Source organism: Oceaniferula flava (genome assembly GCF_016811075.1).
In the GTDB taxonomy this organism is placed as follows: domain Bacteria; phylum Verrucomicrobiota; class Verrucomicrobiia; order Verrucomicrobiales; family Akkermansiaceae; genus Oceaniferula; species Oceaniferula flava.
This window is the reverse complement of sequence record NZ_JAFBGL010000012.1, coordinates 1-57186: the sequence shown is the minus strand read 5'-3', so window position 1 is coordinate 57186 and position 57186 is coordinate 1. Positions and strand designations below refer to the sequence as shown.

Here is a 57186-nt window from a genome sequence, read left to right as displayed (position 1 = left end):
TTGGGCGTCAGCGGAAAGAACGGAACCGCCGTTGAAGCCGAACCAGCCGAGGAAGAGCAGGAAGGCACCGATGGTGGCCAAGGGAAGGTTGGAAGGAAGGATAGGTTTGAGACCTTCCTTGGTGTATTTGCCAGCACGTGGTCCGAGAATCAGAACACAGGCGAGGGCTGCGAAGCCACCGAAGGCGTGCACCACTGTGGAGCCAGCGAAGTCGTAGAAAGCGGCATCTCCATCGCCAAGGCGGCTGAGGAAACCTGTGCCCCAGTGCCATGAACCGGCGATTGGGTAAGCGAAGGCAACCAGGAGGGTCGCGAAGATCAGGAAAGAACCGAGTTTAACACGCTCGGCGACAGCACCGGAAACGATGGTTGCTGCGGTAGCGGCAAACATGGCTTGGAAGATGAAGTCTGACCAGTAAGTGTAACCAGGGTTGTATTCCGAGGTGAAATCGGCGCTGCCGGCTTCTGCTCCAGCTGGGCCGCCGAGGCCGAGGAATCCGTCCATTTGCCACTCGGCTGGGTAGTGAGTGTTGAAACCGACGAGGTAGTAAGTCAGAACGCCCATCGCGATGATGAAGCAGTTTTTGAACAGGATGTTCACGGTATTTTTACTCTGACATAAACCGGACTCGAGGCTGGCGAAGCCAAGGTGCATCAGGAAGACCAATGCAGCGGATATGAGGATCCAGAGGTTATTGAGGGCGAATTTAACGTATTCAGCACTGCCTTCAAATTTGGCGTAATCAGTAGGCGGATCATCTTGGGCGAGCAGAGTGCCTGCACCGAGAAGCAGTAGGGATGCTGGTAGTATGGATTTGATAGTCATGGACTGTGGTTTGTGTTGGTTGAACAGCAACGTCCAAGCATGAGCCGTGCCAAAATCAAGTGAGAGAGAAAGATAAAAAAAATACGAAAATGGCACGCTACGTGTATTATATAATTCAAAGTTACCCGAAATGGAGATCTCCCTAGAATTATTTTTTTCGCAGAAGGGCTTAATTTTCCCCAAGCACACAGATAATACTTCCTACACTCAGCCCATGGTGACGTTAGGGTTTCTCTGCGGTAGCCCCATTGGTTTTTATTCCTATTTGAAAAATTTTCCTCATTGGGGTTCCTGGGCTGGCAGCACTAAATCAATCTTGAGTGGATAGCGTCTGAGTTGGCCGTTGTGATTTTTCTTTGGCATCGATTGCCCTGTCAGCACCTTTGTCAAAGATGCCGGAGCAGCTCTTCTAGAGTCGCGTGTTTGAAGGAAGATAGATGCGGTTCTGTGTCTGGTGAGGAAGGGCGTCGTGATTACCGATCAGAGAGGCGATAGAGAGATGGTTAGCTTTGTGAATGTAAATAGATCAGTCCTCGTTTTTGACTGGAAGGTGGCGTGGATCATGCCTGGGCGCGTGAAATGGGAGACCGTCTGGAAGTCTTAAGTTGGGAGGCTTAGCGGGTATGAGGTCACCATTTCTAACAAGCCGGAATGAGGCTGCGGAAGCTGGCGTTTTCGTCACAATATGTCGCACGCACTTATTAGTTGGCACACTACCTGCTTGATCTCGTATTGCTTACGCACCCAATATAACTATTATGAAACAAGCAATCAAAACACTACTGATCGGTGGCTCCATGCTCGCCGCTACATCCGCACACGCTGAGTTGGAGACAGAAATCCACGCCGGCTACCACAGCATCTATGAATTCCGTGGTATCGACTTTGGTGACGACCTCTACGAAGCTGGGATCGACTTGAGCTATGACCTCGGTGGTGGTTTCGCACTTTCCGGTGGCATCTGGTATGCTGACTCGAATGGCGACAACGACGGTGACTTCGAAGAAGTTGACTACTACATCGACCTGACCAAAACTCTCGGACCAGTTGATCTGAGCGTTGGTTACACCTACTACGCCTTCCCTGGTGATGACGGAGCCAAGACCGATGAAGTTTACATCGGTATCTCCCACGAGTTGGAGTGTGGCCTGGGTCTTTCACTGACTTACTACAAGGACATCGATGATTTCCAAGCTGAGTATCTTGAGTTTGAAGCCACCAAGAGCTACGAGCTTAGCCCTTGCCTCAGCCTCGACCTCTCCGTCGGTGCTGCATGGAGCTTCGACTACAACTCTGACACCAACGGTGACCCACTTGACGGCTTCAACCACTACTTCGTGAGTGTCGCCCTTCCTTACAGCATCGCTGAAAACATGACCCTGACTCCATACGTCAAGTTCGTGGGTGCTGACAGTGACCTTGGCAATGACTACGACGACGGCAGCAGCTCCGACCTTTTCTACGGCGGTGTTTCTCTTAGCTACGCGTTCTAAGTTTAGCTAACCAATCTTGCTGAATTATAGTTTAATTCAGTTGTCTGGAAAGTGGGGGTTCGCCTAGTGCGGGCCCCCATTTTTGTCGTTTTGAAAATGACAAACCAACCAGCACTCACTGTCCTTGATGGTGGAGCAAGGCTCTATCGCCCAGCGGCCGGGGATCTTAGCCTTCCATGTCTTCCTTGTTTTTGACCTTCAGGATATCGAAGGGCGTGCCGCAATACATGCAGCGCATACGCTGGGTGCAAAGAATGCTGAGCACGGCGCTGTTGCCGTAGTTCAATGGCCAGATTTTACGGGCCTTCTGGTGTTTCAGCGCCAGGTTATCGAGCAATGGAGTGCACTTACAGAGGGGACAGGTAGCCCTACGGCGGAGGAGGTAGGCGACCAGCCATGTGAAGGCAGTCGCTGCTAACAGACCGGCGATGAGATAAGCATTCCGTGTTTGCCCTTCTTGCGCTGTGAGGGCAAATGCGAGAGCCGCCGTGCCTACCGCGAGAATAAGTAAATAGAATAACAGAGTGGCAAGCACTGCGAGCACGTAGGGCTTCTTATACGGCACGGAGCGGTCTCGCTGGCCGAGGTTGGGGCCGGCTTTGACACGTGTCACCTCCGCGGCACTGGGCACACGAAATTGGTGTTGTGGTGAGCGATTTCCACTCTCGTGCTTCTTGGGTGCAGTTGCCGACATAGTGCTGTAACAACTGCCAACGTCTTATAAAAGAGGGGCGATGACAAGGCTAACAATCGCCATCACATTGATCAGAATGTTCATCGATGGGCCGGAGGTGTCCTTGAAGGGGTCACCTACGGTGTCCCCTACCACGCAGCCTTTGTGGGTCTCAGAATTTTTGCCCCCATTGTGACCTTCCTCGACATATTTCTTAGCATTGTCCCAGGCTCCGCCTGCATTCGACATGAAAAGGGCCATGAGAATACAACCTAACAAAGAGCCGCAGAGGGTGCCGGTTAGCGCGATTGCACCGACGCCACCGATGGCGCTGATGCCAAAACCGACCAGCAGGGGTGTCCCCACAGCTAAGACTGCCGGCAAGATCATGCGCTTCATGGCAGCTCGCGTGGCGATGTCCACGCACTTGGCAGAATCCGGGGTGCCCGTGCCTTCGAGGAGGCCGGGGATCTCACGGAACTGGCGGCGGATTTCATTGATCATGTCAAAGGCGGCACTGCCCACCGCTTCCATGGTGATGGCTCCGTTGAGAAAGGGGATGACTCCGCCGATGAAGAGCCCAACAAAGAAGGTCCGCAACACCGCGTGATCGGTGAAGTCGAAGTTGGCGATATGCGCTTTCTGAATGAAGGCCGTGATCAGGGCCAGTGCAGCCAGTCCGGCCGCGCCGATGGCAAAACCCTTACCGATGGCTGCCGTGGTGTTGCCCACCGCGTCCAGTCCGTCCGTGATCTTACGTGTCTCCGGTCCCATGGCACTCATCTCGGCAATGCCGCCGGCGTTGTCGGCCACAGGGCCGTAGGCATCGATCGCCATGGTGATCCCGACTGTGCCAAGCATGCCTACTGCCGCCAGTCCTACGCCGTAGAGTCCGGCAAATTCAAAGGAAACATAGATCGTGGCTGCCAGGGTGAGCAGCGGCACAGCGACCGATTTCAGACCGACTGCCAGACCGGAAATCATCACGGTGGCGACGCCGGTTTCGCCTGATTTGGCGATGTCGCGCACGGGCTTTCCTCCGGTGTAGTACTCCGTCACCAGACCGATGATGATACCACCCACCGCACCGCAAAGCACGGCTGCAGCGAGCTGCTGGCTGATTGCTAAATGGGAGCAGAGAGCAAATGAACCAGCGATGAAAATGACTGCCGCGCCAATGGTGCCCATCCGCAGGGCGCTCGCTGGGTTTTTCGCCGACATCATTTTTACTAATAAAATACCCAACACCGAGCAGAGCAGTCCCATGGTGGTGAGTCCGAGGGGGAGATACATCAAGGTTTCACGACTCGCACCCAGCGCGTCTGCGGCACTCACTGCCAGAGCTCCGGCAATCGCGACTGTGGCAATCTGCGCACCGCAGTAGGATTCAAAAATATCCGATCCCATACCGGCGACGTCTCCCACATTGTCACCGACGTTATCGGCGATCACTCCCGGGTTTCGGGGATCGTCCTCAGGGATGCCCGCTTCCACCTTACCCACCAGATCGGCGCCCACATCGGCAGCCTTGGTGAAGATGCCACCGCCGACGCGATAGAACAGTGCCACCAAGGAAGCTCCCATGGCAAAACCTTCCATGATCTCCGCCACGTGCTCGTTGGCTTGATAAAAATAATAGAGCCCACCGAGTCCGATCAAGCCCATCGAGGCGACGGTCAGTCCCATCACCGAGCCGCCGAAGAAGGCGACGCTGAGGGCGTCCGACTGGCCACGGTCGCGTGCCGCCAAGGTTGTGCGGACATTTGCACGAGTGGCCGTGAACATCCCCACGAAGCCCGCAAAGGATGATGCCAGACAGCCCAGAAAAAACGCCAGCGACTGCTCCTTGCCGTAATCGCTTTTCTGGAAAAAGAACAGCAGCCCGCCGATGATCACCGCGAAAAAGGAGATCAATAGGAACTCGCGCTTCATGAAGGTCATGGCACCGGTGTGGATTTGATCCGAGATCTCCTTCACCTTGCCCTCACCGCCGGAGCGTTTGAGAATGCTGGCAAGGATGACAAAGGCGATGCCGAGACCGATCAGGCCGGCGATGGGAGTGAGGACTGGATTCATGAAGAGGGTGGTTGTGTGTGTAAAAACGCTCAGCGACTTTGCTAGAAGAACTGGTGAGATCGATGAACCTCACTCATAGTAGCAATGATCAGAATAGGATTTGAACGGAAGCTGGCAAGGAAAAGATAGTCCGTCAGAGGAGATCCTTATCCAAGCTCAATGGCCGAGCTGCAAGACGATGCGATCGAAAGAGGTTTTCGCAGAGATCGGAGGTGAGTTGAGTGGGCTCAACTTAGCTGCTAGTTTGTGAGGGCGGCAGCTTGTTGGTTCGTTAAAATTTCGAACTTACTTCCGTTGAAAGCGTCAAAGAGATCGCGGTGTGATTGATAGGAAAAATCATCGTCCCGTTGAGTATAGTCACGCACCCATTGAAGTAACATTTCGAGCATGGCGTTCTGGGCCTCAGGAGATGGGTATTTATGAGCTTCCCATGGACGGTTTCTGCAATTTTCCAGACAGGTCTCAGTCGGGAGATTCATGAAGTAGAAATGAGTCGAGCTTTTCGCCGCGTATCGAATGAGATCGGCATAGCAGCCCTCGATGACCCAGTTTTTGTTAGCGGTTAGAAAGTCGTCGATAGCCCGCGTGCTTTTCGAGAAAATCTGTCGCGCAGGTGGGGTGTCGCCATTCCAGGCCAGAGTATCGAGGTCCAGGTGGGCCATCTGGTGATTCTCAGCCAAGCGTTTCGCGAGTGTGGATTTTCCTGAGCCAGAGTTGCCAGTGATGATTGCGCGCATATGGAGGGGGGGATGAATGAACGGGGGTTACTGTTTCATAGAGTCACTTATTCACTTCTTGTTCGTTTATAAAAACTCCACGCCATACCTCCGAGCAGGTAACCGATCCCAGCTAGCAACAGCCAATTTCCCAAGGCGTTCAAAGCCACTGCGCTGCTGATGACGGCGCCGACGAGGAAGGAGCATGTCAGGCAGATAGGGATCAGGAGTTTCCAGCCTTCCACGGTATGGCCACGTAGCTTCATGCCCAAGTGGATGCCAAAGTCGGTGAATAGGCCTGTCAGGTGAGTGGTTCGCAGCACCACGCCGCGGTATCGGCTGGCCAGAGCATTCTGCGCCCCGCAGACGGCACTGGCGATGGTGATCGAGAGGACCGGGGCACTGGAATAGGTGGCATAAGAAATGAGTAAGCAGATGCCTAACACCGATAAGATCCGACCGTAGGGTTTGCTGATTTCCACCGTCGGGTGGTGGAGTAGGAAGCCTGAGATAATCGCTCCTGTGATGAAACCCAAGGCCGCTGACGTGACGTTGAAAATGTGGCTGCCGGAGGAACTGCCGAGGTTGGAGAGGCCGGAACCAATCCTCGCGATGTCCCCAGTGAGGTGACTGACCGAGGCTCCCGTGGAAAGAAGAAAGCCGGTATTCAGAAATGAGGCACCAAATGCTAACAGACATCCACCGATGACGATCTGAACGGGTGTAATCGGGCGCATGGAATGGGTTCCGAATGGACTGAGGCGCGTCAGCGAGCTGAGCGTTGACGACGACTTCTCACTACAGGAAATAGGCCATGATTTCAAGGAGAAGTGCTGGATGCCCTGTTGGCCGCGACGTCGGGCAGGCGTTTATTCCCTGCTTTGCTTGCGTTGGGTTTTGAGCTCGGCGATTTGCTCGCGGAGTGCGGAAGCGTGATCCGACTCCAGCGCTTCGAGCCGCTGCAAATCTTTTTCGGCATCAGCAGTGCGTTTGAGCAGGATCAACACCTGTCCTCGGGCGGAGATGACATCGTCGTAGTCAGGGTCAATTTCGAGCGCCTTGCTGTAATGTGTCAGAGTCTGCTGCAGATCGTTTTCCAGCTCCCAGTAGGAGTTGGCGAGGAATACGTAGGCGTCTGGGAAATAGGGATTGAGGCTAATCGATTTCTGAAGGTGCTTCCGCGCTTGTTGGTAATCCACCTTCTGCTGGGCCGTGATCTCAAGCTTCTTGTCTGCGGTGGCGGTCCATGACGCCTGCATCAGGTCGCTGTGGATTGCTGTGATCAATTTCACGCCCCTTCGATATTCCCGAAACGCTGCGATGGCATCTTCTTTGGTCACCGGTTCAGAGGGGGTGGCATAGGCTGTTAGCCCGCTGAGTAACAGAACGAGCCAGGTGATCAACGGTTTCATATTTGGGCGATTTGCACAGGGGCTGGGGGGCTTAAGTCGGCTTGATGACTGGGTTGTCTGATTTTTCAGTGGACCAAAACCCGAGCCGAAAGATCTCGTTGGTGACTTTCAGAATAAATGGTTCACCCTTGGCTCTGTAATCCCATCCACTATTAATAGCTTCTCTGACACACCACTCGACCTCGTGTCGTGTCACTGTTGGATAATATTCTCCCTCCTGTGAGTCAACAAGGGGGAGGATTGAATGGTCTTTTTGGATTAAGCCGGCAACAATCAGCTTAGTGGCATTATGCTCTTCACTCTGGACAGTGATATTCAGACGGTAAATCCCCTTGCTTTGAGGAGTGGTAGAGATCTTGTGACGGAATAGCGTGTCGTCGACAGTGACTGTTCGTGATTTTTTCTTGGAGATCATTGCCGTAGCAAGAAAGCGATTCTGGCTAGTTGTTTACCTGTAAAGGCATGGTTGAAATCGGTAATTTTCCTAACAAAAATGCGGATGTGGTTTTGTAATGAGCGTGTGTTGCGCTTTGGGTCCAAAAAGTTGAATCAGCACCTAACGAATAAAGAAACCGGCTACCTTGCCGTCTTTCATGGACAGTTCGGCGAGCATGTCGGGGCGGCCATCGGTCTTGAAATCCAGCTTCCAATAGAATGTTTTCACCGATTTGCGATCGAGCGAGCCCATGTAGCAGGCTTGATATCCTTGTTTCAAGAACTCAGCAAAGCGCTGTGACACCGCGGCCATCGTCTCTTCCGTCATGGCCTGTTGCATGACTTCGTTGCAGACCGATTCAAATTTCTCGAGATCTTTGTTCTGGGTAGCATCGAGCAAAACTTTCAAGGCGGAGGCTGGTTCCTTGGGAGCTTCAAGAGCTGAGCTGCTCAATGTCGTTAGCGCGAGGAGCGCGAGGGCGAGGTAGGATGTTTTCATCATGGTGTTGGGGCGTGGGTATGTTCTAGCCAGGTGGGGTAGTGGCAATGGGGTGGATGGGGCGTTCCTGAGTTCACTCCTGGGCAGGTTTGAGCAGTTTGTCGGCGAGAGTATCCAAGCTGGCTCCTAACACGGTCCGTCCGACCACCAACTCAGGCTCGATCTCGGACTTCGCCCAAGTGCGCTCGACATATCGAGGGTCTTTCACGGTGATGGCGTTGGTGGCAAAACGTGGGATCACGATGTTGCCCGCCTTGTCCGTCCGCTGATGCTGCGTTCCGCTGTCGGTATGAATCATCAAGGCCGCGTAGGGCAGGCTATGGCCGTCCTCCGCCACCAAGGTGACTTGCCGATTCATCACCACCGGCGCGACGAAAAAGTAAGTGATGGCTCCAAGGATAAGCAGCAGCGTCACGATGCTCACAATCACAGATCCTGTCGACTTTGCTTCGTCCTTATCGCGACGGATTCGTCCCAAACTGAAACCCGAGACGAAAAGGCCGATCACCGCTTCGACCCCAAGGGCCGCGAGGTTGATGAGCGGGACAAAGATCACGGCGACGCTTGCGGCCAGAGCGCTGGCCAGCGCTATAAAAAGACCAATGATAGCGTCGAGGATCATGACTTAGGGCACCGTAAGAGAGGTGGTTAGATTGTAAATCTATCAAGCTCCTCCGCTCCGTCGAGGCAGAAATCGGCTACGGAGCTGCAGCTCAAGCAGCGACTTCCAACATGTGAAAGGGATCTATAACCACATTCACCCATGCTGGGCATGGGTGAAGCTTTGTTCCGTGAAGTATCAGAGGCTTCACGGCTAGCCAGAGGGCCCGTCAGGGACAGGCTATTCTGTGGTGGTGATCGGTGTTTCGTCGCCTGGCTCGGGGAGGATGCGTTTGACCAAGCGGTCGATGCCTTCCTGGGCGAACTTGCTGTCCGGGTAGATGCCTTTGGCTTCGAGATACCAAGCGAGGGCCGAGCCGGTTTGTGGGTTCAGATCGTTGGTTTCAAATTCCTTGGCGCGGGTCAGGGCGACGGTGAAGTTGGCGACTTTCGATGACAGCTTTTCCAATTGGCGCAGCAGCTCCGGATCCTTGGGAAATTCCTCACGCAGGGTGGCGAGACTTTCCCAGGCGGCGTAATCGTTGCCAATTTTGGAAAACTCCTTGGCCTGGATGATGGAGCCATCGATGCGGTGGATGTTCTTGATGATCTGGGCGACGGCGTCCTTGCGTTCGCTATCGTCTTTCACCACGGGCACGAACTCATACTGGCGCTTGAAGATCTCGCGGTAGTTGCTTTCGCTCAGCAGGCGGTCGAAGTCGTCCAGCAATGTTTTGGCTGTGTCGCCCTTGCTGAGCATAGAATCGAGGCGTTCGTCGATTTCTACCAAGCTAGGGTTGGTGGGCCAGACTTGGGTGGCATTTTTCAATTCGGTCTGGAATTTTTCCTGATCTCCCTGCATCAGAGCGATCTTGGCGGCACGGACGTGGCCATCTGACACCCGGGTGTAGGCGGCGATGGCTCCCTCGGCCTTGGTGGAATCGAAGTCGCTGGATTGCTTTTTCAACGACTCGAGAAGAACTTTGGCGCGAGCGTAATCGTGCACATCCATGGCTTTCACCAGAGCGTGGCCGTCGCGAACGTATTCGAGGATCTTGCGGCGGTCTCCGGCTGGCACAGTTTGCACCGCAGGCAGGAACTCGCCGATGGCAAAGGCCTCGGTGAGTCGGCGTGAGGCGGAGTGCAGCTCATTGTGTGAAACGTGATTGTGGAAGGCGGCCACAAAGGTCTGCACCTTGCGGATGGCCTCATTGGCGGCGGAATCGAGTCCTGTCACGGTAGGATCGACACCGAGTCCTTCGCCGAAGAACTTGGCAACATCCGAGTTTTTCTTCAGGCGCATCTTGCTGTCGCCATCGCGGAAAATGAGATTGTAGAAGCGGGTTCCGATGACGACGTGTTCGAAGCGGCGCTGAACGAAGAGCTGGGCCAGCAGTGCCTGATACTGGATCTTGGCCTGCACGATGTTTACCTCGTCCTTGGCCTGGTGCATTTTCTTCAGGGCTTCAATTTCCAAGATGCGTTTCTGCATGTCCTGGAGTTCGAAGGTCTCGGCGGATTTCTCGACGGTGGTCTTTTTACCTTTTCCTTGTCTACCCCCTTGAGTGCTGGTTTCCGTCTCGGTGAGATCCTGTTTGCGCGCAAGTACATCGGCATTGTAGATGATGCGTTTCTTCTCCTTTTCGAGGCTTTCGATGTAGTCCTTCGAGTTGCTGATGGCCCCCTTGGAGAGCATGGCTGCGTAGATGGCATTCGACAGCGAATCACAGATACGACCATCGCCAGGGTAGGAGGATGCACGTGGCAGCAGGGCGAAGCCGTTGATCAGCTTTTGGCGGATGGAAACTCCGGTGGTGTGAGGTGAGACAGCTTTGAGAATGGCATCGATGGTTTCTCGGTATTCTTGGGCTGCAGCATCGGTGTTGGGGGTGTCAGCGAGGTAAGACTCGAACTGACCGCCCAGGCGGTTGTCGCCCAAATTGAAGGTGTGACCCATCAGGCTGATGGTTTCCTGGGTAGGATCGATGAAGGGAACTTCATTGCCGTAGGGGGAGTCGGCCTTTTTCTTATCGCGCACGATGGTGGTGTCACCGCCGCCTGCTGCTGGAGTTGCGGCAGGGGTGTTGGTGCCTTTCGTGGGATTATAGACTTGAGCCACTGCTGGAAGCGCGAGGCAGGGCAGGGCGGCAAGAGTGAGCAGCCGCTGCGATAGTGGACGCTGGAGATGACTGTGAAGACTGGAGTTTTTCATATCAGTGGGACGTGGCTGTGAGTGGATAAGATTACTTCGCTTTAACATCGAGCGCAACAGGCAATCCCTCGCGGTTGATTTCGACTTTGAAGGTGTAGGAGTGGCCTTTTTCGAGATTCACTTGATCGATGCCTGCTGGCACCATGATGCCGAGCACACCTTCCTCGCCGTCGCCCTGTTCGGTGGCCAGGCTGATGAGCTGGCCACGGTCGGACGTCCATTTCAGTTTCTCGACGATTTTGCCGGAGACTCGGTATTCATTTCCGCTCAAGCTATTGGCATTATTCTGGAAGTCGGTGATGGAGAGTTCGCTGAGATTGGAAAAATGCTGGGCGCGTTTATCGAGGATGATTTTACCGACTACCAGAGCACCGAGAACGGCGGCGGCGACGATGATATAAACGGCGGTGTTACTTTTACTTTTCTGCGAGGATCTGGATCTGCGGGCCATGGTGGGTGGGAAGGTCGAATATTGGAGTTCTAAAATCCGAGTGATTGCTCAGAAAGACGAACGGTGTGAATGAAGTTAATTGAGTCGTTGGAATGGGGAAATCGGTCGATTAGTCCCACTGGTGGCGTTTGAGGCCGATGTAGGAGGCGATGAGTCCCAGTGCAATGTGGATGGCCAGCAGGTAGTGGCAGGCATCGGCACTCTGGAAGGAGGTTTCGGTGACGGCATCGATGGCATTGCGGTAGCTTGGGTTCATCGAATCAATGCTACCGGACCATGCCCAGTAAGCGGAGATGAACGGACGGGTGATGCTTTCGATGCTTTCTGGCAGCGCGAGGACTGCGCCGGAGAGCGGCAGCTGGAAGCCCACGAGGTAAATGGAAAGCAGGGATGACTGCTCGGCGGTCTTCATCAGCGAGGAAATGCCGAGGCAGACGAAGGTCATCGCCGCATTGACCATGACGAGGAAGACGGTGTGATCGAGGAAGCCGGTGTCGGTGCCGTCCGGGAATTTCCAGAACTGCTGCACGAAGATGGCCATCCACAAGGACTGGATGAGGATCAAACTTCCGAGGAAGGCGACCTTACTGGCGAGGTAGGCGGATGGGCGGATGCCTCCAAATTTTTCTTTCTCGAAGATCAAGCGTTCGCCGGCGACTTCACGGGCGGAGTTGTTCGATCCCATGAGGGAAAGCAGCACCACCTGGAACATGACAATGCCGGAGACTGCGGAGCCCACACTGAGGTAGCTGGCCTTGACCATCGATTCCTCGGTGATCTGCTGCAGCAAGCCTTCTTGCCGATCGGAGAAGCGTTTGATGTTCTCATTCCCGCGATCGCTGAAGAGGGCGACGAGGATGGGGAAACAGACGAGGATGGAAAGCTGCAGGAAAACTTGGCCCCGGTCGCGGAAGAAGATCTTCCAGCGGCGGCTGAGCAGGGTGCTGAACTGGCTGAACACGCCGGGCATAGGCACCAGCTCCGTGGCCTCGCGCACGATGGCATCATCGCCGGCTGGATCGTCGAGCGGTGCGGTATCGCTTTTGGATCGTTTTTTGCGCCGTGGTTTGGGCTCCTCGTCGAGTTTCTCCGAGAGGGCTTGGGAGGTTGACATTTTCTGCTTCAGCACATCGTCCGGCACCGAGAGCGTGCCTTCTTCGATCTGCTTCTGGCGCTTGGCTTCCAACTTGCCGTAGTAAGCCTCGCGGTGTTTCAGCCATGAGCTCTGCCACTTGTCCGACCGTTGTTTGGCCAGTTGCGGATAGACCTCTTCCATGTCGTCGACAGAAAAGTAATGGGTCAGCCCCTCCGGTGGTCCGTGGTAGGCGACCCGACCTTCGTGCAGCACCAGGATGGAATCATAAAGCTCCAGGTGGGCGAGTGAGTGGGTGACGGAGATGACCGAGCGACCGTCCTTTCTGGAAAGCTGGTGCAGCAGTCGCACGATGTCGCGTTCCGAGCGGGGGTCGAGGCCCGAAGTCACCTCATCGCAGAGCAGGAGGTGGGGGCCGGTGACCAGCTCCATGGCCAGTCCGAGTCGGCGTTTTTGCCCACCGGAAAGCACCTTTACGGGGCGATCCGCCAAGGTGGCCAGGCCGGTTTCCTCGAGAATGCGGTCGATGCGATTATCCAGCTCCGCGACATTGCGAGTCTTCACACGCAGGCGCGTGGCGGACTCGATGGATTCGTCGACGGTGAGTTGATCGTAGGCGATGGAAAACTGGGGGACGTAGCCGATTTCCGCAGGGTCGAAATCTTTCTCCTCCGCGAGGTTTCGGCCGTTCCAGATGAGATCGCCAGCGGACTCCTCATTGAGCCCGGCGATGGTTTTTAAAAGGGTGGTTTTACCGCAACCTGAGGGGCCGACAATGGCCATGAAATGGCCGCGTGGGATATCGATCGATACGTTGTCGATGAGATTGATGGGTTCACCATCCTTTTGAATAGAGAAGCAGACGTCTTTGAGTTCGAGCACGGTGGAATCAGGTATGTTGGGGAGGACTGGTAGTTAGCAGTCGGTTTAAACAAGGTTAACTAGGGAAAGTTGCGAATGGTGGCGAGAAGAAAACTTGTGGATTTGATGGTGAACGTTAGATTGCCGCTATGTCGAGAAGAGCTCAGAGAAGAAAATCCGGTGGTAGTTCGAGTTCCAGAGGGAAAGGCGGATTCGGCTGGTTACCGCGCATGATAGCGATACTGGTGCTGGCGGTGCTTCTTGCAGGCTTTGGTGGTTATTTTTGGCTGAAATCCTACCTCCACAGCGATGATTTCCGTGTGTTCCTTGGGGACACAGTGGGAGAGGCGATTGGGGCTGAGACACATTTTGAGTTGTTCACCTGGCAGGGAATGCAGGCGCAGACCGAAGGTTTGACCGCTGAAAATGGTGGCTTGATTCGTGCCCTGCGTGCCGATGAGGTGCAGGCCCGTGTCGGATTGTCCGGTGTCCGCCGTGGTGTCTGGGAGGTCTCCGGACTGCGGGTCAAACAGCTCGATGTGGAAATGGATACCCGCAACGAGGGGCCAACCGCTGAGCCAGCGTCCGACGAGATCACTGCCGACCCCACACCCGAGAGCGAGGGGGGCTTCCTTTCCGGCCTGCTCCCGAACCGCGCCGAGCTGAGTTCCGCGGAGATCGAGCGCTTGAACTTCAAGGTGGAGACCGCGGGTGGCGGGTTGCAGGCGACGAATCTGATCGCCCGCATCGATGCTGCACAGGCCAAAGGAGCCTTTGATATCAATTTGTCCAGCGGCATGATCGAGACCAGCTGGTTCGGCTCGCCGATGGAGCTGATCAGTGCGCGTGGGAAATACCAGCAAGGCCGGATCTACCTCACCGACTCGTCGTATCGAGTCTACGAACGTGGCATCCTCGATCTCAATGGTGAGCTCGAGGGCGGCGATTTTGGATTTTATGGTCAACTCCGCGACATCAAAGCAGAAGAGCTGGTGCCGGAAGATTGGCAAAAACGTCTGACCGGTGACCTGACGACCCAATTCAAAGTCCAGTCCGGCGCGGAGCAGGTCGATGGGAGCCGGGCGGACACCATTTTACGCGGTCAGCTAGAACTGAAGAATGGCGTGCTCACGTCGTTGCCGGTGCTCGATACCATCGCTGCCTATGCCAACACCCGCCGCTTCAGACGACTCCAATTTTCCGAAGCCAAAATGAAATACCATCGCGCGGGCGATCGCCTCGAGCTCACCGACATTGTGCTCGCAAGCGAGGGGCTTGTCCGAGTGGAAGGACGCATGACGATAGTCGGTGACCAGTTGGACGGACGTTTCAAAGTGGGAATCATCCCCGGCACCCTGACCCACATTCCGGGGGCTGAGACCAAGGTGTTTATCCGTGGCGAGAAGGGGCTATTGTGGTCGCCTCTGCGGATCACCGGAACCATAGATGCGCCGAAGGAAGATCTCAGCGATCGGATGATTGCCGCGGCGGGCGAGAGGATGTTCGAGCTGGTGCCTGAGACCGGAAAGATGGCGCTCAAGTTTGCCCACAATTCAGCGGTGCAGCTGCCGGGGAAAGCCATCGAAACTGGCGAGGGCGCTCTGGATACTGGCGTGGACGTGCTGCAGAAAACCCTCGAGGAAGGCCCGGCGTCGGGTGTCGAGAGTGGCGTGCGCGGCATGCTGGACCTGATCCCCGGCTCACAACCGCGGAGGAAGAAGGACGAGGAGTGAGAGCTGAGCTCGGTGGGACGCCGAGACGCCCTACTTGACGGTGAACTTCCGTCCCTTGTTGTTCATCCAGGCTTTACGGGCGCTGCTCAGTAGCTGATCGAGATCGGCTTCGTCGGACAGGCGGAACTCGATGGTCTTGGAGTGCGTCGTCGTTGGATACTGCTTCGCCACCATGGTATTGGCATTGGCGCCGGTGCGATCACCCACATTGTCGGCAATGTCCTTGGCGCGTTCGGTGATGCCGGAGGTGATGCTGGACTCGGCGTCCTCGGTGACTGGGATGATGTAATAAAAGCGCACCAGTGAGTTGCCGATGGTATCGATCACCACTTCGGAGACTTTCAGGTTTCCATCGATGACGTAGCTGTGCTTGCTGACGGATGTGATCTTGCTGAGCGCCACCACGTAGCTGCCGCCGGGTAAACTGGCTTGCCAAAACTTGGTTGATGTTGAGGTGTCGCTGGTGCTGTCTGTATCGTCCTGAGCAATAGCTGAGGGAGCAGCGGACAAGATCAGAAACAGGGCGGTGGTGAGTAGCGTAAGAGATTTCATAGGTTGGGGCTGAATGATGTTGTGGTGAGGATAGAATTGAAACCGAGAGGTGGCAATAAAGTTTCCCAAAAGCTGGATCCTGCCTTGATCGTTGAAAATGCAATCGCTAAGAACTGCGATGTTATGGCGAAGTATCGACCGAATGTAGCTGCCCTTGTTCTGAACCGGGAGGGAAAGCTGCTTGTCTGCGAGCGGGTTAATTCAACTGGCCTGTGGCAGTTTCCCCAAGGCGGCGTGGATGCCGGAGAGAAGCGCAAACATGCCTTGGCGCGGGAGGTTGAGGAGGAAATTGGCCTGCCGTCAGACGCCTACCGGGTTCTCGAGAAACGCGGTGGCTACACTTACCTCTACCCGAAGCAGGTGCGGAAACAGAAGTCTTACTTCGATGGCCAGGTGCAGACGTATTACCTCTGCCGCCTGAAGAAAAATGCCCCGGAGCTCGATCTGAAACGGCATAAAAACCAGGAGTTCGGCCGCTACCAATGGATCAACCCCGATGAGTTCAATCTCAAGTGGCTGCCGGAGTTCAAACGCCAGGTCTACCGCGCTGTGATGCTGGATTTCTTTGGCGTTAGGTTATAAGAGAACGACCCTTGTTAGGGCGTCTTCACATCCTTCCAGAATTGATCGAGAGCACCTAACACTTCATCAGTGGCGAGCAGGTAGAGGTCGTTGTGTCCTACCCCCTCGATCTCAACGAAGGTCTTCGGTCCGGGGTGGAGTTCGTGTAGTTTTTTGCCATGCCACGGTTTGATCACCTGATCGCGGTCGCCATGCACCACCAGCAAGGGTGTGCGGATGTGCTCGATTCGTTGGATGTTTTTGAACCGATCTCCAGGAAAAAGCGGCACCCGGGTGACCGCGCGGAAGGCGGATACGAAGGGGGAGACCAGCATCAAGCCGGCGCATGGCTCCTGCTCCGCCAACCAGACCGATGGGCCGCTGCCGACCGATTGTCCGTAAATGATCACCTGCTCCCGACGGACGCCTAGGTCGTCGGTCAGGTGCTGCCACGCTGCCCGACAAGCATCCTGGCAGCTGTCCTCGTTCGGACTGCCCTCGCTTAACCCGTATCCGGGGTAATCGTAGGCGAGAATGCCATAACCGCGTGCGCGGAAGTCGCTCAGGCGTTCTTGCAAATAGCCAATGTCCTCGGCATTGCCGTGCGACCACAAGAGGGTCGGCTTGTCTGGTTTCGCGGGGTGATGGTAGACGGCCACTTGTTTGCCCTCGCTGCGTTCAATCAGCTGGATGCCGGTCATCTGCTCGGTGTAGCGAGCCTGCGGTGGCTGAAAGAGAATGCGGTTCGAAAACCCGCAGGCGACCACCAACAGGCAGAGGTAAATGAATGCCAGAGACTTGATCGGCCTCATCCAGTTCCACTCTCCCACGATCCATTTTTTCCAAGCACCCATAGTTTATTTATTTTCATAGCAGTAGCAGAAATTCCAGCGGCTAAAAAGTAGGAAAAACGCTCTTGGCGTGGGGCTTGTGCAACTGTATGGCTGACCTGCTCCAGCGAGTGTCCATCCTTTTTTACCCCATGAGTTTTCTGCCTGCCCCTTACCAACACCCCTACGAGATCGATCCCAAATACAAGAAGAGCGTGGCCTATTTTAGCTCGGAATTTGCCATCGATCAGGCTTTGAAGATCTACTCAGGTGGCCTTGGCTTTCTGGCCGGATCGCACATGCGCAGCGCCTATGATTTGAAGCAGAACCTCATCGGCATCGGCATCCTTTGGTCGTATGGCTACTACGATCAAGGGCGTGGTGAAAATCGCGAGATGGCCGTGCAGCAACACCGCAAGGATTACTATTTCCTGAAAGAGACTGGGATCAAATACACCATTAAAATCCACGATCATGATGTCTGGGTGAAGGTCATGCACCTTCCAGCCGAAACCTTTGGCACCGCCCCGATGTTCTTCCTCACCACGGACTTGGATGAAAACGATGTGATGTCGCGGACGATTTCACACCGTCTCTACGATTCAGATTTTCTAACACGGATAGCTCAATACATGCTGTTAGGTGTCGGTGGCGCCACCTTGCTCGATCACTTGGGAGTGGACCCCGATGTCTGGCATCTCAATGAGGCCCATGCGCTTTCGGCGGCATTCCAAGTTTACGGTAAAACGCAGTCGCTCGCCGAGGTGAAGAAGCGCTTTGTCTTCACCACCCACACGCCGGTGGAAGCCGGCAATGAGAAGTCGAGCTTCGATCTGCTGCACAAGTTCACCTTCTTCTGCGGATTGGAAAAGGAGGCCGCGCGCCAATTGTGCGGTGTCCAGGGGGATGAGTTCAATCACTCACTGACCGCCCTGCGACTGAGCCACAAAGCCAATGCTGTGTCGAAATTGCACGGCGAGGTTTCCCGCAAGATGTGGAAAGGCGCCGAGGGGATCTGTGAAATCGATCACGTCACCAACGCGCAGAATAAAAAATACTGGGTCGATGAAGAGCTAGAAGCCGCTCGTCAGGCAGGCGATATCAAGGCTCTGGCCAAGCGCAAGCGGGAGCTGAAAAAACGGCTCTTCAAGGAGGTGGCTGATCAGACAGGGCGCTTGCTCGATCCCGATGTGCTCACCATCGTCTGGGCCCGCCGCTTTGCCGGCTACAAACGAGCCGAACTGGTGACCCGCGATCTCCTACGCTTCGAAGCCATGCTGGCCAACACCGAGCGGCCAGTGCAGATCATCTGGGCCGGCAAGCCGTATCCGAAAGATAGTGACGCGATCGAGACCTTCAACTACCTGGTCAAACTCACCAAGAAATACGCCAACGCCACCGTGCTGGTGAGTTACGAGTTGGCATTGTCCAAGCTACTCAAAGACGGATCGGACGTCTGGCTCAATAACCCCATCGTCACCCTCGAAGCATCCGGCACCTCGGGCATGACCGCGGCGATGAATGCCAGCGTGAACTTCTCCACCCACGATGGCTGGGTCTGCGAGTTCGCCAAGGACGGACACAATGCCTTCATCATCCCGGAGGCCGATCCTTCATTGACGCCGGAAGCTCGCGATCAGCACGATTTGTTAGGGTTCTATCAGATCCTCGATACCGTGGTGCTACCGAGCTACTACGATCACCCTGACGACTGGTGGAAGATTGTGCTCAACAGCATGAACGAGGTGGTGCCGTTCTTCGATTCCAGCCGCATGGCTGATGAATACTACACCAAAATGTATACCTAGCCTCGTGTCCGGATAGGAGGTGATCGATCTTGACTAACAGAGACGGATCATATCGCGAATGAACTGTTTCCATAGGTAAAACAAGCCCTTCACGGTGTAGCGGAAATGCCCGTCGCCAGTGAGCTGAATGATGCCGGTTTCCAGATTGTGATCGATCTGGTGGCGCAGCTCATGCTCGATCTCTTCGTCCACATGATCGGGGTCCGGGATCATCAGATCGTCATCGATGAAACCCTGCTGATTGAGATAGTGGTTGTGGGTTTTGATCAGCTTCATGGCGCACTCGTTGGAGCAGCTGACCTGGTTCCAGTGGACTTTGGGCGCCGTCTTGAGGGTTGGTGAAAAGGGGAAGTTGGTGGTGCGCCAGATGCCGTCGGTGAGGTCGCGACTGGTCAAGGTCAGGTAGGTAAAGGTGACGTTCGACTGCTCGCAGAGGCAGAGCGAGGCCACGGATTTGGTTTCGGCATTCCAGAACAGCTGGTAGATCTGCTGCATGCCGCCGAGTTTCCAGGTGCAGTCTTTGATGTGCTCGTAGCCTTCGCGTTCCAGGGCGATCAGGTGTTCTTCGGCATTGGGGAAGACTTCGAGGTTGGTGGAGTAGTGCTCTTTCAGTCGATTCTCCAAGGGCATGCGCATCTTGCGGATCCTGGTCAGCAACTCCACCCATGGGAGGAAGAACCACGCGGCGGCGGCGAGGATGCCGGCGATGACACTGCCGGTGAGAAAGTAGAAACATAAACCGGACGCGACTAGCATGACCAAAGCGCCGAATTTGCGAAGATACATGGTGCGACAAGAGCGCAGCGCAAATCCAAAAACGATGACGGCTAGAACGGTGTAAAATTGATTCATAACATATCCGCCAACCGCACGGCCTACCTAGCCACGGGTGGCTAAGCTTTTGATAACGAGAGAATTTAATGTCTGATGTTTCCCTCGTTCGCGCTGTTGACGCGGGAATATGCCACCGCCCGCTGCGGATTGCAACTTGTGAAACTGGATGGGATCGATATGCTCCTTGCCATGGCGATTGAGACATTTGATGGCATCAGCCCGGAGATTCATCCCAGCGCGTTTATCGCAGGCAGTGCGGATGTGATTGGTAGGGTGAAAGTGGAAGAGGACGCCAGCGTCTGGTATAACACCACCTTGCGCGGCGATATCAACGAGATCGTCGTCGGCCCTCGTTCCAACGTGCAGGACAACGTCTGCATCCACCTCGCCGATGATTACGGCACCTATCTCGGCGAGCTCGTGACCATTGGCCACAGCGCGATCGTGCATGCCTGCACGGTGAAGGACGAGGTGCTGGTCGGCATGGGTGCCTGCATTCTGGATGGCGCGGTGATCGGCGAGCGCAGCATCATCGGCGCCAACTCTCTGGTGACCGGAGGAACCGTGATCCCACCCGGCTCACTGGTGCTCGGCAGCCCGGCGAAGGTGGTGAAAACGCTCGATTTGGCCCAGCAGGCGGATATCAAAAAGTGGGCTGAGAAATACGTCAGGAATGCCAAGAAATATAAGCAGCGCCCGAATGATGGACGCTGCTAGGCGGTGATCCTCTGGCATTTTGACACTGCGGATTGACTCCACCGTGTGACAGGGTAGACTAATCGGCGTATGCTAGAAAATTCACCCGAAGATGCCAAAGTCCGCGTTGAGCCGGTGGCCCTGATGCCCACCTCGGCTGGTTGCGCGGTGTTCTTGGGTGACGGTGAAAAGGTCATCGTATTTTACATCGAGCCCGCCATCGGAGCATCGATTAATGCGGTGATGGCCGGGGTGAAACCACCGCGACCGCTGACCCACGACCTGTTCTCCCAAGTCATCGATGCCTTTGGCGGCCACGTCGATCATGCCGACATTATCAAAGTCGAAGGCGAGGTGTTCTTTGCCCGCTTGTTGATCAGTGCCGAGAACGAAATCATGGAACGCAAGATTGTGGAAATCGATGCCCGCCCAAGTGATTGCCTGGCCTTGGCCGTGCGCCAGGAAGCGCCGATCTACGTCCTCCGTGAAGTCTGGGACGAGCTGCGCGACATGTCCGATGTGCTGAGCGAACTGAAGGAAAAAGGCGAATAAGCCTGGGGGAATTGCTCCGGCTGTGAGTGCATCGCAGCGCCCTAGACCTCGATCGTTTTTCTGACGAAGTCCAGTGCGTCTTCGCGGGTGCTCAGATGACCTTCTAACTGCTCGGTTTGAACTTGGGTGAGAATCTTTTTGAATACGGGGCCGGGTTTAAGCCCCATGTCGATGAGGTCCTTGCCGGTCACCAGTGGGGTGGGGATCAAGGGCTCGGCGGCAAATTCTTTTTCCTTCTCCCGCAGGAAGTCATAGTTCTCCGTCAGGCCGTTGCTGCTGGCGCAATCGACCCGGTGCAGCTCCATTTCCTGCTCAAAGGTGGGACGCGCCATGAAACGCTTCACCTTGGCGGTGCGCATGTCCATGACGTTCATGAAGTTCATATGGTTGCGAACCATGGCGCAGACGTCCTCGATGGTTTTGTTCGAGTATTTCATCCGCCGCAGAATCACGTCCGCCATCTCAGCACCTACGCGGTCGTGACCGTTGAAGCGGATGCGGTCGGCTTCTTCATCGTAGGTATAGGTCGGCGGCTTGGCGATGTCGTGCAGCAGCACCGCGAGGGCTAGCTCGGGGGTGACATCGCCACCTAACATATCGAGCATGATCCGGGTGTGGGTGTAGACGTCTCCCTCCGGGTGCCACTGCGGCGGCTGCTCGCAGCCGATCAGGGCGTAAACTTCCGGCACGATGAATCGCATCAGTCCGCTCTCGGTGAGTAAATCAAGCCCCCGCGCCCGCCCGGGTGCCACCAGCGTTCGGGTGAACTCGTCGCGCACTCGCTCGGTGCTGATTTGTTCCAGCAGACCAGCATGGTCTTGAACGGCCTGCCAAGTGCTGGCTTCGATTTCAAAATCCAGGACCGTGGCGAAACGGACGGCGCGCATCAGCCGGAGGGCATCTTCCTGGAAGCGGTCAGCGGCATTACCAATCGCTCGGAGGGTTTTGCTTTTCAGGTCGGCCAGGCCACCTACGTGGTCGATCACTTCTTCGGTCACCGGATGCTGGAACAGACCGTTGACGGTGAAGTCGCGGCGTTGGGCATCTTCCTCTGGGCTGGAAAAGGTCACCGACTCCGGGTGTCGGCCATCTTTGTAAGAGCCGTCGTGACGAAAGGTGGCGATCTCAAAAGGGATCTTGTTTTCCTTCACCAGAATCACCCCGAAGTGGGCGCCGATGGCATCGGATTTGGGAAAAAGCGCCTGCACTTCGTCGGGTGTGGCGGAGGTGGCGATGTCGTAATCCTTCGGCTCGTTTCCTAACAATGCGTCTCTAACACAGCCTCCTGCAAAGTAGGTGGTGTGTCCGGCATCGATGAGGCGCTGCGCGGTGGCAACGGCCGTTGTTTTCAAATCGCTCACTGTGGATAGACATAAGACTCAAGCGCTAAGATACAAGGTGAATGTGCTGGGTGAATTTGGTATTTGGAATTTAAGAATGGGAGTTTAGAACTAGCCATGCCCATGATTTTCGAAAACATGCAGATGGTGAACTGGCAACATCCTCTGTTTGTGATTTCAGCCTTTGTGCTCGGTGCCTGTGTCGGATCTTTTCTCAACGTCGCTATCTACCGGCTGCCGCGCGGTCTTTCGGTGAACACGCCGAAGCGCTCGTATTGCCCGACCTGTGAGAAGGACATCCCATGGTATCGCAACATCCCCTTGTTCACCTGGCTCGCCCAAGGTGGGAAATGTGCCGAGTGCCAGTGCCGGATTCCATTCCGCTACTTCGCGGTGGAGCTGGTCACCGCACTGCTGTTCCTGCTGATGTGGGTGAGCTTCCCGCAGACGCCGGGGCTGGCGCTTTTCTACATGATCCTGATGGCGCTGTTAGTGGTGGTGGTTTTTGTCGATGCCGAGCTGATGTTGATCCCGCTGCAGGTAACCTGGCTGGGCACCGCGCTGGGTGTGGTTGGTGCCGTGCTGATCCAACATCACCTGCGCGCCGATGGCTGGGTGGACGGTCTGTGGAAATGTGGTCTCGGATTTGTCGCCGGTTTCGGCGGCCTGTGGTTGGTGGTTCGCCTTGGCAAATTGGCCTTCGGGAAGAAAAACATGGAGTTCGCCGAGGCGGTCGAGTGGGAACTGCGGGAGCCGACCGATGATCCGGATGACGAGCAGGAGGAGCTGTGCTTTGTCATCGATGGCGATGCCCATGGGTGGTCCGAGCTATTTTTCCGCGATTCCGATCAACTGATCATCGAGGGCAGTGGCTTTCTGGTGGATGGCAAAAAGGTCAAGGCCAAGGAGCTGGTGATCAAAGGCACGACCATTGAGCTCAAGGGGAAAACCATCGGTATCGAGGATCTCAAATCTCTCAGCGGCAAAGCGCGCAAGGTGGTGATTCCTCGCGAGGCGATGGGGATGGGCGATGTCTATCTGATGGGCATGTTAGGTGCCTGCCTCGGTTGGGAATCGGTGCTGTTCACCGTCTTTGCCGCCTGTTTATTCAGCATCTTCCTCGCCATTCTCGGGCGCATGGGCTTTGGCCAGCGGCTGCCTTTCGGGCCCAGTTTGGCCTTTGGTGGATTCGCTTGGATCTTCTTCGGCTGGCAGGTCTGGGATTGGTATTTCTCCCTGATGGCACCTGCTCCGGTGGTGCAGGGCTACTGAACAATCTCGGTGCCGATCCCTGAGCGGGTGAAGATTTCCAGCAGCAGCGAGTGCGGGGTGCGGCCGTCGATGAAGTGGACTTTACCGACACCGTGGGAAAGGGCATCGAGCGCGGAGTCAATTTTCGGCAACATGCCGCCGGCGATGGTGCCGTCTTCGATCAGTTCCTCCGCCTTGGGCTGATTGATCGAGGGGATGAGGGTGCTTGGATCATCGCGATCCGCGAGGATGCCGGGGACATCGGAAAGATAAACCAGCTTGGTGACTTTCAGCTCCTTGGCCAGGCAGGCAGCGGCGAGGTCGGCATTCACATTGAGCGGTTTGCCACTTTCTTCCTCGGCGGCAAGCGGTGAGATCACCGGCACGGTCTCGGAGTAAATGCAGTTGCGGATTTCATCGAGCTGACAGCCCACCGCTTCGCCAACGCGGCCGATGTCGACATTGTCACCGTCCTCATTGGTCGCTTGAATCCGGCGTCCGACAAAAACCTCGGAGCCGGGCAGCCCTTTGGCCTTTCCTCCGAATTCCGTGAGCATGTCCACCAGGCCGGGGTTGATTTTTCCCGAGAGGGTATGCTGCACGATGTCGATTGCTTCCGGTGTGGTGACGCGGAAGCCACCGATGAAGTTTGCCTCCAGCCCGGCCTCTTTCATTGCGGCCGAGATGGCCTTGCCGCCACCGTGCACGACTACTGGGTTCACGCCGGCAACTTCGAGGAAGACGATGTCGCGCATGACTTTTCTAACAAGGTCCGGATCTTCCATCGCGGAGCCTCCCATTTTGATCAGGAAGGTGTGGCCGCGGAACGATTGGAGATAGGGCAGAGCTTCGATCAGGACCGAGGCTTTGTTGATGGTGGCATCCAGAGACATGTGGGCGTTTTAAACTGCCCGATATAAATGCCAAACACGAAATGTGGCTTAAGAGTGGATGACAGGTTGGAGGTCGCTGGTGTGATCCTCTTGGAGGGTGGTGTGTTTGCGTCTGGCCGCAGGGACAATGGCGCCCACGATGAGGGCGGTGAGCAGGGGGCTGACATTGAACCAGTGCTCCGTGATATCCATGATCAGCAGTAACAGGGGGTAAATGAGAGCGGCAGTGAGAAGGCTGGCGAGTAAGCGGTTAATGCGTTTGAAGCCGCTGAACCAGCAGGCGGCAAAGGCAACATCGAAAATGATCACCACCTGAGCCCATAGAGGCAGACGGCGATAGTCGATGGAGGCTCCTGGCTCTATTGCTAGCAGGTTTGTGGACCAGTGTTGGACAGCTGCCAGACGTTCGGGCGAAAGTAAGTTCGTAGAGGCAGTTTTTTCCCCAGTGGCACAGAAGAGAAACACGTCAGGCTCTGCGGCGGTGGCGGACCCGGCGCTGTTATCTTTCGGGCGGGTGATCAGCTCCTCGGCCTTGAGCGGGGGCTGGGTCGATGCCTGTTGCTCGTTGGCGGAGAACACGGGGAGGGCGGTTTCACCATAGGAATCAATCGGGATGACCAGACCTTCCATACCCAACCGAATGTGCCGGCCGCAGTGGACTCTGACCTCGTCGGGCCGCACATCGTGGGCACTCATCAGCGCGAGCAGCTCGAGCGAAGGGATGAGGCCCTCGTCTTGCCATTGGCAGATCATCGGCACGTAGTCTGGGGTGCCAGGGGTGCTCTCGATCGAGCTGAAGCCGGCGTAGCTGTGTTCTCCGCCTGACATTACCGCCGGAAGCGCGACTTGGTTCACCGTGGGGATGAGGCGACGGTTTCCGCTGACTTGGGAAAAGGGGATGAGGCTGCGGCGCAGGGCGGGCGGTAGCTCTTGGGCCGTGGCGCCTCGAGTCAGCGGTAGGCCGAAGCTGGCATGGGAAAAGGGAGCCAATTGATGGTTGAGAGCGTCAGCGCTGAGCCCCAGATCTCCGTCCCAGCTCAGTCGGGTAGTGAAGACGAGATTCTCGACGCCCCGGTCATTGAGCGCGTGCAGCATCACTGCGTAATCGAGCGGTGACGGCGGTGTGGACTCATACACACGGTCAGGATCATCGGTGATCTCGATCAGCTGGAATGCGCGACCTCGATCTGGCTGCTTGCTGAGCAAGCGAGAGGTGATCACCTGGGTGTTACGATCCAGATCGTAGAGTCTGCCTGACGATTGCGCGGCGGCACGGACGCAGGTGATATCGAACTCGGGCAGGAAATGGGTTTTGTTTCCGAAAAAGAGCACCAGTAAGCTGGTCAGGGCGGTGAGGATAAACGACCAGAGGTAAGGGCGCAGTTTGGCCGCCAAGCTGTCGTTGTTCGTCGCTTGTTCAGCCGACTCCGACCCAGCACCCGAAGCCGGGTCGGCTTGGGGTTTGGCGTTGTTTTCAGATTTAGAAGTCATCGGCCGCTAGTTGAGATCGTGGCGGTCTGGGTGGCGGTCCGGGCGGAGCGCCAATCAGGCTTTTTCCAGCGCATCTAACACGGGAAGCAGCGGCTCTTCAAGATCAGAGCCGGTAATGACCTCGCGAAGGATTTTTCCTGCGGTGGGAAGGTGCTGGAGGAACCACTCCTGCTGCGGCTGCCGACCAATCTTGGCGTAGGCACCCATGGCCTGCATCAGCCGCTGGGTGGCGCATTTCTGGAGGATGGGCGCGATCGGTTCTTCTTCGGAGACTTCCTCCCAGAGATCGAGCAGCTTCTGCCGGTCCTCGGCGGAGTGGTCCATGTAGGGATCGTAGATCAACGAGGCGAGATCGTATTCTTGGCGACCGCGGCGCATGCCTTGGAAATCGATGAGCCAGGCCTCGCCTTCATTGACGATGATGTTTTGCGACTGAAAATCGCGGTGCACCAGGTTCCGTGACGAGGCGCCAAGGTCCTTGGCCATCTGGGCCAGCGCAGGGTGCTCGGAGAGTTCGTCGACCACCGCCGGGTTCATGCCCAGATGTTCATCGGCGACTTGATCGAAAAAGTAATCCTGCTCCCAGCGGTAAAGTGCCTCGTCAAAGGGGGGCTGGAACTCGAGGTCTTTTGGCGGGCGGGTGTAGAAAAGTTTGTCCAGCTGCTCGAAGGCGGAGCGGTAGATCGGCTCGCGCACTTCCCACGGTTCGTCTTTCAGGCTGAGCAGATCGACATCGCCGAGATCTTCCACCAGGGCCACACGGCGGCCGGGGTGATCGTAGATGACTTGCGGCACGTTGAAACCGGCATCGGCGAGGAAATTGGAGACCGGCAGGTAGTTCGCATTGTCCTTGCGATCCATGGTGTAGTGGATGCCGATGTAGGGGGCGTAACCCTCAGCTTTTAGCCGGACAATGGTGCGCCCGGACGCGCCCTTGGTGATCGGCTCGATGACACAGGAGTGAGTCGGGCTGAGTTCGAGGTAGTTGCGGATGGCGGTAAGCAGGGTATCGGCTGGCATGGCAGTAGGCGTTGTGTGTGGAGATTTCAGAAAATGGACTCTGTTTCAATGGTTAAATTGCTCCTGTCAAGATCGCGTCTCGGTGCTGGCTTCCGGCCGGAACGCGAATTCCGGGCCAGACGATGCAGTTTTCCAAGCGGGCACCAGCCTCGACGATCGCTCCCGGACCAATGACGCAGCTTGATTCATCGACCTCGGCGTCGGGGTGGATTTGGGCATCGGGGTGGATGGCATCGTCTCGCTTCTGACGTAAATAGTCGTGCACGTCGCGGTAAGCCTGCGGATTGCCAATATCGAACCAATCGCCCTCGTCCAGCACCACCGCCCCGAGTTTTCCGGCTTGGATCAGCTCGATGAAGGCGGGCACAATCGAGACCACTTGCTCATCGGGGATCAGGTCGAGGATTTCCGCATTGATGCAATAGACGCCGGTGAACTGATGCGTGCCGGCAGCCGAACCCAGCAGGTTGCGCATGTCGCTGACCTGGTCGCCGGCGATGTTGACGTTGCAGTTTTCCCCGCTCGAGCGCAGCGCCAGGGTGGCGACGTTGTTGGATGCGCTGTGGTGATCGATCAATTGTTGGATATCGATGTCGGTGAGAATGTCGCCATTGTAGACCAGCAGCGGGTCGTCGCCGATGAAGGTGGCGATGTTGCGGATGCCTCCTCCAGTTTCGAGTAAAACGTCTTCGTGGAAAAATGCCAAGGGGCTGCCTTCGAATGTCCCGTCCGGATAGCTGGCGTTCCAGGCGTCGGGTAGGTGGTGGGTGTTGATGGCGAACTCAGTGATGCCGGCGGCTTGGCAGTGGCGCAGCGCGTGGTTTGCCATCGGCTCGTGAAACACCGGCACCAGAGGCTTCGGCAGCAGGTTGGTGAGCGGGCGGAGGCGGGTGCCGAGACCGGCGCCGAGGATGAATGCTTTGTGGATCACAAGCGAAGACTCAGGAATCAGCCGCGAAGATGCAAGAAATACATTGAAAACACAGCGCCAATCCCAGAGTAATGGTGTCCATGATCCACCAGCGTATGTTCCGCCTGCTCACCGCCGTTCTGCTCACTCACACTGCCACGGCCGATGAGCCTGAGGAAAAGCAATTTTACCATGGCAAGCCGGTCAAAGCGCTGCTGGTCACCGGCGGCTGCTGCCACGATTACGAATTCCAGACCAAGGCGCTGACCATGGCGTCCGAGGCCAAGGCGCCGATCCAATGGACCGTGGTCAACCAAGGTGGCAAGGGCACCAAGGCTGAGATCGATCTCTATCAGGATCCCAACTGGGCCAAGGGCTACGATGTGGTGGTGCATAACGAGTGTTTTGCAGGCACCACCAACGTCGAATACATCAAGAAAATCACCGACGCCCATAAGCAGGGTGCTCCGGCCGTGGTGATCCACTGCGCCATGCACACCTACCGCAAATCCAAAGACACCGAGTGGCAGAACTTCCTTGGAGTGACCACCAAACATCACGATCACCAAAGCCACTACCCAGTGACCACGGTGAAGAAGGATCACCCGATCATGAAAGGCTTCCCGGCGAACTGGAAAACGCCCAAGGACGAGCTCTACGTCATCCTCGATACCGCCAAAGGCATGAGTCCGCTGGCCACCTCCGTCAGCGAGAAAGACGGCAAGGTGCATCCGGTCATCTGGGTGAACGATTTCCACGGCACCCGTGTTTTCGGCACCACCTTCGGACATACCAGCGAGACCTTCAGTGATCCCGTTTTCCTCGATCTGGTCACCCGCGGCATCCTCTGGTCCGCCGGGAAGTTGGAAAAATAGCCGACCGCAGGGGGTAAGAATATTCCTAGTCCAATAAGCTCTCCAGCGCCCGCCTGTCGGGGCTGGGCATGGGCAGCTGTTCCAGCTCATCGAGTGTGTGCCACTTTTCCTGATCCTGGACGTTCACGTTCTGGGCGTCACAGGCGTAGATCCGCAGGGTCACATGATAGCGTGTGATGCTGTAGGTGGTTTTCAGCGCCAGCGCCAGGTCGAGCGTTTCGGCATGCTCGCGTCTGGGGATCGACCACATACCTTCGCGGCGTTTGCCCTGCTGCACCTGATGCAGCAGCACCCGACCGTGAGAGTCCGTGGCAAAGAGGGCGAACTCATCGGTGCGGGTGACCTTGGCGGCGGACTTCTTGATCGGTAGCGTGCTGGGGTCGCTGCACTGGCAAAATTGGCTCACCGGGCAGCTTGAGCAATCGGGCGATTTGTTCGAGCATTGTCGCTGGCCCAACTCCATCAGTGCCGAGTTGTAGGCGCGTGGATTGTCTCCCGGCACCAGATCGGCCGCCCATTTCCATAGCTGTCGACTGCCGGCGCTGGTGTCGATGCGTTCTTGGAAATCAAAAACCCGCGAGAACACCCGAGCGACGTTGGCGTCCACAATCGCTTGAGCTTCATTATAGGCAAAAGATGCCACGGCACCTGCGGTGTATTCGCCGATGCCCGGGAGTGCGCGCACTTCATCGTATTTCTTGGGGAAATATCCGCCGTGATCGCGAGTGATGGCACGGGCGGCGGCATGCAGGTTGCGCGCCCGCCGATAATACCCCAGCCCTTCCCAGGCCTTGAGGATCTCCTGCTCGGTCGCCTCGGCCATCGCGCGCGGTGTCGGGTAGAGCGCCATGAAGCGGGTGTAGTGACCTTTCCCTAACACGGTGGCCACCTGCGTCTGCTGCAGCATGATTTCGGAAACCAGGATCGCCCAGGGATCGGTGGTGTCGCGCCACGGGTATTCCTTGCCTTCGGCCTCGAACCACTTCACCAGGGCATTCTGGAACGCCCGGGGGTTTTGGGTCGGGTGTTTTTTTGCGCGGGGTTTCTGCGGGTCAGCGGGCATGCGCTGGTTGTAGTCGGGCGCAGGGCAAATACCAGATTTCTCCTCTCAAAATCCTGTGTGCCGGCCCGTCAGTGCATGCCCCAAGAGACGCGGTGAGTTGAATTTTACCGAGGTCTGGTGTAGATTGAATTGTGTCAATCTAGCCTAGGAGAATGCCATGGAAAAAATTCATCTGAGAAAACAGGACCGCGACCTCTTCGCTGCGCTATTGAGCGTGCTGCCGGGGGCTGGGCATCTTTACAAACATCACTACCTGGCAGGGCTCGGCATTATGACCGGAGGCAACCTCCTGATGGTCTTCGTCACCGCCTTGCTGGCTCTGGCAACCTTCGGTTTGGCCATTATTTTGGTGCCAGCAGCCTACGTGTTAGGCGTTGCTTATGCAGCTTATGAGTTAGAGGATTGGCACGGTAAACATGAGCATTTTCACCCCTGGCGCGACGAAGAAGGCTCTCGCGATTAACTTTCTCGTCATGATCAATGAGACAAAAAAAAGAGGCTGTCCAGTGACAGCCTCTTGAGGGAAATTGGATGCTTGTGCTTGGCTTAGCCACGTTTGCGGCGCATCAGGAAGGCAAAAGCAGAGAGGCCGAGCATGGCGAGGCTGGATGGTTCCGGAACCAGTTCGCCATTGTAAGTTGGCAGGTGCACTTCCGAAGTGGTGGTGAGGTTCTGGGCGTAGATAGAACCGTCGATGTTAGCGGAGGTGGTCACCGTGGCATTTGGGGCGAGGACCTGCCCCATCATGTTGTAGCTGCCGAAGTCGATGCTTTCAGCTTCGTAGAAGTTCCAGATCACGCTCTCACGCACCGCGAGGTCTGTGAACGAGCCGACCATGTTACCACTTGTCCAGTCGATATCCGTTCCTGAAACGTTGATCACCACGGTGCTGGCAGAGTTCAGGTCCAGCTCAATCTGTTGCACGTAATTATTGCTGAAGATGTCGTTGCCGCTGTAGGAAAAAATAGCAGTGCCATCGTCGTCCGGTGTGGCGCTGAAGACCAGTGGTCCTGGCTGGCTGCTTGGGAAGCTGGCTACGCTGTTGGAGGCGAGACCAGAAAGCTGGGAGCTGGCGGCATCGAGTTGAGCGAAGATCGCATCGTAGGAAACACCTGGGTTCGATACCAGTGAACCGCCACCGTTGTAGTTGACGTTGCGTGAAATTGATCCCCCGAGCTCAATGCTACCGGCGTTCAGATTGATCGAGTTTCCGGAAACAATGTCACCCGCCACTTGGAGAGTGAAGGTGGATGAGTCCACTGTGTTCTGCAGCTTGATGGCGAGGTTCATGCTGTTGCTGCCTGTGAGGTCGCCGCCGACCAAGGTGCGGCCTTCGACGTCGGACGTGGTGCTGAAATCGCCGGAGACGATTACGGAGTAGTCCGATAGTGGTGACAGACTCTGGGCATTGGCGTCAGTGATGCTCAATGGGAGAGCTGCTGCCAGTGACAAGCTGGAGAGGCCAAGGGCAGCACCACGAAGATTGATTTTTTGGATGAGATTCATAGCGGGTAAATAGGGTGTGTTCGCCGCGAAACTCTTACATAAATCTATAAAGTCAAATAATTATGTAAATTTTCTATAAAAAGTAATCATGCGTTGGTTTTTATGATTGGTTGATCAAACAATTGTATAAGTTGTGTGGTTTTTACGATAGTTAAGATCCTGTTAATTATAAATTTTGTAAACTTTATCGCCGTTTGAGCTTATTATTCCGTGCTATCGTGCTTATCGTGAGTGGTTCATGTGGTGTTCTTCATATTCTTGAGTGGATTGAAAAAGTTCACTGATGGTGAATTCGGATGCATCAAAACGCAGTTTTTGAGTGTAGAGTTCAGTCATCAGGACGCAAAAAAAAGCACCGTGCGAACACGGTGCTTTTTGGTGAAGTCAAAGAGAGCGATGGCGGATTAGCCGATCTGATCAGCGCCGAAGTAGGGGGCCAGAGCCTCGGGGATGAGGATGGAGCCGTCGGGCTGCTGGTATTGCTCGATGAGGGCGACGTAAAGACGAGGCAGCGCGGTGCCGGATCCGTTCAGGGTGTGGCAGATCTGGTTTTTGCCGTCGGCGTCTTTATAACGCAGCTTCATCCGGCGCGCTTGGTAGTCGCCAAAGTTCGAGCAGGATGAGACCTCGAGGAATTTGTTTTGTCCGGGCGACCAAACTTCGATGTCGTAGGTCTTGGTGGACGAGAACCCGATGTCGCCGGTGCAGAGTTCAATCACGCGGTAATGCAGGCCGAGCTTCTGGAGAATCGCCTCGGCGTGACCGGTGAGTTCCTCGAGCAGCTCGAAGGATTTCTCCGGCTGGACGATTTGAACCAGCTCGACTTTATCGAACTGGTGCATGCGGATGATGCCGCGGTTGTCACGACCCGCACTACCGGCTTCACGGCGGAAGCAGGGGGTGTAGGCGGTGAGCTTGATCGGGAGTTCGTCGTCCTTGAGTAGGGTGTCGCGGTAAAGGTTGGTCACCGGGACTTCGGCGGTGGGGGCGAGGAAAAGGGAGTTGTCCTCGATGCCATACATGTCGTCCTCGAACTTCGGCAGCTGGCCGGTTCCTTCCATGCACTCACGTTTGATGATGTGTGGCACGTTGACTTCCTCGTAGCCGTGTTCATCACTCTGGGTGTTGAGTAGAAATTGGATGAGTGCGCGCTCGAGGCGGGCTCCTTTTCCCCGGTAAACGACGTAGCCGGATCCGGTCAGGCGGGTGCCATCGTCGAAGCTGATCAGGCCGTGTTGTTCGGCGAGGGCAACGTGGTCGAGTGGTTCGGCTATTTCAGGTTTCTCACCCCAGACGCGGATTTCAGGGTTGGCGTCTTCGTTGTCGCCTACCGGGCAATCGGCGTGGGGGAGGTTGGGGATGCTCATCAGCAGCTCGGTCTGGCGGCTGCCGGCGGTTTCACCGGCTTCATCGAGCGCGGCGATCTTTTCGCCGATCTCGCGGACCTCTTCCTTGATGGCTTCGGCCTCGTCGGCTTTGCCTTGGCCCATGAGGGCTCCGATTTGCTTGGACAGCTGCTTGCGCTGGGACTGGAGCTGCTGCTTATCGGTCTCGGCACTGCGACGGGATTCATCGCAGGCGAGCACTTCATCGATGAGCAAATGCGCATCACCGCCTCGGGTAGCAAGGCGTTCTTTGATGGCTGCGGCGTCTTCGCGGATGGCTTTGATATCAAGCATGGCGCGGAAGTGATAGCGGATCGGGCCGATTTTGAAACTACGAATCTTGTGAATGATACGAATTTTTTGACCGCGAAATATGCGAACTACGCGAAACAAGGTTTGAGTGGTGCTTTTGAACCACAGAAGCGACGGAATACACGGAAGGTGGCTTGGGTTATTGCCCAGCATCCACGGGGCGCTTGACCGCGAATCTAGCGAATTGGACGAATTGTTTGCCAGGGTGGATGATTCGTTGATGAGACGCGAAAGTTTTTCCGATTTGGTATTTGGAGTTTGGAACTGAAAACTTAAGGTCAGCGCGATGTCAGAGAAGAGAGCTAGCTGGGCGACAGTGTGTGTGGGACTTGCACGGATGATTCTGCACTCGCGTGAAATGCGGCGGAAGATGCTGTTTCAGCTGGTGATTGTGCTGCTGGTTTTGGTGGTGCTGGGCGCCTGGCCGCTGGCCACTTGGTTGAGCGGGAGTGTGTGGCTGTTTCTTCTCTGGTGGGGTGCCTCGATGTTCTACGGCCTGATGATCGTCCTGCTGGCCATTTACGATATGGCTGCGGTGGTGAAGGAGGAGCGTAAGAAGCACCGGGAAGAGTGATCTTCTGTCAGCCTATTCTAGGACTCACCTTCTTGAGTGAATGTGGGGGATGCCGTAGGCGCCTAACTGGCCATCGCATGAGGGGATGGGGTGTGCGCTGAGGTGGGGGAAAAGAAAAACCCTGGGTTTTCACCCAGGGTTGTTTGATTGTTTGTTGGCGTGAGAGCCGTCAGGGTGTGGTCGTGGTGACCGCTGTAGCCTGATTGCCTGCTCCTGCCTCTATGACTCGCGGCCGCAGCATTTTTTGAACTTCTTGCCTGATCCGCATGGGCAGTCTTCGTTGCGGTTGATCTTGGCCATTGGGCGGCGCTTGGGTAGGTTGATCTTGATTTGCTGACCGTCTTCCACAGGAGTCATTTGCAGGTCCTGGGAGTTGCCGGTTTGGGCGATGTTGTCGTTGGTGATGGCTGGAGCTTCGGAGGCGTTGGCATCGCTGGTGAGCTGCTGCTGGCCGCGCATGAAGTTCTCGAACTGTTCGAGGTTGGTGGTGGAGCGGAACAGGTTGCCGAGGGTTTCGCTCTCGATGCTGCTCATCAGGGTTTCAAACAGAGCGTAAGCTTCGTTTTTGTATTCCACCAGGGGGTCCTTCTGGCCTTGGGCGCGCAGGTGCACACCTTCGCGCAGGGCATCCATGTTGTAGAGGTGCTCCTGCCAAAGTTTATCGATGCCGGTGAGGATGATGTGGCGTTCCAGCATGTCGAGCAGCTCAGGGTCTTCGTGTTTGATCTTGAGCTCGTAGGTTTCTTTAACCTTCTGCACCACGAAGTCGGCGTTGCCTTGGGCGTCACGATCGTGGAAGCCGCTTTCCTCGAGAGAGAGTTGCAGAGGGAAGGTGGTGTTCACCCAGTTCAGCAGCTCGGCGTAGTCGGGAGCTCCTTCATCGCGGTCTTCGAGGAAGCCGAGGACAGCCTCGGGGATGGCGCGCTCGATGACTTCATCGATGAGTTCGCGTGGGTTCTCCGAGTTGATGACCTCGTTGCGGTAGCCGTAGACGACTTCGCGCTGCTTGTTCATCACGTCATCGAAGTCGAGCACGCGTTTACGCCATGAGTAGTTCCGCTGCTCCACACGTTTCTGCGCGGTTTCCACGGATTTGTTGAGCCACTTGTGCTCGAGCGCTTCACCGTCTTCCATGCCGAAGCGTTCCATCATGTTGGTCATGCGCTCGGCGGCGGCAAAGTTACGCATCAGATCATCCTCAAAAGAGATGAAGAACTGGCTCATGCCGGGGTCACCCTGACGGGAACAACGACCACGCAGCTGGCGGTCGACGCGGCGGGATTCGTAACGCTCGGTGGCGATGACAAACAGTCCGCCGACTTCGGGCACTCCGGGGGCGAGTTTAATATCGGTGCCTCGACCGGCCATGTTGGTGGATACGGTAACGGCTCCTTTTTGACCGGCATTGGCGACGATTTCGGCCTCCTGACGGTGGAACTTGGCGTTCAGGATGTTGCAGGGGATCTTCGCGCGCTTGAGCATTTTGCCCAGCAGCTCGGAAGCTTCCACGGATGCGGTGCCCACGAGGACCGGCTGGCCGCGATCGTGCGCTTCCTGGATTTTAGCCACCACCGCGTTGTATTTCTCGCGGCGAGTTTTGAACACCTGATCGTTGTGATCGATGCGGATGTTTGGCTTGTTGGTAGGGATCGGGAGAACGTCCAGTTTGTAAATGTCGTGGAATTCCGCGGCTTCGGTTTCGGCGGTGCCGGTCATGCCTGCGAGTTTTTCATACAGACGGAAGTAGTTCTGGATGGTGATGGTGGCGTAGGTCTGGGTTTCCTCCTCGACGTGGGCGCCTTCCTTGGCTTCCACCGCCTGGTGCAGGCCATCGGACCAACGGCGACCGGGCATCTCACGGCCGGTGTTTTCATCCACAATGATGACCTTGTTGTCCGAGACGACGTATTCGACGTCTTTCTCGTAGAGACAGTAGGCTTTCAGAAGTTGGGAAATCGAGTGCATCTTCTCGCCTTGGGTGTCGAGGCGGCGCTGCAGTTCTTCTTTCTTCTGAGCGCGATCTTCGTCGCTCATTTCGAGGTCGGCATCGATCTCGCCGTAGGCCTCACCGAGGTCGGGGAGGACGAAGGCGTCCGGATCATCCGGGGAGAGGAATTCACGGCCCATTTCCATGAGGTCGGCGTCGTGGGCTTTCTCATCGATGGTGTAGTAGAGCTCCTCCTTGATGGCGAAGAGGTCGCGTTTCTGAGAATCCTGATACATCGAGAGCTCGGTCTTCTCGATCAAGCGGCGGGTCTCAGGGTCCTCCATGAAGCGCATCAGCTGGCGGTTGCGCGGGTTGCCGAGTTTGATTTTGAACAGGGCGCGGCCTGCGCCGATCTCATCCTTGGCCTCGAGGCACTTTTTCGCCTCCTCGGCGAGCTCGTTACAGAGCGTGTTCTGGCGTTTCACCAGCTGTTCGATGAGCGGCTTGTAGCGACCGTATTGTTCCGTGTTCGAAACGGTGGATGGGCCGGAAATGATGAGTGGGGTCCGGGCTTCATCGATGAGGATGGAGTCCACCTCATCAATGATGGAAAAGTAGTGGCCGCGCTGGACTTGCTCCTCTTTCGAGGACGACATGCCGTTGTCGCGCAGGTAATCGAAACCGAACTCGGCGTTGGTTCCGTAGGTGATGTCGCACTCGTATTTCTCGCGGCGCAGGTGCGGTGGCATCTGGCTTTGAATGCAGCCGACGGTGAGACCGAGGTATTTGAAGACAGCGCCCATCCATTCGGAGTCACGACGTGCGAGGTAGTCGTTCACGGTGACCACGTGCACGCCCAAGCCGGTGAGGGCGTTGAGGAAAACGGGGAGGGTGGCGACGAGAGTTTTACCTTCCCCTGTCTGCATCTCAGCGATCATGCCGCGGTGCAGCGCGATGCCGCCGATGAGCTGGACGTCGAAGTGCACCATTTCCCACTTCATCGTTTGATCGCAGACCTCGATGTTCTGACCGCAGAGGCGGCGAGCGGCATTCTTCACCGCAGCGAAAGCTTCCGGCATGATCTGGTCGAGATACTTGGCGCGGGCGGCGCGGAAGTGGTTTTCCTCGATTTCGCGGAAGGCGGTTTTGGCTTCCTCGATGGATTCGGCGCTGGCGCTGGCTTTCGGCAGGCTGGGGAATTCACTGCGGAGGGCGTCGAGGCGATCGTTCACCGCATCCGTGGCGGCCTGCAGCTCGTCTGGCTCCATTTTGTTGAGCTCTCTGACGGTGGGGGCGACCAATGGCAGGTAGCGGTGCAGGTGCTTTTTCCAACCATCCACGCGGTCGCGCAGCTGCTCCTCGGACTCGCGCTGGTAGGCTTCTTCGATTTCGTTGATTCGGGCGACGACAGGGCCGAGGCGTTTGACCTCGCGTTGGTTTTTACTGCCGACGATTTTTTGAAGAGTCCACTTAAGCATGTTGAGAATGGTAAAAGGTGCTGATTTTTAGGCACATTTTGGGTGCCTTGCGGAGGTTCCATACACCTGCTTAACTCAGATGGCAAGGGGGGATTGGCTACTGTCGCGGCTATCTGGACGATTGGCCGTCAAAGTTGCTAGATCGCGTCTCGCGCCGCCTTGATTTCCGCCAAGGTGTCCGGGTTTTGTTCGAGGTGGTTCGCCACTGCGCGGATCGCCTCGAGGGTGGAGCGGGAAACATGGTGCTCCATGCCTTCGACGTCGCGGTAGATGGTGTCCTCCTTGATTTCAAAGAGCTCGAGGAAGCGTGTCAGCGTCTCGTGGCGATCGATGATAGCCTTGGCGATGCTCAGTCCTTCCTCGGTCAAGGTGGTGCCGCGGTATTTCTCATGCTTGACCAGCCCTTCGGCATCGAGCTTGAGCAGCATGTTGGTGACACTCGCCTGGGAAATCCCCAGTTTCTTGGAGATGTCGATGGGTCTGGCGTATCCCTTTTCCTCAATCAGATGCAGGATCTGCTCGAGATAGTCATCGCGTGCTGTGGAGCCGCTGGTGCGGTGAGAAATGGCCATGCGGCAGAGTCAGGATAGGCGAATCAAGAGTCAAGGCACAACCGTGACTATGGCGTCTGCTGAGACGATTCAATGATGGTGTGGGGGCGGTAAAGGTCTTTATTAGAAGCCTGAAACTCCGCCTTCAGGCGAACATGAAAATGTGCGAGGTCACAGATTTCCCAGCCGGTGAATGTCCAGGCCTGCTGCTTGCCGTCGTGGCTGATGCCGATCAGCAGGTGCATGGCGTCGTGCTGGATCTTGTTGGTGTGGGTCCGTGGTTCGTAATAGAAGGTGCGCAGCGAGGAGGCGCGGGACTTTTTCTCGAAGAGCTTCGGGTCGAGGTAGGCGCGGGTGACGGTGCCGTCCGCCGCGGTGTGGGTGATCAGCAGGTCCGGATAACCGGAGCGTTGCTCGTTGCCTTTCGCATTGCGGGGGATTTCGCAGGTGATGTTAGCGACGGCATTGAGTCGCCGGTGGATGCCATCTTCGAAAAATCGAGAGGCTTCATTGATACGGCGGAGCTGGCGCACTGGGGAGTCGACCCCATTGAGCTCGGCCACGGTGGCTTTGGCAGCTTCGGTAATCTGTTTGATGATCAGTGCCTGGGGTGGGTGATCGGGGGAAAAGGACAGGACTTTTTTCCCCGTGGCCGCGTAAACGACGTCTGGGAAGGGGAACTTGCGGGTGCCGAGGTCCTGAGCGAGGAGCAGCTTGATCAGGTCATCCGTGCTTTTTTTTGCGCTCGGTTGGGGCTCGCTAAAGCCTGTTGCCGTAGTGGTCAGGCCGATGATGAAAGCGAGCGCTACGGGGGAGATTCGAATGTTCATGAGCCCTGTCATGATGGTTTTAAATCTGCTGAGGTCAATCTCATAGCAGCAAGGGAGTCTTGGCAAATGTGCTTGCCAGCGGCCTTTCTTCGGGGTAATGCCCCCACTCCTGTCAGTCACTTAGGTCGCTTGATTCCATCCGATCCAATCTGCGTCAGCCCAGTCAGTCCTTATGAAATTAGCCAGTCTTTTAACCCCGGAGCAGGTCATTCTCGATCTTAAAGGGGATGTGTGTGTGGAGGCGATTTCTAATATCGTGGATCACCTGATTGATAAAAAGCTGCTGGCTGCGGATAGCCGTGAAGAGATTATGGAGGCGCTGGAAGAGCGCGAGCAGCAGATCAGCACCGGCATTGGCTCGGGCGTGGCGATTCCTCATGCGTTCTCCGATTCCGTGGACCAGGTGGTGGCGGCCTTTGCCCGATCCAAGGAAGGCTGCGACTTCGAATCCCTGGATAACGCGCCGGTGAATTTTGTCATTCTCTTTGTGGTTCCCAAAAAGGACTACAGCCTGCATTTGCAAACACTGGCGGCGATCGCAAAGATGTTTAACAATTGCGCCATCCGCCAGCAGCTCAGCGCGGCTGAGACCGTGGAGGATGTCTTGGATATTTTTGCCTCCCGGCCCTCTCGGATTCACGCCGAAAAGTGAGGGCGGCGCAGCCATGGCAGCACCCGCCCGTGAGCGATGTGTGTTTGCCTCAATGAATTTAGAACGATGATCGAGAAATTAGAAACATCCTTGCTCTCCGCGTTGACTGCGGTGGGTGTCGATTTGCCCGAGAACTTCCAAGCCCAGGTCGCTGCTTCAGCCGATCTGCGCTTTGGCGATTACCAGTCGAACGTCGCCATGGTATTGGCGAAGCAAATTAAAACCAATCCACGCGCGCTAGCCACCCAGTTGGTTGACGCACTCGATCTTGGTGACCTCGCCGAAGCCGATATCGCAGGTCCTGGATTCATCAATTTCCGCATTAAGAAAGAAGCGTGGAGCGAGCGTGTTGGTCAGCTGTTAGGCGATGACCGCCTCGGCGTCCCTCTCGCCAGCCCCGCCCGCACCATTGTGGTGGATTTCTCCGCTCCTAACGTGGCGAAGCCCATGCACGTCGGTCATATTCGCTCGACCATTATTGGTGACAGCCTCGCACGGATCGCCCGATTCCTCGGTCACAAGGTCATCACAGATAACCACATTGGCGACTGGGGCACCCAGTTTGGCATGATCATTCATGGCTGGAAAACGGTGCTCGATCAGGACGCGTTGGAGTGTGACCCCGTGGCGGAGCTCCTCCGCGTTTACCGCAGTGTCAATGCCCTCTGTGGCGATGACGAAAGCGTGCGCGAAACCTGCAAGCAGGAGCTGGTGAAACTCCAGGCCGGCGATCAGGAAAACCTGGAGATCTGGGATAAATGCGTCGAGCTTTCCAAGGATGGTCTGCAGGGAATCTACGACCGCCTCGATGTCAGTTTCGATTACTGGTATGGGGAAAGTTTCTACAACGATCGCCTCGCCCCCTTGGTGGACGAGATGATTGAAAAAGGAGTCGCCCGCGAAAGCGAAGGCGCGATCTGTGTGTTCTTTGACGGCGATCCGAAGCTCGAGGATAAACCGACTGTGGTTCGCAAAGCCGATGGTGGTTTCCTTTACGCCACCACGGATCTGGCAACTATCGACTTCCGCGTGGAAGAGTGGAATGCGGACGACATCTGGTACGTGGTCGGTGCTCCCCAGCAGCTGCATTTCCAACAAATTTTTGAAGCCACGCGTCGCCGTGGTATGACTCCATCGATGCAGCATGTTTCCTTTGGTTCCATCCTGGGCGAGGACCGCAAGCTGATGAAAACCCGCAGCGGCGACAACGTGCAGCTGGTGGACGTGTTAGACGAGGCAGTGGAACGCGCTAGCCAAGCGATCGAAGAAAAGAACCCGGACCTCGCTGCGGATGAGAAGCAGAAAGTGGCCGAGATCGTAGGCATCGGCGCGGTGAAATTTGCCGAGCTTTCCCAACACCGGATGACGGATTACGTCTTCAGCTGGGACCGGATGCTCGCGCTCCAGGGCGATACAGCACCTTACTTGCAATACAGCTGCGTCCGTGTGCGCTCGATTTTCCGCAAGCTGGACGAGGGCGTTAGCCTGGATCTGGAAAACCTGACCATCACCGAAGATGCCGAGGTTCACTTGGCGCGGATGATTGTCCGCTTCGGTGAGGTGGTTCCCTCGCTGCTCGATGATTTCCGTCCGAACCTGCTGGCGAACTATCTGCTGGAGCTGGCCAAGGCCTTCCACTCCTTCTTCGAAGCCTGTCCGGTGCTGAAGTCGGAGGGGGCAACGCAGAACACCCGCCTGGTGCTCTGTGAGCTGACCAGCCGGGTGTTGATGAAGGGACTCGGGTTGCTCGGGATTGAAACTCCCGAGCGGATGTAGTTTTCAGAGATGGACTCTAACGGCGACCACGCTTGTCGTGTTTGTCGTCAGAGGACTTCTTATTCGAGTTGTTACTATTTCCTCTGCTTGTGCTAGCAGGGATCAAGCGTGTATTTGATGTCGGGCGCTTGACTTGAGGTTTGTGACTCGAGTTACTACGCTGGTATTTTGAGTTGTTTGGATTCGGCTTGTAGGTCGGTTTCTTGTTGTAGCTGCTATTACGCTGGTAGTAGCCGCCTGGTTTTCCTGGAACGGTGGTCTTTTTGTAATAGTTGGTAGGCTTCTTGTGATAGGTGGATGGCTTTTTGTAGTAATTCGTCGGCTTTTTATAGCTGTGGCGACCAATGGAGCCATTGTATCCGTGGGGACGTGCACAGCGGATGTAACGCCCATTGCTGCGGCGATACCAGGTGTTGCTGTGGTAGTAATAAGGGCTGCCGCTGACGTAAACGGTGCTGTAGCCGCGGGGCAGGACACTGACGTAGCCGCCAGAGGAATATCCTCCGCCGTAGTAGACTCCCGGGTCACAGGAAACCATGAGTAGAGGAGCAATGGCCGCTGCGGCCAATAGGAGTAATTTGATCTTCATAACACTACTATGACGCCTTGGGTCTGATAAAATTCAACATTAATCAGAAATAATTGGGATTCTGACGGCATTTCTCGCGCTGAACCTCCAGCCGAGTCTTGTCATTGCCGGGTGCTTGTGCCCTGATGCGCACGTGGACACTTGGATTACCGCCGATCGCGATCATTGCTGGCATCCGTTTACCCGACAGGGGGAATGGGAGAAAACCGACCCGCTGGTATTGGTCGGTGGTTCGGGAGTCTGGCTGACCGATTCCAAAGGTCGGAAATACATCGATGGCAATGCCTCCATCTGGACAAATATCCACGGCCACGGTCACCCGGTGATCAGCCAAGCGATCAAGGATCAGTTGGATCAGGTGGCGCACACCAGTTACCTCGGGTTTGCCAATCCGCGTGCCAGCGAGCTGGCCGAACGGCTCTGTGGCTTTTTCCCCGACTCTGGACTTGAGCGGGTTTTTTATTCGGACGATGGCTCCACTGCGGTCGAATGCGCGGTGAAGATGGCGATCCAATACCGCCTTCAAACGGGCGAGCCAGACCGCACCGAGTTCATCGCCTTTGATCAATGTTACCACGGCGATACCATGGGGGCGGCATCCTTGGGGGGCGTGGGAGCTTTTTTCGAGCGATTCCGCAAGTTTGGCTTCCCGGTGCAACATGTGCGCGATCTCGATGAACTGCTTGCTGTGTCACCAGAGCAAATTGGCAGAACGGCGGCCGTCGTGATCGAGCCGCTGGTGCAGGGAGTGAATCAAATCCGCCCGTGGCCGGAGGGCATGCTGCGCGCGATTCGGCACTGGTGCGATCAGCACGGTGTGCACCTGATCCTCGACGAGGTGATGACGGGTTTTGGTCGGACCGGCAGTATGTTTGCCTGCCAGCGGGAAGAGGTCGTGCCCGATTTTCTCTGCCTGGCAAAAGGTCTCACCGGCGGCTACCTGCCCTTGGCGGCCACCCTGGTGCAGGCTGAAATTTACCAAGGTTTTCTCGGTGGGGCGGAGAAGGCGTTTTATTACGGTCACAGCTACACCGCCAACCAGCTGGGCTGCGCGGCGGCGCTGGCGAACCTGGATCTTTTCGAGCAGGAACAGACGCTCGAGCTGCTGCCGGAGAAGGTGGATTTGTTGGGTCGACTGCTCAATGAGCTCGCCGAGCGCTCCGACTTGGTCATCGAGATCAGGCAGTGCGGCCTGGTGGCTGGGGGCGAGCTGCGTGCGCCTGATGGTTCCGCTTTTCCCGTCACCGATCGCGTCGGGGAGACCGTTTGTCTCTTGGCGCGCGATCACGGACTGTTGACCCGTGCGATTTTGGACACAGTGGTGGTGCTGCCGCCACTGAGCATCACGGCCGATGAAATCCGCCACCTTTGTGCTGCCTTGGAGGCGGCCATCAACGATTGGAGTCATGAACAAACATTCTGAAAATAGCCCGGTAAAAAGCATCGCCATTGTAGGTGCCGGAGCGGTGGGGAGTTACTATGGAGCCAGACTGGCGCAGGTCGGGATGGACGTGCGTTTTCTGCTGCGCGCTGATTACGAACATGTCTCTCGGCACGGCATGACGATTACCAGCGTGGCAGGGGACTTTCAGCTGCCCGAGGTCCATTGCGCACGCCGCAGTGAGGAGATTGGGCCGGTGGATCTGGTCGTCATTGCCTGGAAAACGACCGCCAACGATTACTTCGCCGAGGTCATCTCGCCCTTGCTTCACGAGGACACCAAGATCCTCACCCTGCAGAATGGTCTCGGTAGCGCCGAGCGGCTGGCCGAGCTCTTTGGCTCCCGGCGTGTCTATGCGGGGCTCTGTTTTGTTTGTATCAATCGGCTCGGTCCCGGTGTGATCCGCCACAGCGCGTCGGGATTGATCCGAGTGGGGAAATACCTGCCGGAAGAGCGACCTCTGAGTGCCGAGGAATCGGCCGAGCTGGATCAGCTATGCAACCAACTGCGTGACGGAGGGATCGACTGCGAAGCGGTGGCCAGCCTCGAGCGGGCGCAGTGGATGAAGCTGGTGTGGAACATCCCCTTCAATGGTCTGGCGATCGCTGAAGGTGGTGTCGACACCAAGGTCCTGCTGCAAACCCCCGGAATGGAACAGCGGGTGCGCAAGATCATGCACGAGGTGCAGGCGGTGGCCGCGGCACTTGGTCATGAGATCACCGATGCGTTCATCGATCACCAGATTGCGATCACCCGACCGATGGATGCCTACCGGCCGTCGAGTATGATCGATTACGTCGAAGGCAGGTCGGTGGAATGGAAGACGATCTGGCGTGAGCCGCTGCGTCGTGCCGAGAGTCTGGGTGTGCCGGTGCCGGAAATAAAAAACCTGCTTGGCGAAATTGAAGCGCGCTTGGCGGAGTAGTAGGGGCTACAGGCTGTTAGGGCGAAATTGTGAATAAGTTTGAAGCATTTTTTGCGGGACAATTAGGTGAGTCTATGGTTTTCCCAAGCCCGCACAGGCGAAGCACACGCTTGATGCTAATTCATTCATTATCTGATACTCATGGAAACAATTACGAAACGCGATCTGGTCACTAAACTCAGCAACAAAACCGGCCTTGGACAAGCAGACGTCCTCAACGTGCTGGAGTCTATGCTTGAGACAGTTACAAGTGAGCTTGCTCAGGGAAACACAGTGGTCATCCGCAACTTTGGCTCATTTCAAGTGCGCGAAATGAAGGGTAAAGTCGGCCGCAACCCGAAGAACCCAGGCCTCGACATGAAAATCCCACCTCGCGCTGTGGTGAAGTTCAAGCCCGGCAAAGAAATGAAGGAAAAGGTCGCCCGCATCCTTCCTGTGCTTCAGCAAAACGCTAGCTAACATGGATCTGGAGGCAAAAAAGGCAGAGCTGTTGGAAGAACTCGGGTTTTTCCACGACTGGACGGAGCGATACGAATACGTCATCGGTCTCGGAAAGTCCCTGCCTGCCATGCCGAAGGAACAACAGACGGCTGACAAGCTGATCAAAGGTTGTCAGTCGCAAGTCTGGCTCGATGCCAGCTATGAGGACGGCGTGATGCACTATCAGGCCGACTCCGACTCTTTAATTACCAAGGGCATGATTGCCCTGTTTGTGCGTGTGCTTGATGGGGAGTCCCCCGACTCCATCTTGCAGGCGGACATGTCATTCATTGACGAAACCGGCCTCAAGGAGCACCTCGCTCCGACCCGCGCCAACGCCCTCAATTTGATGGCAACCCAGATGAAACAACGTGCCCTTGAGCACGCATCTGCTTAGACCGCCATGGCGGTTTGAAAATCGAACTGTTCATTGCCACGGTGCTGCCTTTCTTTGAGGACAGTCGTGCACAATTTGCTCCTTGGCCCGGACGCTGGGTGAAAGATGCCACCTGCCATTTCGTAGCATGGCGAGCATGACGAGCGAATCATTATGGAAGAAACTGGGCGGTGGATTGTTATGTGGTCTCACCCTGGCTGCGGCACCGGTCTCCCAGGCGCAGAGTGATCTCAGTTTGGTGGATGCCATCGACCCGATGATCGGCTGCTGGACCAAGCGCGAGGGCAAAAGCCACGGCCTCGGCAAAACATTCCCCGGCCCCTGCACGCCATTTGGGATGGTGCAGTTGGGGCCCGACACCGTCACCGGTGGCGATAACGCCCCGGGCTACTGCTACACCCACGACAAGATCGAAGGCTTCAGCTTCATGCGACTCAATGGTGCTGGCTGGTTCGGTGAGTTTGGCAATTTGCAAGTCATGCCGACCACCGGCAAGGAGCTGAAATACCTGCGACCCGAGGCAGAAAAATACAGCCTGTGGAATAAGTTCAACAGCCCGGCGGAGTCGAGCTTCAGCCACGATCAGGAGAAGGCAAAGGCGGGGTATTACTCGGTGCAATTGCTCGATTACGATGTCCAGGTGGAGCTCACCGCGGCGCCACGGTCGGGCATGCTGCGTTTTACCTATCCGAAATCGGAGACCAGTCGGGTGCAGATCGATTTCGCCCGCCGTATCGGCATGAAATCGGCGCGCTTGAAATTCAGTCGGCAGCGTATCGAGAAGGTCGACGCGTCCACCCTGCAGGGGTCGATCCAATGTTCGAACCTCGACGGTGGTTGGGGCAAGGGCGATGGCGAGGTGAATTACACCCTGCATTTTTACCTCCAGTTTGATCGGCCTATCGAGAACTGGGGGTTCTGGGAGGCGGAAGCGATCACCCGGATGGCCGATCGCCATGAGGGCCGGAATACCGGGTTTTTCTTCGAGTTTCCCACCGAGGAAGGTGAGCAGGTGCAGATGAAATCGGGGATCTCGATGGTCAGTATCCAGGGAGCGAAGGAGAACTTAGCAAAGGACATACCTCACTGGGATTTTGAGAAGGTGTATCGGGCGAACCGCGCCCTGTGGAGCCACGAAATGGCCGGCGTCTCGGTGCAGGGTGGCAGCAAGGAGCAACGGACGATTTTTGCCACCGCTCTCTATCACGCATTCATCGATCCCCGCAGTGTCTCCGATTCCAATGGCGAATACATCGGCGCCGATCAAAAACGCCACCCTGCCAACGGCTTCACCTACCGCAGTTTGTTCAGCGGCTGGGATGTGTTTCGCAGTCAGTTTCCACTGCTGACCTTGCTGCGACCGGACATTGTTAACGATGAGGTCAACAGCCTGCTGCAAATGGCCCAGATCAGCGGCAAGGGCTACCTGCCCCGTTGGGAAATCATGAATGCCTACTCCGGCTGCATGATCGGAGATCCGGCCACCGTGGTTTTTGCCGAGGCCTACCGCAAGGGCATCCGCAACTACGATGTTGAAGCCGCCTATCAGGCGTGCAGAACCAGCGTGATGACTGAGGGCGATAGCCAGGGGCGCGATCGCTACAATGAGCTGGGTTATGCCGTAGGCAGTTTGTCGAAAACTCTGGAGTGGGCCTATGCCGACTACGCGGTGGCCGAGTTCGCCCACGCACTGGGGAAAAAAGACGATGCCGCCTTCCTCCGTCAGCGGTCGCTCAACTACCAAAATGTCTATCACCCGGATCACGGCAATATGCAGGCGAAGATGGATGATGGCTCGTGGGCCACTTGGCGAGGTCTGCTGCGCGGCTACGGCTGTGTGGAAAGCAATCCATACCAGCAAGGCTGGTTTGTGCCTCACGATGTTCAGGGTTTGATCCATCTCATGGGTGGAGAGGAAAAATTCCTCGCGCACCTAGAGCCCTTTTTTGAGCGCACCGAGGGCAAGTTCACCGGCTGGAATCTTTACTACAATCACGCCAATGAGCCGGTGCACCACGTTCCCTACCTGTTCAGCTACGCCGGAAAACCATGGCTGACGCAGAAGTGGGTCAGGGTGATTATGGACAAGGCCTATCAAACCGGTGTTAGAGGTCTGCCGGGCAATGAGGACCTCGGTCAGATGTCGGCCTGGTATCTCTTGAATGCCATGGGGCTGCATCCGGTGGATCCGGTATCCGGCGTGTTCATGGTCGGCAGCCCGATTTTCGACCAAATCAGCATTCGCCTGGACCCGAACTACCACGACGGCCGTGAGCTGAAGATTGTGGTGAAAAACAATCAGCCGTCCCATGTGTATGTGCAGTCGCTGAGTTTGAATGGCAAGCTCATCAAGCGCTCCTGGCTGCACTACGATGAACTCACCGCCGGCGGTGAGTTGGTCTTCGAGATGGGGCCTGAGCCGAACAAGGCATGGGGCACCGACCCTGAGTCGCGCCCGCCGTCATTGAGTCGTTAGAGGGGGTATCTTTATTCCTCCTGCAGGGTTTTCCGATACGCCAAGATGCCGCGAGTGACTGCCTGCGCGAGGTTCAGCTGATAGTCATCGCGGACGATCACTTGGGCTTCCTGCGGATGGGTGAGGAAACCGGCTTCGATCAGGATGGCCGGGTGTTGGCAGTGGGTGAGGATATTGAAACGCGCGTGGCGGATGCCGCGATCGTTGATCGCGTAGATGGGTTTGACAAACAGCAAGGCCCGCGAGTGCACCGCCGCAGCCAGAGCGAGACTCGCTGGATGGGTGTTCTGGGCTCCTTGCGGTCGGCGGGTGCTGAGGATGTAAGTTTCCAGACCCTGTGCCTGCTTGGGCCCGCCATTGAAGTGGAGGGAAACAAAGATGGCATGCTCCTGCCGGTTGGCCAATTTCACCCGCTGCTGCAGGGGGACGAATACATCCTTCTCACGGGTCATGACGACTTGCATGCCGTGTTTTTCCAACTGGCCTTGCACCATTTTGGCGAGCTTCAGCGTTTGCTTGGATTCCTTGCCGGCGGCTCCCTGATCCTCTCCTCCATGCCCGGCATCAAGGATCACGGTTTGAAAGACTTTCATCGGCTTGTTCGCCGGACGGAGCATGGGATCGATCAGGGTGGCGAGATCGTGGCTCGAGAGATAGTGCTGCTGACCTTGCTGTCTAACAGGGTGGGCGGTGAGAAATTTCACCCCGTTGATGATCGCATTGTGGCTGTTTGGCGTGAGCTGGATGGTGGCGGAGTCATGTTCCAGAATCCGTGAACCCTGCGCGCCTTGAGTGATTTTTTTCACCCGGTAAGTGGTTTTGATCTGATCCAGGGACACATAGCTGTTGCCGGCGATGTCGATGGTCTGCAATCGGGGCGCATCTTCTGCCGGTTCGGGCTGCTCGGCATAGAGCTGCGGGAGGATGAAGAGGAGGATGAGGAGGGGTTTCATGGTGATTTTAGGGGGATGGGGGGGGCGACCACTCACCTTCGCCGAGGAAGTCTTCGACGAAGTCTCCGAGGCTGAGATCGAACACCTCGCGGCAGGCGGCCTCACCGGCATCGGCTTGAGTGGCACGGGTGATGAAGTCGAGGATCATCGACTGCGGCGCACGCATTTCATTTTCAATCTTGTTCCAAATGATTTGAGCCAAGCCGTAACTCAGCTGGAATCCCTGATCGGCCAAGTTCCAGGACTCGCCACTCCAAAATTGTTGCATGGTCTGCGCAGTCCAATGGCTGCGATGTTGATTCAGGATGAAGCGATCGAGCGGCATCGGTGGCGTGCCGCATATGACCTGCTCCATCCGCATGGCCAGGGCCTCATTGAGCCAAACCGGCAGGGGCCAATCGTTGAGGCAGCCGTGGGTCAGCTCATGCACCAAGGTCGTGCGGTATCCTGAGGGGTTTTCAGGATCGACCGGAAATGCGTAGTGCAGGCAGCCGCCGGAGGTGATGCACATGCCGCCTGACATGGGGTGGGTGCCATCCTCGAAAAAGTGCAGGGTGTAGCGGTTGTAGTCGTCCTCGTCGCTGAACTTGAGCACGATTTGTTTGCCCAAGGCGGCATTCTTGGCGACCCCCGGGAGGTATTTGAGAATGAGCCCGAGTGCTTTCTCAAAGAACTTGCAGCTGCCCTTGGCCAAGCGTGGCGGTGTCTCGCTCACCAGCAGGAAATGCTTACTTTCGTAAACGCGGTAGTCGGCACCAAGGTCGCCGCAGAGTTTTTCCAGCCATTGTCTCTCCACGGCGGTCCATGCGGCAGGTTTCTTGGCCTCCGGGACCACGGCGTTGACGCAGTCGAAGATGAGGTCCCAGCGCGGGTGGGAAAAGCCTTCGACGACGGGCATCATCGGGCTGAGATCGGGCAGGGCGGTTTTCATGAGCGGGAGAATGCTCTGCAAAGGCTCAGCCTTTGTCGAGAAACTCCCTCATCTGCTCGGCGGTTTTCTTGCCAATGCCCGGGACGGATTCGAGCTCCTTGACGCTGGCTTTGCGGATGCTTTTGACCGATCCGAAACGGCGCAGCAGCGCCTCCTTGCGCTTTGGCGACATGCCGGGGCAGTCGTCTAACAAGCTTTCGCGAACACGGCGGCGCAGCAGCAGTTCGTTGTAGTTGTTAGCAAAGCGGTGAGCTTCATCGCGGATCCGCTGGAGCAGCTTCAGCGCGCCGGTGTCGTGAGGTAACAGCAGCGGTTCACTGTTTCCGGGACGGAAAATTTCTTCGTGCTGCTTCGCCAGGCCGATCACCGGGAGATCGTGCAGCCCGAGCCGGTTGAGCTCTTTCACCGCCATGCCGAGCTGGCCTTTACCGCCATCGACGATGACGAGGTTCGGCAGGTGCAGTGGCGATTTTCCTTCGCGCGCGAGCCGGCGGAGGGCTTCGAGCGGGGATTCCTGAGAGTCTTCGCTGCCCTCGACATTGTTCTCCGTGAGGATGCGGGAGTAGCGTCTCCGCACCACCTCCGCCATGCTGGCAAAGTCGTCCTGCCCCTGCACGGTTTTGATCCGGTAGCGACGGTAACCCTGGTTGTCCGGAGCACCATTCACAAAGCGCACCATCGAAGCGACGATGTGGTTGCTGGAGACGTTGGAAATATCAAAGCACTCCATGATTTCCAACTGATCGGGCAGCCCCAGTGCGTCCTGCAGTTCGGCCAGGTCTTCGCTGGGGTTGACGGTGCTGGGCACGCCACCGCGACCACGACTGAAACTGCGCGCCGGGCTCAGTGTTTTTTCCAGATTGCCAATGATGTCGCGCAGGCGGGCGGCTTTTTCAAACTGCAGCTTTTCCGCCGCCTTGGCCATGTCGTCGCGCAGTCCTTGCAGTCGTTCACGCCGGCCTTTGCCCTCGAGCAGGCTGACGGCTTCCATGACGTTGGCGCGGTATTGCTCTTCGCTGACCTTGCCGATACACGGTGCGCTGCACTTGCGGATGATGTCGGCGTGGCAGTGGCGGTAGTCGTTTTCCCCAGGATGGCGCGGTCGACAGGTGCGCAGGCCGAACTCGCGGTTGATCCATTCCAGCGTCGCCTTGAGGGCGGTGGAGTGGACAAAGGGGCCGAAGTAGCGAGCGCCGTCGTCCTTTTTCAATCGGGTCAGCATGAAGCGCGGCAGGGGATCGTCGAGCTGCAGCTTGACCATGTAAAAACGTTTGTCGTCGCGCAGGCTGACGTTGTAGCGCGGACGATACTCCTTGATCAGCTTGCTTTCCAAGATGAGAGCTTCCTGCTCGTTGCGGACGATTTGCAGGTCGAAATCGCAGATGCTGTCGATCAGCGCCCGGGTTTTCAGGTCGGCCCGCATTTTGCGCGAGGGCATGAAGTAGCTGCCGACCCGTTTTTTCAAATCGCGCGCCTTGCCCACGTAGATGATGCCGCCAAGGCGGTCTTTCATCAGGTAAACCCCCGGCTTGTGCGGGGTTTCCTGGAGTTTTTTTCTCACCTCGGGCGTGCTCATGCGGTTGAATGCTGAGAAAGAGTCGACCTGAAACCGCCGTAAAGCAAGCCCAAGTCGAGAGCTAGGCCTGAAGGTGCCGTGGAGACTGGCTGGGTGGGGCGAGGATGCCCTGTCCGATGCCGTTCCCTACGCTTGCGCCCGCGCAAAATCCAGCTACACTAACCGCGAACTTTTCTATGAAATTCTCAACAATTACTTCCGGTTTGGCCACGGCCGCCACCACCGCATGCATGCTGGTAGCCGCCCCCTGTGTCATGGCCGCTGAAGGCGCGGCTGGCGCTGCGGCCGGAGCCACCCAGAACAAGGACATCTTGGACATTCTGAAAATGGGTGGGTTCATGATGTATCCTCTGGCCCTGCTTTCCATCATCTGTGTGGTGCTGATTTTACTTTATTTCCTGACCATCCGCCGCGGATCGGTAGTGAGCGATAAGTTCATGAATGCCGCCGAGGCCCTGATTCGCAAGCGCGATTACCTCGGACTGGTCGCTCACTGCAACCGTCAGAACCAAAGCGTCGCCCGTATCACCGAGAAGACCTTGGACTTTATGACCAAAAACACCTCGGCGTCCTTCAAGGAGGTGCGCGAGGTTGCCCAAGCGGAAGGATCACGACAAACGGGGATCCTTACCCAGCGGATTAGTTATCTGTCGGACGTCGGCACGATCGCGCCGATGACCGGTCTGCTCGGCACCGTGATCGGGATGATTCGGGCCTTCATGGAGATCGCCAGCGGTAATTACGAGGGCGTTCACGCCAATAAACTCGCCGAGGGGGTCTACCAAGCATTGGTGACCACCGCGGCCGGTCTGGTCATCGGGATCACGGCGGTGATTTTTTACTCCGTGTTCCGTGGTCGGGTGCAGAAATACATCGCCGAGCTGGAAGCAGCCACCACCCACTTGATGGCCCTGCTCGCCGCTCAGTATAATCGCCGCGGAGGCAATGCCCCTCAGCCGGTTTACACCGCACAACAACGCGGTTATGATGCCGACTACCAACCGTCTGTCCATGGTGATGACGATACTGACATCGTCGATGATCGCATCATGCCGGTGCAGCGACCCCGTCCTCAGCACGACTAATCCAGTCGCAGCACCCAGTCTATTTCCCGTTTCCTAGCCACATGAAATTTAATAACAGAGAGCCTGAATCCGCCGCCTTCCCTTTGGCGCCGATGATTGATGTGGTGTTTCTGCTGCTGATTTTCTTCATCGCCACCATGCAGTTCTCCCAGAGCGAGCGTGAGCTCAATGTCTCTGTCCCTGTGGCGGAGGAGGGCGCCGATGCTCAGCAGACAGTGGGAGAAATCATCGTCAATGTGAAAGAAAACGGCGAGGTGGTGGTGGACAACTCAGTGATGTCCCAAGACCAGCTCTACGCCAAACTTACTCGGATCGCTGCGGTGCATAAAAACCAAGCCATCCGCATCCGAGGCGATGGTAAGGTGGAATATCAGAAAATTGTCCAAGTGATTGATGTTTGCCAGAAAGCTGGCATCCCCAACATTTCCTTCGCGACTCAAGTAAGAAAGAAACAATAGTCAGATTACCCCCTCAATCCCCCTAGCATCATGTCCAGTTTCAGCATTTTCAGTATCCCATTCATTCTCAGCCTGCCAGCGCCCTTCAAAGTGCTCTTGGTCATGCTGGGTGGTTTTTCTTGGCTGGGGTTCCGCGCGGTTGAGGTGAAACAAGCCGAAGTTGAAATGCGGGCTGTTCAAGCGGCTCCCGTAGCCCCTCCTGCGGACGCCGCACCAGAGCTGATTGCTCCGAAAGTGGCCGCTAAACCGGTCAAGCCAGTAGCCGAACCTGCAGCTCCCCGTGAGGTGGTTGTTGCCCCTGTTATCGTGACTCTCAAGGCCGATGGGGAACTGACTCTGGATGGGCGGAAAGTGGGTCAACGAGCCTTGGTCAACCTGCTTGGCGTGCTGACTAAAGCCAATGCGGAACAAAAGGTGATCGTCACCGCTGGCGGCAACGTTCCCATGAAGCAGGTCACCGAAATTATGGATCTCTGCCAGTCGGCCGGTATTTCCGATGTGACATTTATCAAGCAAGTTCCCGTCCCCAAGGCTGATGAGACGGAAGCTCCCTGACCTCTCCATCCAGTCAAAGGCCTCTCGCCTGATTGAAGATTACTTTTAGTTACCATGCGCATTTACGCTCTCATTTTCGCCCTCGCATTCGCGGCACTTCCAGCCTCGGCTCAAGACGCTCCGCTGGCGGTGAATCCGGCCAACGATCAGTTTGAGTTTTGCAAGCACCTCTACCGTCAGGCTAATGCCATGCAAGATCACGAACAGCGGGTGCAGGCCTACCAGCGGCTGATCCCCCGGCTCGAAGCTTACGTGGCCAAGTTTCCCAACAACCCGAACACTCCGGCGGCCAGCTATTACCTGGGCGAGTGTTATTACCAATCCGGTGCCGTGGATCAGGCGAAACGGGTGCTCAGCGGAGTGGTGAACCGTTTCCGCACAGGGCGCTATGTCGCATTGGCTTCGAATCGACTCGGTTACGATGCCTTTTATAACAAAAAATACCGTCAGGCCGCGGTGCACTTCGATCGTGTAGCCCGCTTGTCGGATACCCCCACGGAGCGCGCCCGTGGTCGCTACCAAGAGGCCTCATGTTATCGCTTTGCCGGCGACAACAACGCCGCGATCCGTGCTTACACCACGGTGGAAACCTCAGAAAAAGCCCCGCCTGTCTACCGGGAGAATGCCAAGCTTCGTCTCGGTCATCTCTACCTTGCGAAGAAGGATCTCGATAAGGCGATGGAGAAATTCAGTGCCCTCCTGCTGCCCGGAGTGGCTGCCAGCCTGCGCGTGGAAGCGACATTTAACTGTGGGCTGATTGCTCTGGAGCAGGACGACACCGACCTCGCCAAAGGTTATTTGAAGTCCGTGCTGCTCTCCACGGAGGACAAACATAAACCACGCGCTCAGGCGGCATTGATGAATTGTATGTTCGCCACCAAGGACTACCGAGGAGTGCTGGATACGTTGAAAAGAGGAGCATACAAAGGCAAGCCGAGTACCGAGGCGATCAAATACACCATCGCCGGAAAAAGCGCCCTGCAACTGAAATCCTACAACGAGGCAATCCGCTACTTTGCCAAAGCCGAAAGCCAGATCCCGCTCTCGGAGGAGGCTTTCACCGCAGCTTATTACCGCCTGCTCTGTTTCTTCAATGTCGAGGGCGTGAATATTCCCCAGCAGGTGGATGGCTTTTTGGAGGTCTATCAGAAACGCTACCCCAAACACACCCGCATCCACAAGGCGCTGTTGATGAAAGCGGAGACCTTGTTCGATAGTGGCAAGTCACGCGAGGCGGCCGATGCCTATAACCAGATCGAAACCAGCTTGGTCGGTAAGGAGAATATTCCAAACCTGCTGTATAAACGCGCTTGGTGCCTTTCGGAGTCAGGCGACCATAACGGTGCGGTGCGCAGTTTTACCGATTTTATCAATAGCTACCCGGAAGATCCGCGCAGCTCCAAGGCGATTGCGCGACGTGGAAAGTCTTACATGGCGCTCGGCGACCGTGGATCGGCGCTGCGTGATTTCGATCTCCTGATTCAGCGTTTTCCCAAAGACAAGTTGGCCGCGCTGGCGTGGCAGAGCAGTGCCAGGATCAAAAAGGAGGACAAAGATTACAAGGACATGATCCGCCGCTACGAGCAGATGTTGAAGAATTTCCCCGACCTGATGCAAGGCACGGTGGCCAATGCGCACTACTGGATCGGCTGGGGTAGTTACCAGCTGAAGGACTACGCCAAGGCGATTGCATCCCTCGATAAAGCACTCACCCTGGAGCCGGACAGTTACGGCTTTCAGGCAGGGATGTTGACAGTTTATTGTAGCTACTCGATGAAGGATAAAGCGCGGCTGCAGCAGGCGGTCGACTCCATTCTCACTCTGGGCAAAGGCGACAAAGTCCAGAACCCCATTTACCGCTGGCTCGGCGTTCAGTGTTTCAATGCCGATGAGATGAAATCGGCCGAGCGCTACCTGACTCTCGGCACCACCGCCTCAGAACCCCGCCAAACACCGAAGAGTTTTTGGAAAATGTTGGGGTCGGCACGCGTCGAGACGGGCAAGTATGAGGAGGCGCTGGAGGCAATCAAGAACTTCCTTGATGTGGCGGAGGAGCCATTCTGGAAAGCGGAAACCTTGCTCGATCAAGCCAAGGCTTATCTCGGACTGGAGAAGTTGGCAGAGGCCAAGACGTCCGCTGAGGAAGGACTGCAACTGCGGCCCAAGGGGAGTGTCAACTCGGAGCTGCGGATGGTCTTGGGCGATATTGCGTATAATCAAAAGGACTATGATACTGCAGCTGGACTCTACGTGGTGGCAGTGGAATTGTTCACCGATGATCAAAAACTGCGCCCCGAGGCCTTACTGAAAGCCTACCAAGCGCTGGAGAAGAAGGGTGACCAGGAACAAGCCAAGCACTATCTCAATACCTTGAATAAGGAGTTTCCGAACTACCTCAAGCAATCGGCGGCGCCCGATGCTCCTTAAGAGGCAGGCACTCTAGGACTGCGGCTAATTGCAAGAGGCGCGGCTCCTTCATCCCAACAAAACGCCCCGCATGCGAGGGCGTCACATGCGGGGCGTAGGGAAAAGGAAGTGGAGGCGAGCTCGGGGTGATTCCCTCTTTAGTGGTTAGGCCAACTCGCTCACCTCTGGGAGCCGGCTTACCTCACCGGGCGGGAATTGGGGTTCACTGTGGTGCCGCTGTTCGCCCATGGGTCCTCGATGTGGCTGCTGCCTTCTTTACCAAACAGCTTTTCAGCGGTCTTGCCAGCCGGCGCGCAGACGACGATGGGTTTTAGCTGTCGGCCTTGGGCGTCGTAGCGATGGCGCAGACAACGCACGGGTTTCTCTTTGAATTCAGGCTTCTGGCTCTTGGGGTTGATCACGTAATCGCCACGCTTTTGGCGGGCGTCGAACATGTCTTCTGCCACCAGTTTGCCGTCGGAGCGACGATAGCCATAGACTACGCGGTAGAGCACCTGGCCATTTCCTCCGTGGATTTTACCACTGCGAAGTTTGCCGTTCTTGTCCTTGCGGTAAATCACCGTCATCCGCAACACGCGGTCGCCATTGCCGCCTTGGCGATCGCCGTAGGTTCGGCGCTCGATAACTCGTTCGTCAGGGCTGCGGCGGAATTCTGTGAAGGATCCGTCTTCGTTGCGCATGATCCGCACGTTCTGTGGATCTTCTTTGACGTTGGCCTGCGCGCAGGTTGGCTGCAGGGCTGTCAGCATCGTAATAGCTCCTGCGGTGGCGAGCGTGGCTCGGCCGATGGGCCGGAGGATGGTGTGTTTTAAGATTGTTTTCATCGCTGTGTAGGCCGACCTTAGCTGCGCTTGAGTGGATTTCAAGCTATCAATTATGATCTGGAAGACCCGTCGCGACTCGCTCGATTTCAATGAGAAAGGCAATGCTTCAGCGGCCCTCATGGGGATCCTGAACACCACCCCTGATTCCTTTTCAGACGGAGGTTTGCACCAGGCAGGGAGCCGTGCGGTGAGAGTAGCGCTGGAGATGCAGGAGGCGGGAGCTGTGATCATTGATGTCGGGGGCGAGTCCACCCGACCAGGTGCGCCACCAGTATCGGCGGAAGAAGAGATCGCTCGCACCGCCCCCGTGATCGAGTCGATCCGTGCTCAGTCAGACGTCTTGATTTCCATCGATACATCAAAAGCTGCCGTGGCCCTAGCTGCCATTGCGGCCGGCGCGGACATTGTCAACGATGTCACCGGGCTCCTGGGTGATCCCGATATGTCCACCGTATGTGCTGAGTCTGGTGTTGGTGTGGTTGTCATGCATATGCAAGGGACCCCTCGCACCATGCAACAGAATCCACAGTATACAGAAGGGGTGGTCGCCGAAGTGGCTGATTTCTTCCGGCAGCGATGCCGTGCTCTGGTAGAAGCTGGCATTCAGCTGGAATCGCTCTGTTTCGATCCGGGGATCGGATTTGGCAAAACCTTGGATCAGAATCTCGCGCTCATTCAGCAGCTGGCTGCATTGCAGTCAGACATTGCCCGCCCTCTCTTATTAGGGGTATCGCGCAAATCATTCCTCGGTACAATCACCGGGATTGAAACACCGGAGCATCGAGATGCCGCGACAGCGATGATCACGGCGATGACATGCCAGCAAGGAGTATGCCTTCATCGTGTCCACAATGTGCCTCTCAATAAACAGGCTCTCCAGTTGGCTGCTTCAGTGAGTTCCTAAGGAATCTGACACCGGAGGCACGTGTTAAAACGGGCTCTGCGTCGGTAGAGGGTTTCCTTGGATTGGTTTTTGGTTCGAGTGATAGCTGCTTTCCCTACGCTCTTGGATAGCGGGTTCATGCTTTGAGTCGCCTGCATGGGTGTTCTGTCCTTTTGACTAAGGCGATGAAACACGGCTGCTGGTAGTGCTTTTCATAAGGCGATGAAGAGGAAGTGCTGTTGCTGATGGGAAGGGTGAAAAAAGTAGAGCTGTTAGGTGAGAAAAGTCAGCTTGTGGAGGCACCCTAAAACGGGGTGATTTGAGCCAAATCTGCACTTCGTGAGTAAAACGACACGCCGCCGGTGGTGCATTGAGTGTTTTCGGTGAAAAAACTCACAGGCCACAACCGCTCAAAATCAGTGGGTTGTGGCCTTGTTGTC

53 protein-coding genes (1 of these 53 only partly in view) are annotated in these 57186 nt (G+C 56.4%); 22 read left to right on the top strand and 31 right to left on the bottom strand.

Annotated features, from left to right (window positions below):
- Window positions 1–825, bottom strand: the 5' portion of a protein-coding gene (locus tag JO972_RS15305) for an ammonium transporter (RefSeq protein WP_309490959.1). Its footprint begins 501 nt before the window's first position; the window shows 825 of its 1326 coding nt (coding positions 1–825); its start codon is at window positions 823–825; its stop codon lies off the left edge, out of view.
- A 758-nt stretch (window positions 826–1583) separates the two neighbouring features.
- On the opposite strand from JO972_RS15305, the gene JO972_RS15300 reads away from it, so the two are divergent.
- A complete protein-coding gene (locus JO972_RS15300; RefSeq protein ID WP_309490958.1) occupies window positions 1584–2318 on the top strand; it encodes a porin in 735 nt (244 codons plus the stop codon).
- A 166-nt stretch (window positions 2319–2484) separates the two neighbouring features.
- Here JO972_RS15300 and JO972_RS15295 read toward each other — a convergent pair whose 3' ends face one another.
- The 11 genes from JO972_RS15295 to JO972_RS15245 all read right to left on the bottom strand — a co-directional run bounded on the left by JO972_RS15295 (window position 2485) and on the right by JO972_RS15245 (window position 13367).
- Complete coding sequence (locus JO972_RS15295) at window positions 2485–3012, bottom strand: hypothetical protein (RefSeq protein WP_309490957.1); 528 nt, start codon at window positions 3010–3012, stop codon at window positions 2485–2487.
- A gap of 24 nt (window positions 3013–3036) precedes the next feature.
- The gene (locus JO972_RS15290; protein ID WP_309490956.1) at window positions 3037–5067 is read right to left on the bottom strand and encodes a sodium-translocating pyrophosphatase; all 2031 of its coding nucleotides are present in this window, start codon (window positions 5065–5067) and stop codon (window positions 3037–3039) included.
- 239 nt (window positions 5068–5306) lie between these two features.
- Window positions 5307–5804: an AAA family ATPase gene (locus JO972_RS15285; RefSeq protein ID WP_309490955.1), complete on the bottom strand. Its 498-nt coding sequence runs from the start codon at window positions 5802–5804 to the stop codon at window positions 5307–5309.
- Window positions 5805–5851: 47 nt separating this feature from the next.
- Complete coding sequence (locus JO972_RS15280; RefSeq protein WP_309490954.1) at window positions 5852–6520, bottom strand: YoaK family protein; 669 nt, start codon at window positions 6518–6520, stop codon at window positions 5852–5854.
- Window positions 6521–6652: 132 nt separating this feature from the next.
- On the bottom strand, window positions 6653–7195 hold the full coding sequence (locus tag JO972_RS15275) for a tetratricopeptide repeat protein (RefSeq protein WP_309490953.1): 543 nt from the start codon (window positions 7193–7195) through the stop codon (window positions 6653–6655).
- 31 nt (window positions 7196–7226) lie between these two features.
- Entirely contained in the window at window positions 7227–7610 is a 384-nt protein-coding gene (locus JO972_RS15270; RefSeq protein WP_309490952.1) for a hypothetical protein, read from the bottom strand.
- 141 nt (window positions 7611–7751) lie between these two features.
- Window positions 7752–8132 (bottom strand): hypothetical protein, encoded by a 381-nt coding sequence (locus JO972_RS15265; RefSeq protein ID WP_309490951.1) that lies wholly within the window; start codon window positions 8130–8132, stop codon window positions 7752–7754.
- Between the two features lie 70 nt (window positions 8133–8202).
- Complete coding sequence (locus JO972_RS15260) at window positions 8203–8751, bottom strand: hypothetical protein (protein WP_309490950.1); 549 nt, start codon at window positions 8749–8751, stop codon at window positions 8203–8205.
- Window positions 8752–8970: 219 nt separating this feature from the next.
- Complete coding sequence (locus tag JO972_RS15255) at window positions 8971–10941, bottom strand: SPFH domain-containing protein (protein WP_309490949.1); 1971 nt, start codon at window positions 10939–10941, stop codon at window positions 8971–8973.
- A gap of 31 nt (window positions 10942–10972) precedes the next feature.
- Complete coding sequence (locus JO972_RS15250) at window positions 10973–11392, bottom strand: hypothetical protein (protein WP_309490948.1); 420 nt, start codon at window positions 11390–11392, stop codon at window positions 10973–10975.
- A 109-nt stretch (window positions 11393–11501) separates the two neighbouring features.
- Window positions 11502–13367: an ATP-binding cassette domain-containing protein gene (locus JO972_RS15245; RefSeq protein ID WP_309490947.1), complete on the bottom strand. Its 1866-nt coding sequence runs from the start codon at window positions 13365–13367 to the stop codon at window positions 11502–11504.
- Between the two features lie 209 nt (window positions 13368–13576).
- Between JO972_RS15245 and JO972_RS15240 the strand changes: the two genes are divergently transcribed.
- Window positions 13577–15079: an AsmA family protein gene (locus tag JO972_RS15240; protein WP_309490946.1), complete on the top strand. Its 1503-nt coding sequence runs from the start codon at window positions 13577–13579 to the stop codon at window positions 15077–15079.
- Between the two features lie 30 nt (window positions 15080–15109).
- Here the strand turns inward: JO972_RS15240 and JO972_RS15235 are convergent, their stop codons facing one another.
- Window positions 15110–15631 (bottom strand): hypothetical protein, encoded by a 522-nt coding sequence (locus tag JO972_RS15235; RefSeq protein ID WP_309490945.1) that lies wholly within the window; start codon window positions 15629–15631, stop codon window positions 15110–15112.
- Between the two features lie 123 nt (window positions 15632–15754).
- Here JO972_RS15235 and JO972_RS15230 point away from each other — a divergent pair, with 123 nt between their 5' ends.
- A complete protein-coding gene (locus tag JO972_RS15230; RefSeq protein WP_309490944.1) occupies window positions 15755–16213 on the top strand; it encodes an RNA pyrophosphohydrolase in 459 nt (152 codons plus the stop codon).
- Between the two features lie 14 nt (window positions 16214–16227).
- Here JO972_RS15230 and JO972_RS15225 read toward each other — a convergent pair whose 3' ends face one another.
- Window positions 16228–17046: an alpha/beta hydrolase gene (locus tag JO972_RS15225; protein ID WP_309490943.1), complete on the bottom strand. Its 819-nt coding sequence runs from the start codon at window positions 17044–17046 to the stop codon at window positions 16228–16230.
- 128 nt (window positions 17047–17174) lie between these two features.
- On the opposite strand from JO972_RS15225, the gene glgP reads away from it, so the two are divergent.
- Window positions 17175–18830 (top strand): alpha-glucan family phosphorylase, encoded by a 1656-nt coding sequence (gene glgP, locus JO972_RS15220; protein WP_309490942.1) that lies wholly within the window; start codon window positions 17175–17177, stop codon window positions 18828–18830.
- A 33-nt stretch (window positions 18831–18863) separates the two neighbouring features.
- On the opposite strand, the gene JO972_RS15215 is transcribed toward glgP, so the two are convergent.
- On the bottom strand, window positions 18864–19682 hold the full coding sequence (locus JO972_RS15215; RefSeq protein WP_309490941.1) for a hypothetical protein: 819 nt from the start codon (window positions 19680–19682) through the stop codon (window positions 18864–18866).
- A 171-nt stretch (window positions 19683–19853) separates the two neighbouring features.
- Between JO972_RS15215 and JO972_RS15210 the strand changes: the two genes are divergently transcribed.
- Both JO972_RS15210 and JO972_RS15205 read left to right on the top strand, forming a co-directional pair.
- Window positions 19854–20381, top strand: a complete 528-nt coding sequence (locus tag JO972_RS15210; RefSeq protein ID WP_309490940.1) for a gamma carbonic anhydrase family protein — start codon at window positions 19854–19856, stop codon at window positions 20379–20381.
- 69 nt (window positions 20382–20450) lie between these two features.
- Window positions 20451–20912 carry a bifunctional nuclease family protein gene (locus tag JO972_RS15205; protein WP_309490939.1) on the top strand — a complete coding sequence of 154 codons (462 nt, stop codon included), beginning with the start codon at window positions 20451–20453 and terminating at the stop codon, window positions 20910–20912.
- A gap of 41 nt (window positions 20913–20953) precedes the next feature.
- Here the strand turns inward: JO972_RS15205 and JO972_RS15200 are convergent, their stop codons facing one another.
- A complete protein-coding gene (locus JO972_RS15200; RefSeq protein WP_425498325.1) occupies window positions 20954–22273 on the bottom strand; it encodes a CCA tRNA nucleotidyltransferase in 1320 nt (439 codons plus the stop codon).
- 96 nt (window positions 22274–22369) lie between these two features.
- Here JO972_RS15200 and JO972_RS15195 point away from each other — a divergent pair, with 96 nt between their 5' ends.
- On the top strand, window positions 22370–23524 hold the full coding sequence (locus JO972_RS15195) for a prepilin peptidase (RefSeq protein WP_309490937.1): 1155 nt from the start codon (window positions 22370–22372) through the stop codon (window positions 23522–23524).
- Here JO972_RS15195 and argB read toward each other — a convergent pair.
- Genes argB through JO972_RS15175 form a run of 4 tightly spaced genes read right to left on the bottom strand, consistent with a single transcriptional unit; the run spans window position 23518 to window position 27838 of the window.
- Window positions 23518–24396, bottom strand: coding sequence for an acetylglutamate kinase (gene argB / locus JO972_RS15190; RefSeq protein WP_309490936.1), 879 nt, complete (start codon window positions 24394–24396; stop codon window positions 23518–23520). The two genes, JO972_RS15195 and argB, sit on opposite strands and share 7 nt — an antisense overlap.
- A 48-nt stretch (window positions 24397–24444) precedes the next feature.
- Window positions 24445–25887, bottom strand: a complete 1443-nt coding sequence (locus JO972_RS15185; protein ID WP_309490935.1) for a hypothetical protein — start codon at window positions 25885–25887, stop codon at window positions 24445–24447.
- A 54-nt stretch (window positions 25888–25941) separates the two neighbouring features.
- A complete protein-coding gene (locus tag JO972_RS15180; RefSeq protein ID WP_309490934.1) occupies window positions 25942–26907 on the bottom strand; it encodes a phosphotransferase in 966 nt (321 codons plus the stop codon).
- Between the two features lie 52 nt (window positions 26908–26959).
- The gene (locus tag JO972_RS15175; RefSeq protein ID WP_309490933.1) at window positions 26960–27838 is read right to left on the bottom strand and encodes a nucleotidyltransferase family protein; all 879 of its coding nucleotides are present in this window, start codon (window positions 27836–27838) and stop codon (window positions 26960–26962) included.
- 80 nt (window positions 27839–27918) lie between these two features.
- Between JO972_RS15175 and JO972_RS15170 the strand changes: the two genes are divergently transcribed.
- Window positions 27919–28692, top strand: coding sequence for a ThuA domain-containing protein (locus JO972_RS15170; protein ID WP_309490932.1), 774 nt, complete (start codon window positions 27919–27921; stop codon window positions 28690–28692).
- 25 nt (window positions 28693–28717) lie between these two features.
- On the opposite strand, the gene JO972_RS15165 is transcribed toward JO972_RS15170, so the two are convergent.
- The gene (locus tag JO972_RS15165) at window positions 28718–29755 is read right to left on the bottom strand and encodes an A/G-specific adenine glycosylase (protein ID WP_309490931.1); all 1038 of its coding nucleotides are present in this window, start codon (window positions 29753–29755) and stop codon (window positions 28718–28720) included.
- Between the two features lie 157 nt (window positions 29756–29912).
- Between JO972_RS15165 and JO972_RS15160 the strand changes: the two genes are divergently transcribed.
- Complete coding sequence (locus tag JO972_RS15160; RefSeq protein WP_309490930.1) at window positions 29913–30218, top strand: hypothetical protein; 306 nt, start codon at window positions 29913–29915, stop codon at window positions 30216–30218.
- 83 nt (window positions 30219–30301) lie between these two features.
- On the opposite strand, the gene JO972_RS15155 is transcribed toward JO972_RS15160, so the two are convergent.
- Both JO972_RS15155 and serS read right to left on the bottom strand, forming a co-directional pair.
- Window positions 30302–31261, bottom strand: a complete 960-nt coding sequence (locus JO972_RS15155; protein ID WP_309490929.1) for a choice-of-anchor A family protein — start codon at window positions 31259–31261, stop codon at window positions 30302–30304.
- Between the two features lie 404 nt (window positions 31262–31665).
- Complete coding sequence (gene serS / locus JO972_RS15150) at window positions 31666–32940, bottom strand: serine--tRNA ligase (RefSeq protein WP_309490928.1); 1275 nt, start codon at window positions 32938–32940, stop codon at window positions 31666–31668.
- Between the two features lie 304 nt (window positions 32941–33244).
- Between serS and JO972_RS15145 the strand changes: the two genes are divergently transcribed.
- Window positions 33245–33532: a hypothetical protein gene (locus JO972_RS15145; RefSeq protein ID WP_309490927.1), complete on the top strand. Its 288-nt coding sequence runs from the start codon at window positions 33245–33247 to the stop codon at window positions 33530–33532.
- Window positions 33533–33751: 219 nt separating this feature from the next.
- Here JO972_RS15145 and secA read toward each other — a convergent pair whose 3' ends face one another.
- The 3 genes from secA to JO972_RS15130 all read right to left on the bottom strand — a co-directional run bounded on the left by secA (window position 33752) and on the right by JO972_RS15130 (window position 38318).
- Complete coding sequence (gene secA / locus JO972_RS15140; RefSeq protein ID WP_309490926.1) at window positions 33752–36937, bottom strand: preprotein translocase subunit SecA; 3186 nt, start codon at window positions 36935–36937, stop codon at window positions 33752–33754.
- Between the two features lie 137 nt (window positions 36938–37074).
- Window positions 37075–37509: a metal-dependent transcriptional regulator gene (locus tag JO972_RS15135; protein ID WP_309490925.1), complete on the bottom strand. Its 435-nt coding sequence runs from the start codon at window positions 37507–37509 to the stop codon at window positions 37075–37077.
- Window positions 37510–37556: 47 nt separating this feature from the next.
- A complete protein-coding gene (locus JO972_RS15130; protein ID WP_309490924.1) occupies window positions 37557–38318 on the bottom strand; it encodes a hypothetical protein in 762 nt (253 codons plus the stop codon).
- Between the two features lie 172 nt (window positions 38319–38490).
- Between JO972_RS15130 and JO972_RS15125 the strand changes: the two genes are divergently transcribed.
- Both JO972_RS15125 and argS read left to right on the top strand, forming a co-directional pair.
- On the top strand, window positions 38491–38970 hold the full coding sequence (locus JO972_RS15125) for a PTS sugar transporter subunit IIA (RefSeq protein WP_309490923.1): 480 nt from the start codon (window positions 38491–38493) through the stop codon (window positions 38968–38970).
- Between the two features lie 66 nt (window positions 38971–39036).
- Window positions 39037–40746 carry an arginine--tRNA ligase gene (argS, locus tag JO972_RS15120; protein ID WP_309490922.1) on the top strand — a complete coding sequence of 570 codons (1710 nt, stop codon included), beginning with the start codon at window positions 39037–39039 and terminating at the stop codon, window positions 40744–40746.
- Window positions 40747–40762: 16 nt separating this feature from the next.
- Here the strand turns inward: argS and JO972_RS15115 are convergent, their stop codons facing one another.
- Complete coding sequence (locus tag JO972_RS15115) at window positions 40763–41335, bottom strand: hypothetical protein (RefSeq protein ID WP_309490921.1); 573 nt, start codon at window positions 41333–41335, stop codon at window positions 40763–40765.
- 133 nt (window positions 41336–41468) lie between these two features.
- Here JO972_RS15115 and bioA point away from each other — a divergent pair, with 133 nt between their 5' ends.
- From bioA to JO972_RS15090, 5 genes are all read left to right on the top strand, one after another.
- On the top strand, window positions 41469–42758 hold the full coding sequence (bioA, locus tag JO972_RS15110; RefSeq protein WP_309490920.1) for an adenosylmethionine--8-amino-7-oxononanoate transaminase: 1290 nt from the start codon (window positions 41469–41471) through the stop codon (window positions 42756–42758).
- Window positions 42742–43701 carry a 2-dehydropantoate 2-reductase gene (locus JO972_RS15105; protein ID WP_309490919.1) on the top strand — a complete coding sequence of 320 codons (960 nt, stop codon included), beginning with the start codon at window positions 42742–42744 and terminating at the stop codon, window positions 43699–43701. Before bioA ends, JO972_RS15105 begins: the two co-directional genes overlap by 17 nt.
- Window positions 43702–43842: 141 nt before the next feature.
- Window positions 43843–44160 (top strand): HU family DNA-binding protein, encoded by a 318-nt coding sequence (locus JO972_RS15100; protein ID WP_309490918.1) that lies wholly within the window; start codon window positions 43843–43845, stop codon window positions 44158–44160.
- 1 nt (window position 44161) lies between these two features.
- A complete protein-coding gene (locus JO972_RS15095) occupies window positions 44162–44578 on the top strand; it encodes a SufE family protein (protein ID WP_309490917.1) in 417 nt (138 codons plus the stop codon).
- A 136-nt stretch (window positions 44579–44714) separates the two neighbouring features.
- A complete protein-coding gene (locus tag JO972_RS15090; protein ID WP_309490916.1) occupies window positions 44715–47054 on the top strand; it encodes a GH92 family glycosyl hydrolase in 2340 nt (779 codons plus the stop codon).
- Between the two features lie 11 nt (window positions 47055–47065).
- Here JO972_RS15090 and JO972_RS15085 read toward each other — a convergent pair whose 3' ends face one another.
- Genes JO972_RS15085 through JO972_RS15075 form a run of 3 tightly spaced genes read right to left on the bottom strand, consistent with a single transcriptional unit; the run spans window position 47066 to window position 50514 of the window.
- Window positions 47066–48007: an N-acetylmuramoyl-L-alanine amidase family protein gene (locus JO972_RS15085; protein ID WP_309490915.1), complete on the bottom strand. Its 942-nt coding sequence runs from the start codon at window positions 48005–48007 to the stop codon at window positions 47066–47068.
- Between the two features lie 7 nt (window positions 48008–48014).
- Complete coding sequence (locus tag JO972_RS15080) at window positions 48015–48938, bottom strand: hypothetical protein (protein WP_309490914.1); 924 nt, start codon at window positions 48936–48938, stop codon at window positions 48015–48017.
- Window positions 48939–48963: 25 nt separating this feature from the next.
- On the bottom strand, window positions 48964–50514 hold the full coding sequence (locus JO972_RS15075; protein ID WP_309490913.1) for an excinuclease ABC subunit UvrC: 1551 nt from the start codon (window positions 50512–50514) through the stop codon (window positions 48964–48966).
- Between the two features lie 176 nt (window positions 50515–50690).
- On the opposite strand from JO972_RS15075, the gene JO972_RS15070 reads away from it, so the two are divergent.
- Genes JO972_RS15070 through JO972_RS15055 form a run of 4 tightly spaced genes read left to right on the top strand, consistent with a single transcriptional unit; the run spans window position 50691 to window position 55039 of the window.
- Window positions 50691–51599 (top strand): MotA/TolQ/ExbB proton channel family protein, encoded by a 909-nt coding sequence (locus tag JO972_RS15070; protein WP_309490912.1) that lies wholly within the window; start codon window positions 50691–50693, stop codon window positions 51597–51599.
- 41 nt (window positions 51600–51640) lie between these two features.
- Window positions 51641–52057 carry an ExbD/TolR family protein gene (locus tag JO972_RS15065; RefSeq protein WP_309490911.1) on the top strand — a complete coding sequence of 139 codons (417 nt, stop codon included), beginning with the start codon at window positions 51641–51643 and terminating at the stop codon, window positions 52055–52057.
- Window positions 52058–52087: 30 nt separating this feature from the next.
- Window positions 52088–52612 carry an ExbD/TolR family protein gene (locus JO972_RS15060; RefSeq protein WP_309490910.1) on the top strand — a complete coding sequence of 175 codons (525 nt, stop codon included), beginning with the start codon at window positions 52088–52090 and terminating at the stop codon, window positions 52610–52612.
- A gap of 54 nt (window positions 52613–52666) precedes the next feature.
- On the top strand, window positions 52667–55039 hold the full coding sequence (locus JO972_RS15055) for a tetratricopeptide repeat protein (RefSeq protein WP_309490909.1): 2373 nt from the start codon (window positions 52667–52669) through the stop codon (window positions 55037–55039).
- A 176-nt stretch (window positions 55040–55215) separates the two neighbouring features.
- Here JO972_RS15055 and JO972_RS15050 read toward each other — a convergent pair whose 3' ends face one another.
- The gene (locus JO972_RS15050) at window positions 55216–55863 is read right to left on the bottom strand and encodes a hypothetical protein (protein ID WP_309490907.1); all 648 of its coding nucleotides are present in this window, start codon (window positions 55861–55863) and stop codon (window positions 55216–55218) included.
- A gap of 52 nt (window positions 55864–55915) precedes the next feature.
- On the opposite strand from JO972_RS15050, the gene folP reads away from it, so the two are divergent.
- Window positions 55916–56767 (top strand): dihydropteroate synthase, encoded by an 852-nt coding sequence (folP, locus tag JO972_RS15045; RefSeq protein WP_309490906.1) that lies wholly within the window; start codon window positions 55916–55918, stop codon window positions 56765–56767.
- Window positions 56768–57186 lie beyond the last annotated feature (419 nt).

Bases quoted from the DNA above. Each gene is read 5' to 3' on its own strand.
- JO972_RS15300 (WP_309490958.1), top strand. From the start codon at position 1,584: ATGAAACAAGCAATCAAAACACTACTGATCGGTGGCTCCATGCTCGCC.
- JO972_RS15295 (WP_309490957.1), bottom strand. From the start codon at position 3,012: ATGTCGGCAACTGCACCCAAGAAGCACGAGAGTGGAAATCGCTCACCA.
- JO972_RS15290 (WP_309490956.1), bottom strand. From the start codon at position 5,067: ATGAATCCAGTCCTCACTCCCATCGCCGGCCTGATCGGTCTCGGCATC.
- JO972_RS15285 (WP_309490955.1), bottom strand. From the start codon at position 5,804: ATGCGCGCAATCATCACTGGCAACTCTGGCTCAGGAAAATCCACACTC.
- JO972_RS15280 (WP_309490954.1), bottom strand. From the start codon at position 6,520: ATGCGCCCGATTACACCCGTTCAGATCGTCATCGGTGGATGTCTGTTA.
- JO972_RS15275 (WP_309490953.1), bottom strand. From the start codon at position 7,195: ATGAAACCGTTGATCACCTGGCTCGTTCTGTTACTCAGCGGGCTAACA.
- JO972_RS15270 (WP_309490952.1), bottom strand. From the start codon at position 7,610: ATGATCTCCAAGAAAAAATCACGAACAGTCACTGTCGACGACACGCTA.
- JO972_RS15265 (WP_309490951.1), bottom strand. From the start codon at position 8,132: ATGATGAAAACATCCTACCTCGCCCTCGCGCTCCTCGCGCTAACGACA.
- JO972_RS15260 (WP_309490950.1), bottom strand. From the start codon at position 8,751: ATGATCCTCGACGCTATCATTGGTCTTTTTATAGCGCTGGCCAGCGCT.
- JO972_RS15255 (WP_309490949.1), bottom strand. From the start codon at position 10,941: ATGAAAAACTCCAGTCTTCACAGTCATCTCCAGCGTCCACTATCGCAG.
- JO972_RS15250 (WP_309490948.1), bottom strand. From the start codon at position 11,392: ATGGCCCGCAGATCCAGATCCTCGCAGAAAAGTAAAAGTAACACCGCC.
- JO972_RS15240 (WP_309490946.1), top strand. From the start codon at position 13,577: ATGATAGCGATACTGGTGCTGGCGGTGCTTCTTGCAGGCTTTGGTGGT.
- JO972_RS15235 (WP_309490945.1), bottom strand. From the start codon at position 15,631: ATGAAATCTCTTACGCTACTCACCACCGCCCTGTTTCTGATCTTGTCC.
- JO972_RS15230 (WP_309490944.1), top strand. From the start codon at position 15,755: ATGGCGAAGTATCGACCGAATGTAGCTGCCCTTGTTCTGAACCGGGAG.
- JO972_RS15225 (WP_309490943.1), bottom strand. From the start codon at position 17,046: ATGGGTGCTTGGAAAAAATGGATCGTGGGAGAGTGGAACTGGATGAGG.
- glgP (WP_309490942.1), top strand. From the start codon at position 17,175: ATGAGTTTTCTGCCTGCCCCTTACCAACACCCCTACGAGATCGATCCC.
- JO972_RS15215 (WP_309490941.1), bottom strand. From the start codon at position 19,682: ATGAATCAATTTTACACCGTTCTAGCCGTCATCGTTTTTGGATTTGCG.
- JO972_RS15210 (WP_309490940.1), top strand. From the start codon at position 19,854: ATGGCGATTGAGACATTTGATGGCATCAGCCCGGAGATTCATCCCAGC.
- JO972_RS15205 (WP_309490939.1), top strand. From the start codon at position 20,451: ATGCTAGAAAATTCACCCGAAGATGCCAAAGTCCGCGTTGAGCCGGTG.
- JO972_RS15195 (WP_309490937.1), top strand. From the start codon at position 22,370: ATGCCCATGATTTTCGAAAACATGCAGATGGTGAACTGGCAACATCCT.
- argB (WP_309490936.1), bottom strand. From the start codon at position 24,396: ATGTCTCTGGATGCCACCATCAACAAAGCCTCGGTCCTGATCGAAGCT.
- JO972_RS15185 (WP_309490935.1), bottom strand. From the start codon at position 25,887: ATGACTTCTAAATCTGAAAACAACGCCAAACCCCAAGCCGACCCGGCT.
- JO972_RS15180 (WP_309490934.1), bottom strand. From the start codon at position 26,907: ATGCCAGCCGATACCCTGCTTACCGCCATCCGCAACTACCTCGAACTC.
- JO972_RS15170 (WP_309490932.1), top strand. From the start codon at position 27,919: ATGATCCACCAGCGTATGTTCCGCCTGCTCACCGCCGTTCTGCTCACT.
- JO972_RS15165 (WP_309490931.1), bottom strand. From the start codon at position 29,755: ATGCCCGCTGACCCGCAGAAACCCCGCGCAAAAAAACACCCGACCCAA.
- JO972_RS15160 (WP_309490930.1), top strand. From the start codon at position 29,913: ATGGAAAAAATTCATCTGAGAAAACAGGACCGCGACCTCTTCGCTGCG.
- JO972_RS15155 (WP_309490929.1), bottom strand. From the start codon at position 31,261: ATGAATCTCATCCAAAAAATCAATCTTCGTGGTGCTGCCCTTGGCCTC.
- serS (WP_309490928.1), bottom strand. From the start codon at position 32,940: ATGCTTGATATCAAAGCCATCCGCGAAGACGCCGCAGCCATCAAAGAA.
- JO972_RS15145 (WP_309490927.1), top strand. From the start codon at position 33,245: ATGTCAGAGAAGAGAGCTAGCTGGGCGACAGTGTGTGTGGGACTTGCA.
- secA (WP_309490926.1), bottom strand. From the start codon at position 36,937: ATGCTTAAGTGGACTCTTCAAAAAATCGTCGGCAGTAAAAACCAACGC.
- JO972_RS15135 (WP_309490925.1), bottom strand. From the start codon at position 37,509: ATGGCCATTTCTCACCGCACCAGCGGCTCCACAGCACGCGATGACTAT.
- JO972_RS15130 (WP_309490924.1), bottom strand. From the start codon at position 38,318: ATGAACATTCGAATCTCCCCCGTAGCGCTCGCTTTCATCATCGGCCTG.
- JO972_RS15125 (WP_309490923.1), top strand. From the start codon at position 38,491: ATGAAATTAGCCAGTCTTTTAACCCCGGAGCAGGTCATTCTCGATCTT.
- argS (WP_309490922.1), top strand. From the start codon at position 39,037: ATGATCGAGAAATTAGAAACATCCTTGCTCTCCGCGTTGACTGCGGTG.
- JO972_RS15115 (WP_309490921.1), bottom strand. From the start codon at position 41,335: ATGAAGATCAAATTACTCCTATTGGCCGCAGCGGCCATTGCTCCTCTA.
- JO972_RS15105 (WP_309490919.1), top strand. From the start codon at position 42,742: ATGAACAAACATTCTGAAAATAGCCCGGTAAAAAGCATCGCCATTGTA.
- JO972_RS15100 (WP_309490918.1), top strand. From the start codon at position 43,843: ATGGAAACAATTACGAAACGCGATCTGGTCACTAAACTCAGCAACAAA.
- JO972_RS15095 (WP_309490917.1), top strand. From the start codon at position 44,162: ATGGATCTGGAGGCAAAAAAGGCAGAGCTGTTGGAAGAACTCGGGTTT.
- JO972_RS15090 (WP_309490916.1), top strand. From the start codon at position 44,715: ATGACGAGCGAATCATTATGGAAGAAACTGGGCGGTGGATTGTTATGT.
- JO972_RS15085 (WP_309490915.1), bottom strand. From the start codon at position 48,007: ATGAAACCCCTCCTCATCCTCCTCTTCATCCTCCCGCAGCTCTATGCC.
- JO972_RS15080 (WP_309490914.1), bottom strand. From the start codon at position 48,938: ATGAAAACCGCCCTGCCCGATCTCAGCCCGATGATGCCCGTCGTCGAA.
- JO972_RS15075 (WP_309490913.1), bottom strand. From the start codon at position 50,514: ATGAGCACGCCCGAGGTGAGAAAAAAACTCCAGGAAACCCCGCACAAG.
- JO972_RS15070 (WP_309490912.1), top strand. From the start codon at position 50,691: ATGAAATTCTCAACAATTACTTCCGGTTTGGCCACGGCCGCCACCACC.
- JO972_RS15065 (WP_309490911.1), top strand. From the start codon at position 51,641: ATGAAATTTAATAACAGAGAGCCTGAATCCGCCGCCTTCCCTTTGGCG.
- JO972_RS15060 (WP_309490910.1), top strand. From the start codon at position 52,088: ATGTCCAGTTTCAGCATTTTCAGTATCCCATTCATTCTCAGCCTGCCA.
- JO972_RS15055 (WP_309490909.1), top strand. From the start codon at position 52,667: ATGCGCATTTACGCTCTCATTTTCGCCCTCGCATTCGCGGCACTTCCA.
- JO972_RS15050 (WP_309490907.1), bottom strand. From the start codon at position 55,863: ATGAAAACAATCTTAAAACACACCATCCTCCGGCCCATCGGCCGAGCC.
- folP (WP_309490906.1), top strand. From the start codon at position 55,916: ATGATCTGGAAGACCCGTCGCGACTCGCTCGATTTCAATGAGAAAGGC.